A 57671-nucleotide genomic window follows, 5' to 3' on the forward strand; every position below is an offset into this window, starting at 1 on the left:
CTCAATTGCGTCTGATTATTGGTCTTCCAAACGACATTGCTTTTCATACCATTAAGATAAGAAAATCGATACTTTTTTTAAAATCATAAACAAAAAAAAGAGACTGCCTTTTTAGACAGCCTCCTTACTAAAGCACTCTAAAACAATCAACTAGTTGTAATTTCCTTAACGGCAGATGGTTTGGACACATCGGTACCTTTTACGGTATAAACCCTAACATAACACTTGGTTTTAGTGGTCAAGCTACTTACGGCAACAGAAATTCCACTAACTTCCTTCTTGTTATAACCAGAAACAGTAGTGCTAAAATCCGATTTGGTTGAAACCTCAACATCGGGTCGAGTAAGATCTACCCCCAAATACCTATCTTGGGTGTTGCTACTTTTTTTATTATCGAGCTTATAGTTATCATATTCATACTCATGGTTCAATAAATCCCAAATCCCATCAGAATTTATAATGAATGGACCGGCCCATGGAAGGATTTAGGTATTATGGGAAAAAGAGTTTTAAGCAAGAAGCTTTTTTTATAACTTTAGAGGTGGTACAAATAATAAAAAATATATTTTAACTGATTGATATCATCCCTATTGAAGGGAATAACCCAAAAGAGACCATGTCCAATATAAACCTCATTATTGAAGAGCGCGCTGCCGACATCGGCAATTTTATGGTAGGTCGTTTATTGCCATTCCGACAAAAGCGTATGGTAGGACCGTTTATTTTTATTGATCATATGGGGCCTGCACATCTAAAACCCAATGAGAATATGGATGTGGACATGCATCCTCATATTGGCCTATCAACGCTTACCTATTTGTTTGAGGGTTCGGTCTTCCACAGGGATAGTCTGGGCACTGCAGTTGAAATAAAACCAGGGGCGGTAAATTGGATGACCGCAGGGAAGGGAGTTGTCCATACAGAAAGAACCCCTGATTATTTGAGGCCTAAAGCAAAAAAAATACATGGGCTGCAAATATGGGTGGCACTTCCTAAGGAAAATGAACAATGCGAACCGTCTTTTGTACATCTGGATGCCCGCAGCTTGCCTACTTGGGAAAGTGATGGTATTAGCTTTAAATTAATTGCCGGGACCGCTTTTGGCAAAAGCTCTCCAGTGCCGGTTTACAGTCCACTTTATTTTATAGAAGTTAAATCCGAGGAGGCAAAACTTGTTACTATAGGTGAACATCTTTTTGGTGAAAGTGCCTTGTATATTTTGGAAGGGTCCATTACTTCTGAAGGTAACACCTATCAAAACAAACAGATTCTAATAGCCAAGGATAGCAACTTATGCTCTTTCGAAATGGAAGCGAATACAACAGTTTACATATTTGGTGGTGAGGCATTTCCTGAGGAACGATTTATTGAATGGAACTTTGTATCCTCGGATAAAGCTTTGATTGAAAAGGCTAAGTCAGATTGGAGAAACGATAGTTTCCCTAAGGTTCCAAATGAAACCATACGGGTACCATTACCACCTACCAGACCATTTAAGTCAAAATAATTGGGTCTTGGTTATTAAAAGTAATAGGCAAATGCTAATTAAATAGGAGGAAATGGTACTTTAAGTACTTATAATTATAACGACCAAACTAGTAAACTATATGAAAACGGGAAGATTGGAAGCTTTTAGTGACGGGGTTTTGGCCATCGTTATAACCATAATGGTTTTGGAAATGAAGGCGCCGGAAGAAGTAAATTTAAGCGAACTCATAAAAGTGGCCCCTGTCTTCATTAGTTATTTATTGAGTTTTATTTATGTAGGCATTTATTGGAACAACCATCACCATTTAATGCATGTAACGCAAAAAGTAAACGGCAAGATCCTTTGGGCCAATCTACATTTGTTATTTTGGTTGTCCTTGATACCCTTTACCACCAGTTGGGTAGGAGAGCATCACCATTACAAAGAGTCTTTACCCGTTGCCACCTATGGTTTTATCCTATTAATGTGTGCGGTCGCCTATTTTATTTTAGAAGGGGTATTGATCAAGTATCATGATGACCACTTCGCTTTAAACAGACTGCCCAAAGTGAAATGGAAGGTTTACCTGTCTACAACTTTGTATATCTTGGCATTACCATTGGCATACCTAAACACCTGGCTATCCATTACTTGTTTTGTTACAGTTGCAATTATCTGGCTAATGCCGGAGCGTCGTTTGGAAGAATTTATGGAACAAGGGGAGGCTTAAAGAATCCATTTTGGACCCCCTTTTTTGAAGTATAAAACCTTATTCATTGGTAACTCAGTGGTAATGCTTTGTGATTATTTTTCGTTGCTGTCGCCATCAAGATCTCGTGGCAATCTTATAGGGTTGCAACCAGAATTTTCCCTATTGGGCTTTCCGTTCTAAAAATATGAGTAATATTGTATATGTTCGATTTTCGTCTAAAAGTTTTTTACACTGTTGCTAGAAGGCTTAATTTTACTAAGGCCGCGGAAGAATTGTTGATATCCCAACCTGCAGTAACCAAACATATAAAGGAACTGGAAAGTCAATTTAATCTTGCGCTTTTTGATAGAAGGGGGAATAGGGTCGTGCTTTCACCCGCAGGAGAAGTACTTCTAAAACATACCGAGAACATTCAGGAGATCTACCGGCAAATAGAATTTGACCTAAACCAGTTCAATGAGGCCTTTAAAGGGGTTTTACATGTTGGCTCCAGCACTTCCATTACGCAATACATATTACCTCCGCTCCTAGCCAGGTTCCACAGCATTCACCAAGATGTGAAGGTGGAGCTGCTAAGTGGCAATTCGGAACAAATAGAGCAAGCCCTTCTTAAAAAGAATATAGAACTTGGAGTTGTGGAGGGCAAATCCAAAAGACGTGAAATCCACTATACCCCATTTTTAAAAGATGAGATCGTACTGGTATGCGGCAGTAAAAATCCATTATCCTCAAAAGAAGAGATAAGACCGGAAAACCTTAAAGAGATACCCTTACTCTTAAGAGAACCTGGATCAGGAACCTTGGAAGTGGTTGCCGATGCCTTAAGGCAAAAAGGAATCCGCTTGGCCGACCTTAAAGTGGAAATGCAATTAGGCAGTACCGAAGCCATTAAATCCTATCTACAACACTCGGATTGCATGGCATTCGTTTCCCTACATGCCGTCTTAAAGGAACTTAAAAGTGGTGCATTGAAGATTATAGAAATAAAAAAACTCCCTATCCATAGGCATTTCTACTTTATAACGCCCCAAGGTCCCGAAGGAGGTCTGTCGGCATTATTGATGCAATTTTTAAGTCGAAACCATAATATATAATTATTTGGTTTTGTAAATCAAGCAAATACCAAACCTTTGTATTCGCCTATATTGCCTATTTTTTTATTCAAATATCACGCTTTCCTATTAGAACCCTATAACCTGAGGTTATTGTAAATTAATATATTCAATTGGCAATTGGGAGTAAACCCCTGTAGATTTGTACCGGAAAGACAGCACTAACTCTGACATGCTGTTTGGAATTTTAATTTTAAATATATATAACTATGAGTTTGAGAATTGGAGACGATGCACCAAATTTTAATGCCCAGACCACAGAGGGGGAAATAGATTTTCACCAATGGCTGGGAAACAGTTGGGGAATACTATATTCACATCCGGCAGACTACACCCCTGTATGTACAACGGAACTAGGTAGGACCGCACAGTTAAAGGAAGAATTTGCAAAAAGAAAAACCAAGGTACTTGCGGTAAGTGTTGATGACCTGGATTCGCACAATGGCTGGGTAAAGGACATCAACGAAACCCAAAACTGTAACGTTGATTTCCCCATTATAGCGGATACCGATAAAAATGTATCGACCCTGTATAATATGATCCACCCAAATGCATCTACCTCTGCCACTGTAAGGTCTGTGTATTTTATTAGTCCAGGAAAGAAGGTACAGGCAATTATAACCTACCCTGCCTCTACGGGGAGAAATTTTACCGAAATTCTTCGGGTGGTCGATTCCCTACAACTTACTGCAGATCACAATGTTGCCACTCCAGTGGATTGGGAAGTTGGACAGGACGTAATTATTCCACCAGGAGTTAAACAAGAAGAGGTCGAAGCCAAATATCCAAAAGGTCATCGCGTTATAAAACCTTATTTGAGATATACTCCCCAACCTAACAAATAATTTAAATTATTCAATAGTATGGAACTTAAAAAAGGATTGGATAGGGGGCCGTTTAACGATGAGCAAGCAGGAAAACTTGATATAGCATTGTCCGGACTCGATTCCGGACAACTACAATGGCTTAGTGGGTATTTTGAGGGGATTATCCAAACCTCTTTGAATAAAGCCACCGCGAGTAGTCTATCCATAGGTTCGGAATCGAATGTTGATCATGAACCTAAAGCAGTAAAACTGCATATCCTTTACGGGAGCCATACAGGTAATAGTGAAGCCTTGGCCAAGAACCTCCTTGCACGGGCCAAGGACATGGGAATTGATACTGTGATTTCTGATATGGCTTCCTTCAAAACAAGGGAACTCAAGGGCGTAAAAAAGTTGGCAATAATCGTGAGTACCCATGGATTAGGGGAACCCCCGGTACAGGCCGAGGACTTTTACAATTACCTACACAGCAAGAAGGCGCCGAACCTCGCCCACGTACAATTTTCAGTTTTGGGCCTCGGTGACAGCAGTTATGTTGACTTTTGCCAGACCGGGAAGGATTTTGATACTGTACTGGAAAAATTGGGTGCCCAGAAAATTGTTCCTCGCCAAGATTGCGATGTAGACTATACTGAGGAGGCTGAGGCATGGCAAGAGAAGTTTCTAGGTACCATCGTGGAGAGCAATGGCCAAAATTCGACAGTCCAAATTCAAGAGCTTCCGAATAAGGCTATCAACGGATCCCCATATTCCAGAAAAAATCTTTTTGAAGCCACCATTCTGGAGAAGATCAATCTAAATGGAAAAGGGTCTTCCAAAGAAACGATTCACCTGGAACTGGATTTGGAGGGATCTGGAATTAAATATGAGCCTGGCGATGCATTGGGGGTATATGGAGCCAATCCCCCGCAACTTGTAAAGTCGGTTTTGGAGTCCACCAATTTATCAGGGGAGGTAGAGGTGGACACCTTTGACGGCAGCAAATCCTTATATAACGCACTTACATATAACTATGAACTTACCCCACTATCAAAAAACACTCTTTCCGACTATGCCGAATTAACCGGCAATGAGGGGTTAAAGAAAATACTTCTGGACAAAAATGCACTTCGGGAATACCTTTTAGGGCGTGATTTCTTGGATCTAATAAGCGAGGAGCCCTATAAATTAACTTCAGAAGAGTTGATTTCTGTTTTGCGAAAAAATAATGCACGAATGTATTCCATTGCTTCGGCACAGGAAGTGGTAGAGGATGAAGTTCATCTGTTGGTGTCCGTTGTACGCTATAATGCATTTGGGAGAAATAAAGACGGACAATGTTCATCGACCCTTGCAGATAGGCTTGAGATAGGGGACAAGGTAAAAATCTTTGTGGATAAAAATACCCGGTTTAAGCTTCCTAAAAATCCGGAAGCTCCCATAATCATGGTTGGTCCGGGAACTGGGGTGGCACCCTTTAGGGCGTTTATGCAACAAAGGGAAGTATTGGAAAAAAAAGGACCCTCCTGGCTTTTCTTCGGCGATCGCAATTTCACTACGGATTTTCTGTATCAAACAGAATGGCAACAATATTTGAAGGAAGGGGTGTTGACCAAAGCAGATGTTGCCTTTTCCAGAGACCAGGAACAAAAGCACTATGTACAGCATAGAATGTTGGAGAACGGCAAGGAATTGTTTGAGTGGCTGGAAAATGGAGCACATTTCTACGTCTGCGGTGATGCGAAAAAAATGGCTAAGGACGTAGATATTGCCTTAAAGCAAATTATTCAACAACAGGGGGGGATCACAATTGAAAAGGCAGAGGAATATGTTAAAAATCTTCAAATTGCCAATCGATATCAAGCAGATATTTATTAGGGTAACTCTAGGTGCAATGTAATGTGCCGTAAATTATTTTTATGGAAAAACAGTTGAATGACAAACAATTATCGGAAGATGAACATATCAAGGACAAGAGCGATTTTCTCAGGGGAACCATAAAGGACAGCCTTAAAGATCCTTTGACCGGGGCTTTACTTCCCGATGATGTTAAGCTAATAAAATACCACGGTTCGTATCAGCAATACGATAGGGACACGGAGAGTGAACGAAAGCAGAAGAAATTGGAACCCCTGTTCCAGTTTATGGTTAGGGTAAGAGCGGCAGGAGGGGTAACTACCCCTCAACAATGGTTGACCCTGGATGAACTTTCCGACACCTACGGCAATGGTACTATTAAATTAACTACCCGACAGTCATTTCAATTTCACGGGATATTAAAACGAGGTCTGAAACCCACTATACAGGCAGTCAATGATACCTTGCTGAGCACCCTAGCTACCTGTGGAGATGTAAACAGGAACGTTATGTGCAATCCGAACCCTTATCAGTCACCTATTCATGATGAAGTGTACAAACTTGCAGGGGAAATAAGCAATTATTTTCTTCCTAAAACAACTGCGTATCATGAAATTTGGCTAGATAAGGAGAAAGTGGCGGGAACGCCGGATTTCGAACCTTTGTACCATCACACTTACCTTCCGCGGAAATTCAAAATAGCCATAGCCATACCGCCCAATAATGATATTGATGTTTTTGCCAACGACCTTGGTCTCATTGCCATTGAGGAAAACAATAAAGTGATAGGATTCAATATTTGTGTAGGAGGAGGATTGGGAAGTACCTTCGGGGTTCAGGAAACTTATCCAAGACTGGCCGATGTTATTGGTTATGCCCCTAAAGAAAAGGTGTTTGAGGTAGCTAAAACCGTTATTGCCATACAGAGGGATCATGGAAACCGATCTAACCGTAAATTATCGAGATTAAAACATACCATAGACGACAGGGGTTTGGAATGGTTTGTTTCGGAACTTGAAAACAGATTGGGTTGGAACCTCCCAAAACCTAAACCCTATCTATTTAAATCAAATGGAGATGAATATGGATGGCTAAAAGGCATCAACAACAAATGGTTCTATACCTTGTTTGTAGAACATGGGAGGATTAGGGATGAAAGTGATTATCGATTGAAAAGGGCCATCAGGGAAATTGCCAAAATCCACACAGGGGATTTCCGCTTAACAGGAAACCAAAATCTCATTATTGGAAATGTAGAGGAAGATAAAAGGGCAGATATTGAAACTATATTGGAACTGAATGGCGTTAATAACCATCCCAAACTTACAGGACTACGCAAGAGCTCTATGGCCTGTGTAGCCTTGAACACATGTGGATTGGCTTTTGCCGAAGCAGAACGTTACCTCCCTTCCCTAATTGATAAACTGGAAGTTATGATGCTAAATAATGGTCTAGGTAAGGAAGAAATCAACATCAGGATGACAGGATGTCCAAATAACTGTGCGCGATCATCACTGGGAGAAATAGGTTTTGTGGGTAGGGCCATTGGGAGATACAACATGTATTTGGGAGCGAGCCATACCGGTGACCGATTGAATTCCCTATACAAGGAAATGTTATCTGAAGAAGACATTCTAAGGGAACTGGAACCAATTATTGTGGCCTATGCAAAGGACAGGTTAAGGGAGGAGCATTTTGGCGACTTTGTAATTAGAAAAAAAATAGTTGAACCCAACAAGCGACCAATACGGGTACTGAATTAATTACTTTATTTATATACCGGGTTGGGATTTTTTTAGACCTGTCATTACTGTATACGTAACAAATTTAGGTAAGCAAACCTAACTCGGTAGATAATTATTAGAGTCTATATGGTCTATTCCTTAAATTCCTAGTCCGACAGTGCTTTAATGTAAAAGCCTTTAACTTTCACCAAATCGATCACTTCTTCTTCCAATAGATTAGAAGTGGCCTCAATTCTTAGAACGTTGTCTATGTCCTCAAGGTCTATGGACCAATTAATAATATCACTATGATGATTTAATACCGGTTTGAGGGATTTTACCTTTTTTTTAGATTTTATATCTGTTTGAAATATGAGCAATTCCATTATAATAAGTTTTATTAGTGAAACTCAATTTTGAGAAGTCAGTAAGACGCACTTAAAATTGCAAGTTGAACTAATCCCGCCATTTTCAGCGGGATCTAGGTTTAATACCTCGACCCTAGGGTCGATTCCTATTATTGGGTTCAGGGCCTGCCTTTGTCGGCAGACAGGCCTGCCCTGAGGTTTAATACCATTTATTATTCCAAATCTGACTTTGGGTCGTTCTGCTGCGGAGGATTGGACTGTCTATTTAAATAGTCCTTGAAGTGTTTGTTACCTTCCTCTTTCCAAAATTTATCATAGTGTTTCCATTTTGAGAAATCGGTCCCTGATTCCTTTTTACATGCCCTTCCGGAATGTTTGGAGGATTTTTTCTTACCGCTACCACCGCACCCTCCAAGAAGTATCTTTAAAAGAATGAACAGCCCCACAGCCTGCCAATACGTTATTGTGGTCAATCCAAATAGTTCCGGCATTAACCAATTCCATAACCACATTAAAACAAAACCAAATAAAATGGCCAATCCTACGATGGCAATGGTGCCAAAAAAAATCATGCCTATAATTTTAATAGGGGATTTTTTCCTGAATTTATGAGTGAAAAAATTTGTCATGGTTCAATGATTTTAAGTTTATCTAATTATTTTTTGTTCAATTTTTGTATAAAGTATTCCAAGGGCCCTATGTCTTCTGGACATTAGCGTACCTGTAGAAATCCCGGTTTGATTGGATATTTCCTTATAGGAATACCCTTCAAAGTCAACAGCGATGATAATGTCCTTGTACACAGGTTTTAATTGATCTATACATTTTTTTAATAACAGCACCGTTTCCTCCGAGGAATAGCTATTGGCCACTTGGTGCATTACATCTACCAAGTCCACTAGATTGTTATCCATGTCCACGGAATTGGTATTTTTTGTAGTCCGCATTACATCGATAATTCTATTTCTTATTGATTTATAGACAAATCCCGCTACATTATTTATTGGTGCATATCTATCCGCCCCTGAAAATAGTTTTAAAGCAACATCCTGGATAATATCTTCTGCATCCCGATTGGCAGTGTCACTTATTTTTGTGGCCACATACCTCCTGAGAGAATCATATTCCTTTCCGAAAAAATCTTTCAGCTTTGTACTGTTTTCTGATTCCAAATTGTTAAAACCTATTTTAAGGGGTCTTTGTTAAAGAAGACGCAAGTTTTTTAATCTATTGCATTTTAAAGCGGTTTATTTTAAAAAAAAATCCAAGTGAAGGGAATCCTATAAAATAAACAACTATTAAAAAGACATAATTTATTTTCAATTATCGTGGATATAAAACCAAGTTTAACTTTGCGTTGTTATTGGTTTCAGTAATAGCTAAAAATTGATAAAATGAAAAAACCAATTCCTTTCTGTGTTTTAAGGGTATTATTCATGGATTACCATATCCATAACCGCAATGTAAATTATTTGGGCAACAAAATATCCCAAGTTAAATATCGGTTTACACAGGATGGTAATCAAAACCGCTTGAGATACCCGGTATTTTAGGTTCCAATCCATAACGGCCCCAACTAAATTTAGGTTTATAGGCTAGTCGGGAAAACTCAATATGAATCAAAGAATACGAAGTAATATTACTAACTTTGGTCGATGTAATAAATAATATGCAAAAATTATTTGAGCATATCAATAGGTATACCGCTATTGACCAAGTAGAGTTTCAGGAAATAGCTATGTTTTTCGAGAAGCAAAAGGTCAAAAAAAAAGAGCTACTTTACCAACCTGGAGGCCAATCCCTTGGTCACTACTTTGTTTTAAGTGGATGTCTTCAACTGTACATAGTAGAGGAGGGGGGAGCAGAACAAACTTTACAATTTGCCATCGAGAATTGGTGGATTACAGATTATTTGGCCTATCATAACAATAGCGATTCCGAGTGCTATATTCAAGCAGTCAAAGCCTCGTCCATACTTCACCTAAGGCGTAGCCAAGAAGAGGAGTTACTGCTGCGATTTCCAAAAATGGAAACCTATTTCAGAAAAATATATCAAACTGCATACGGTGCCTCCCTAAACCGTATAAAATATCTTTTTATTTATTCCAAGGAGGATATCTATTTTAGATTTAGGGAGTCCTTTCCTGATTTTGTAAACAATATCCCCCAATATTTAGTGGCAAGTTTTTTAGGATTGTCTACGGAATATATAAGTAAATTAAAAAGAAAAAATATTTCTTGAACCAGTTCAAGTATTATTAGGGAAGAATCCAAGACCTTTGTATCCTAAATTGGACACAATGAAAAAAACGGTCGTAATTGTAGGGGGAGGTTTTGCAGGCTTGGAATTGATCAAAGGCATTGGAAATTCATCCAAGTACAACACCATTTTGGTGGATGCAAATAATTATAATTTTTTTCCACCATTAATCTATCAGGTCTCCACAGGGTTTATGGAACCTTCCGCCATTAGTTACCCTTTCAGAAAAATATTGAGGAATTTTAAAAATGTGCGCTTTCGGCTCGGAAGCTTAATGGAGGTGGTTCCCGGTGAAAACAAAATATTGTTGAGCAATGGAGAATTGCACTATGACATTTTAGTCATGGCCACGGGTACGGAAAGTAGTTTTTTCGGCAACAAAAATATTGAAAAATATAGTTTGCCCATGAAAACCATAAGTGATGCCCTGACCCTACGAAACACTATACTTACCCGTTTGGACCGGGCTACAAGACATGAGGACCCGGAAGAGCGAAAAAAGTTATTGACATTTGTAATTGCGGGGGCCGGACCAACAGGGGTAGAGCTATCCGGTATTTTGGCCGAAATGAAACCCTCCATTTTAAAGAAAGATTATCCTGAATTGAACGAAAGTGATTTAGGGAAAATTTATCTGATAGATGGGCAAAATACCGTTTTGAGCACCATGTCAAAAAATTCACAAAAATATACACACACTAAGCTAATGGAATTGGGTGTGGAAATAAAACTCAATTGTTTGGTAAAAGATTTCCAGGATGATGTTGTTCTCCTATCGGACGGCAGCAGCATTGAATCCAAAAATTTAATATGGGCAGCGGGGGTAACGGCAAAGGCATTTACTGGATTTTCCTTGGACAGTTTTGGAAAGGGAAAAAGATTAAAAACAAATAGTTTTAATCTGGTCAATGGATACGATAACATTTATGCATTGGGGGATAGTGCGTTGGTTCTTGGGGATAAGGACTATCCTGAAGGCCATCCCCAATTGGCCCAACCAGCAATACAACAGGCCAAAAACCTAGCCCATAATTTGGAGGGAGAACCAGGCAAGTGGACGCCTTTCAAATACAAAAACAAAGGTTCATTGGCAATTATTGGCAGGAATAAGGCCGTTTTTGATTTGCCGGAGGAAAAGTATTTCATAAAAGGTTTTATAGCGTGGCTCATTTGGATTTTTGTACATATCATGGGATTGGTGAATTTTAAAAATAGGTTTCGCACCTTGGTAAACTGGATTGGCTACTACATCTATAAAGATCAATACTTTAGAATGATCATAAAACCAAACGAAAAAAAGTAAATTCGTTAAACCCATATGAAAAAGCATTTTAACTTATTATGTATCACTTTGGCCGTTTTTGCTGGTTGTAACATGGACAAATCAAAATCCGGTACCAAAGCAGCTAATTTGGAGCAACCAAAAATTAGCTCGGATACCTTGACGAAACACCTAAAACCGTACAAAACAGAATTGCCAACTGTTGGGCTCTTGATGTTTAACGGCGTGCTACAAAGTGAAGTCATTGCCACCTCCGATGTTTTTGCCAAACCCAGTTCGGACGGAGAGCAGCTGTTTAATGTTGTGACCATTGCTGAAACCAGCAATCCGATCACAACAGAAGAAGGTATGCAGTTTGTTCCCGATTATACTTTTGAAAACTGTCCCCAACTCACTGCCTTGTTTATACCAAGTGCCTATGACATGTACGCTCAGGTGCATAACGAAGAAATTGTAGATTTTATAAGGGAGAAAAATAAGGAAACACTATATACCGTAAGCAATTGTGCTGGAGCCCAATTAATAGGAAAATCGGGCATAGCCGACGGATTTAAAATTGTAACCTGGATAGGAGGGGGCAAGCAGTTACAAAAGGATTATCCAAATCTAAAAGTGCAGAACGACAGTTTGATAACATTTGTCGAAGACGGAAAATTTAGTTCCTCCAACGGCAATTTGGCGAGTTATATTACCGCTCTCAACCTATTGGAAAAAATGACCGGACCCCAACATAGGGAGTTTGTAGAAGGTTATCTATATCTTGATCGACTTCAAAATTGGCGCCATTAAATAATGGCGATTAAGTTTCAAGCCTTTAAGGATCATATTTCTTTTGTAAACAACACCAAATAACAGGAATTGTACCATCAGTTATCTTTACACTCCGTAAAAATTTTATCAACGGCATTTTTACTCAAGGGTTTATGGAAATAGTCTTTTACCAAAGGATGACATTTGGCGCGATTACGGTCCGTTGAATTGGAAAATGCCGAAACTATATATATGTCGATCGGGCCAACGTTCCCGCCAATCTTTTCCAACTCCCCCAGAAAATGCCATCCATCCAAGACCGGCAAACCAAGGTCCAATAATAATTTGTCGGGAAATCCTATTTGCCCTTCCTTGCACTTTCTTAACTTATCCAAGGCTTCTTCTACCGTATCAAAAGTGGTAATTTTGTAGCTGGGATGCGATTGTCCAATTTTGTAGGTCATGGCAAACTGTGATACCATATCATCGTCGATAATCCACAAGGTTTCTCCTTCCATTTTAATTTACAATACCAATTAAAATTAAATCGACAATTTCCAACCAGACATTATGTACGGTGTTGTAATATCAAATCCCCGATTTTTCAAATCCATCCCAAATAATATCTGCAATTAATTGCTATTTTCCTTTACTTGGGATTTAAATGTATGCCTAGTGAACCTTAACCCAATAGAAATTCGCCAAACGGCCGGAATATCCTGTTTAATAGGTACGCCCATGCTAAAACATTAATTCTCCAAGATTTAAAATTTAAACTATATTAGTGTATAAAATGGGGTTGGAAAAGGGCCAAGATTTAGGGTGGCGAATTTAAAGTAGCAGGTATCAATACACAATGGAATGAGATTTGACAAATATCTTCCCTCGGATCCACTAAAACCCTACATCAAATATTTTGTAGTGTCCGAGAATGCAATGGAAAACCAATATAAAGTTTTTCCGTCCACCGGACTTGTCATGGGATTTCAATACAAAGGGAAACTTACCAACTTAAAAGACTATTCGGAGATAGCACTATCTTCAGCGGGCATAACAGGAATTTCGGATGGCTATAAGATCTTTAAGAATTCGGCCGACACAGGAACTGTATTGGTTTATTTTACAGAAACCGGATATACCCATTTTGCATCACATCCGGCAAACGAACTTTTTAATTTAAGTATTTCCCTGGAGGATGTTTTCTGTAAAAACAGTGTAATTGAAGTAAAGGATAAATTGGGAATTGCCAACACCGACAAAGAACGAATAAAAATAATTGAGCAGTTTTTAGTTTCACAACAACAGGACATAGTAATAGACAAATTAATTATTGAAGCCATTAGGCTCATCTATGAAACCAACGGAACCATCCGAATAAAGGAGTTGCTCAAAAATCTATTTATAAGCCAAAGTGCTTTTGAAAAGCGATTTAGGAAGGTGGTTGGAACGACCGCTAAAAAATTTGCTTCCATTGTGCGTTTCAATGCGGTAATAGACAATCTAAAAGAAACAAAATTGCTTACTGAAGTTTGCTATCAGCGTAATTTCTTCGACCAGGCACACTTCATTAAGGACTTTAAAAAGTTTACGGGGGAAACCCCGGAAAATTTCAAACGCTTGCTGTAGAAAAACGATTTTTTACAATTACAGAGGTTTCTACCCATGTACCTTTGTCCTGTAACTTAATTTAAATCTAGTGAAAACTCAACAGCAACAACTCACATTGGAACAAATCACTAAAGCCCATAGCAAAGTAAAATCGGGGGCAGACTTTCCTAAATACATTCTAGACCTAAAAGAGTTAGGGGTTATTCGTTACGAAACTTTTGTAACGGATGGCCATACCGTCTATGTTGGTAAAAATGATTACAAAATCAAATCACTACCAAAATATAATGCCTTATCCATTGCCAAAACACCCAATAAAGAACAATTTCTCACTTACTTAAAAACCCATCAACAAGGTAACAGCGATTATTCAACTTTTTGCAAAGAAGCAGCACATTCAGGTGTTTTAAAATGGGTAGTGCGCATGTCCAATATGACCTGTACCTACTTTGACAGCTTGGGCAACAATATTCTCGTAGAGAAAATACCCGGTAAGGAAATGTTTTGATATTGCCCAACCCAATATTAAAATTCCCCTACCATAAAAATTACAAGCTATTTTTTCTGCTCGGTTCAATCGCTTCCGGACGTAACAAAAAGCCGAACTGAGGCCCCTTGGCGTAAACGCTTTTATACTACTTCCCTAATATGATCTGGAATAGGGGATAAGTCCACAATGACAGGTAATGCTCACGGTAAGATGCCGATCCCACACCTTTTTCCCCATTAATTTTTAGTGCATCAACCCAATAAAACACTTCTTCAGAAAAAAGGATTTCGCCAACATTTTAACACAATTTTTATTTAAAATAATTCTAAATAAACTTGCGTGGTTTATTTCCCCAAGATATATTTGCGCCACTATTTTTAATCAATCTAAATAAAAACAAATGAAAATTAATACATTCTTTATTGCTTTACTCCTTGTTGCAATGAGAACTTTTGGCCAAACTGCAACCATCAAAGGCCAAGTTGTCACCGAGGAAAAAACACCAATATCCAATGCAAATGTCATGATAGCAGATTCGGGAATAGGAACTATGACAAATGCTAAGGGGGAATATCAAATTAAAAATATTGAGGCCGGAAGTTATACCATTACGGCGACCTATATAGGTTTTACGAGCCAATCATTTAAGGTGGAAATAACGGCCAATACCACTAAAACACTACCCGATTTTGTGCTGCAGGAAAAACAGGAACAACTAGACGAAGTAATCGTAGAAGGACATATAAACAAATACATTACTAAGGAACCCTCAATATCGCTTAGATTAAAGACCGAAATAGTCAAACTGCCCCAAAATATACAGGTCATCAGTGCAGCCCTATTACAGGATCAACAGGCGACCAGTATTATGGACGGGGTGATCAGAAATGTAAGTGGGGTAACGATGTTGGAACATTGGGGTCATTTTGCCAGGGTCAATATGCGTGGTTTTAGACTACCTGCTTTTAGAAATGGTGTAAATGTTCAAGATTCGTGGGGCCCCTTATCCGAAGACATGGCCTTTGTAGACCGTGTAGAATTTGTAAAAGGGCCGTCAGGTTTTATGATGTCCGCCGGTGAACCAGGTGGGTTTTATAATGTTGTGACCAAAAAACCTTCTGAAGAATTTATAGGAAATGTTTCGGTGAGTGCTGGAAGTTTTGATTTTTATAGGGGAACCTTCGACTTGGGAGGAAAACTTTCGGAAAATGGCAAATTGCTGTACCGATTCAATGCCCTATACCAAAATGGCGACAGCCACAGAGGTAATGAAAAGGCTGAACGTTGGGGAGTTGCTCCTGCCTTAACATACAAATTTTCCAAGCGAACCAGGATTACCACCGAACTTAACCTACAAAACGCACAAAGTTATATTGGTTCCGCATATATATTTGCCCCTGTAGCCGATGGGTATGCAAGCTTGGACCGTAATTTTAAGTTTACCGATACCAATTACCCTGCATCCGAAATTCAGGAGATGTCTTTTTTCACCAACTTAAAACACGATTTTTCCAATAATTGGGGTTTTGAAACCCAATTTGCCTATCTACGTTATAACCAAGAAGGCCAATCGTTCTGGGCATGGTCTGTTACCGATGAAGGAGATGCCGATAGACGGGTTACCCAATGGGATGCACTTTCAGTGGGAAAATACTTCCAGACCTATCTCTATGGCAACTTTAAAACAGGAAGCATATCGCATAACATTTTAGGTGGTTTTGATTATACCCAAAAAAATTACTGGGCCGACTTTTCAAATACTGTGGCCATAGACCAAACACCTTTTAATATCTATGATCCCATATACGGCAACTCAATTCCGTTGAATTTCGACCGATCGGTTCCAATACAACACCGAAACGGGGGAGAACCCTATAATGGCAACACCTTAAGGGCTTATTATCTCCAAGACGAAATAGGTTTATGGAAGGATAGAATTAGAATTACCCTGGCAGGTAGGTACACCGAATTGGTAACCAGGGGCAAAGAGGAACAGGACAACAAATTTTCACCAAGGATAGGTGTAAGTGCCGATATTGCACCTTCCTTTACGGCATACGCATTGTACGACCAATCCTTTCTACCGGCCAATGGCGTGGACTTTAACGGGGATACCTTTAATCCCATTGAAGCCAATGATATTGAAGGGGGAATTAAAAAATCGTTTTTTAATGGTATGCTAAAAACCTCCTTAGGAGCCTTCCAGATTACAAAACAAAATGTGCTGGTAACAGATCCCGAACATCCAGATTTTTCCATCCAGTTGGGCGAGGTACAGTCCAAGGGAATTGAATTTGACCTGCAAGGCCAACTTACACCGGAACTAAATCTAGTATTGAACTATGCCAACACCAATGTTGAGATAACAGAGAATACAGATGAAAGCGTCATAGGACAAAGGGTGGCAGGTCATGCCAAACATGTTACCAACGGTTGGTTCAACTATAATTTTGCCAAGACTTCCAAGTTTAAAGGTTTTGGGGCCTCATTGGGCTATCAGTACCAAGTAGATCGTTCCACATGGGCATGGGGTGCGGATAGCCAATCTGACCTTCCAAACTATATTCGACTGGATGGAGCGCTATCATGGAAAAACAATAAACTGCGAGTACAGGTTAATTTGAACAATATATTGAACGAATACCTCTATGCCGGAGCCAATTATGGATCGTATTTATATTGGCAGGCAGAACCTGGAATCAACGGACGGGCTACCATAACCTATAGCTTTTAAAAAATTGATTAGTTAGTTTAAGTTAGTTGATCAACAGTCCTTGGGTTTATGCCCAAGGGCTGTTTACCATCAAAAAAAAGTTAGATATGAAAAAATCGATTCTTATTACAGCAGTTATATTCATGGCATGATACTAATTTACAGCAATATATATGGAGCGGCATATCACCTGGAAAATTCCCCTAATCCGAATTGTAAAATCCAATTGGTAATAGACAGTATCGGAATTTTTATGAGCAGGGAAGATTTGCAGAACTTATTGGGCATTGTTCAAAAATCACATGAACCTTGTTTTTGTGAGGATTGTGGAGGCAATGCCTGTAATAAGATATGGTGTTCAAATCCGTTGGTCGATATTTGTTTAAAAATGAACGAGCGTACCCTGGACTTGATGGAAGATCTTATTAGGGGCACCCAATTTATACTGAATTTGGACGACGGTATAGATCAATTTTGTCGATAAGCCCACGGTTTGATACCCTTATCATGGCAGTCACCGGATACAATTGCTAGCAACCATCAAAAAAATTAATTACAAATTAATGGCTCTGTGCACAATTTGTTCGTAGATTTCTCCTGCTTCCTCCAACCTTAATTCTTCGTAATACTTTTTCTTTAGACTAAAATTGGTAAGCACGATATGCTCATCGGGTTCTATGTTAACGTTCTTCAGACACTCCTTGGCGCATTGGAGGGGACAACCGTCAATAACGATTATTGGCCTGCTGGATCTAGCCTTTTTAACGAGCGATCTTACCTTTCCTCCGACCCCTACTATACAGGACATTTCGGCAATGCCCTCGGCGTTGATTTTTAGGGCGATATCGTTTGCCAATTGTGCAACATTGCTACACCCAGAACAGGAATAAATAAGTGGCAGATTATTTTTATTTTGATTTTCCATTATCAGTACTTTTAAATTGTGGTTTCCATTTATAATAGATTCTTTGGTAGATTGTCCGTATTGGTCCGCACATTGTCCATATTATAATAACCTCCTTTATTCTCCCTACGTTTCAGGGATTGATGAATAATTAAATACGCCACATTTATCATATTTCTTAATTCACATAGTCTCGTATTTACTTTTACCGTTTTGTACAGTTCCTCCACCTCCAGATAAATTGAATCAAGATGTTGTAGAGCTTTGGTCAATCTACTATTACTACGAACTATACCCACATAATCCCTCATAAGATTCTGCAGCCTCTCAAGATTGTGTTGCACCAGAATATATTCTTTGGGGACAGTCGTTCCTTGGTCGTTCCAATCAGGGATCGAAATCTTATTGGGCGCTACAGAATTCGAAGCCTGATATTCATAAATATTATTGGCATATACCAGTGCTTCCAGCAAAGAGTTGGAAGCCAATCTATTGGCTCCATGCAAACCAGTACAAGAACATTCGCCACATGCAAAAAGGTTGGCTACAGAAGTCTTTCCATGCCTGTCCACTACAATGCCGCCGCAGAGGTAATGGGAGGCGGGTACAACAGGGATCCAATCCTTTCCAATATCGATATGGTTGGCCAAACATTCTTGGTAAATATTTGGAAAATGATTTTTGAATTCGGTGATATCCAAATGGGTGCAATCCAAAAAGACCATTTTGTCTCCTGATTTCTTCATCTCTGCGTCTATACATTGGGATACGATATCCCTGGAAGCCAATTCCGCCCTTTTGTCATAATCCGGCATAAATCTATGGCCACTCTTGCTCCGTAACAAGGCACCGAAGCCCCTTACCGCTTCGGATATTAGAAATGAGCGCCCACCCTTGTTGTTGTACATAGCAGTGGGGTGGAACTGCACAAACTCCATATCCCTAATTTCAGCTTTTGCCCTATAAGCCATTGCTATACCATCTCCTGTTGCAATTAATGGATTTGTAGTATTGCCATATACGCGACCGATACCACCGGATGCCAATAAAATATTATCGGCCCTTATGGTAAATATATCCCCTGTTTTTTGATCCATGACATATGCGCCAAGGCACGTTATATTTTTGGGATCGGAAATAGTAAGGTGATGTTCCGTAATAAGATCCAATGCAAAGTGATAGGGTAAAATGGTAACATTCTGTAATTTATGAACTTGTTGAAGCAATACGCGCTCAACCTCGTATCCAGTAATGTCCTTATGGTGAACTACACGGTTTTCAGAATGTCCACCTTCCAATCCTAAATCCAGTTTACCCGATTTGTTGACATCAAAACTAGCACCCCAGCGCATTAATTCCTTGAGGCGAGGTGGACCTTCCTTTATAACCATTTCAACAACCGCCCCATCACATAATCCGTCTCCTGCAACCAAGGTGTCATGAATGTGTTTCCGAAAAGAATCTTCTTCCAAATCCGTTACTACAGCAACACCCCCCTGGGCATATTTTGTGTTGGATTCCTGTTCATCGGCTTTCGTAATAATAGTTACGGATCTATTGGGAAACCTTTGGGCTATTTTCACAGCATACGTCAATCCTGCAACTCCGGAACCTATAACAAGATAATTTGTTGATACCATTTCATTTCGATAATTCCAACATTCTTTGAATCGGTTGCAGCGCCCGTCTCCTTAAGTCTTCTTGAACCTCTATATGTGGTGTTTCATCTAAAAGACAATTATAAATTTTTTGCAGGGTATTCACTTTCATATAGGCACATTCACTACAGGCGCAGGTATTATCCTCCTCTGCCGGTGCTGGAATAAGAACGGTAGAAGGGACCTCCAGCTGCATTTTGTGCAATATTCCGGCTTCCGTGGCAACAATAAACTGTTCATTGGAATGGTTTTTAACATAATTGATCATACCGGCAGTGGAACCAATATAGGTGGCCAGATCCAAAATATGCTCCTCGGATTCTGGATGGGCTATTATTTTTGATTCTGGATATTCCTTGTAGAGTGACAATAATTTATCTACGGAAAAAGCTTCGTGTACCACACAGGAACCATCCCACAATAATAAATCCCTTCCCGTTTTTTTAATGATGTAACGTCCCAAATTCTTGTCTGGTGCAAAGATAATAGGCCTGTCTTTAGGAACCGACTCCACTATCTTTAGGGCATTGGAAGAAGTACAAACTATATCGCTCATGGCCTTGATTTCCGCCGAACAATTTATATAAGTAATCACCAAGTGCTCCGGGTGTGCTTTTATGAAAGTTGAAAATGACTCAGGCGGACAAGATTCGGCCAACGAACACCCCGCACCTAAGTCGGGCAACAATACCTTTTTCGTCGGATTTAGGATTTTCGCCGTTTCTGCCATAAAGTGTACCCCGGCAAATACGATTATTGAGGCATCTGTTTCAGCAGCCTTTTGTGAAAGCCCCAAACTATCACCAACATAATCTGCGACTTTTTGTATTTCATCCCGTTGGTAATAGTGTGCGAGAATTACCGCATTTTTCCCACTTCTCAATTGGTTTATGCCCTCTATTAATTCCATAAAATTTACAAGTAAATATGAGCGGAAAAAGGTAGGTTTATGGACCAAGATGGAAAATGATAATTATCATTAAATTTTACAATTATCGCATAAAACCAGAATGTATTCAATTATGGGCAACCTTAATTATCATACTAGGGTTGTAATGATAAAAGTCGATCCTGTTTGTAACAAAAGATTTAAAGAGTCTTTATTAGTGAAACTCAATTTTGGGAATTCGGTAAGACGCACTTAAAATTGCAAGTTGAAATAATCCCGTCTTTTTTGGCGGGATCTAGGGTCGATTCCTAATATTGGGTTCAGGGCCTGCCTATGTCGGCAGACAGGCCTGCCTAAATCGGCAGACAGGCTTCCCTGAGGTTTAATATCTTTTATTCCACTACGTGGGAATACTGGTAATTATACTATTTTTGCAAACGCCTCCCCGCAGAATATTTTCTGCCACCTAGTGGTGGATAATGGTTTGGTTCATGTTCTGTAAAATATAATAAATCAGAACTCCTTATTCTTACAAGGATGGGCAGCCGAAATGACGATGGACCATATAGAAAATGCGGCTTTAAAAATGTTGAAACAATGAATGTTCCAGAGAAAGGACTGTTGAAAAAAGGGAACAAAAAAATTTTATAACCAAGATCCCAAATTGCCAACATGTGCAATGTCCCATAATATAGACTCATAAAGTGAAATTAAAGAGAAGAAGAAAATTAGTCACCTATTTAAATATTCTTGACCAACCTGTCCGATTTAACCCCTTTGTTTTCAGTCGAACATTTTTATTATGGGTCTTACTTGGGTTAATTGGCGGAATTATTGCTGGAATTTATTGGATTGCACTGGAATTCTTAACCCTGAAACTGGCATTATTTGAAGGTTGGCAAGTAATTCCCCTAATGGCAATATGCGGACTTTTGGCAGGTTTGATTATCCACTTTATCGGAGACCCGGGAGAAATTCATTTAATTGTCAACAACATCCGTTTCAACAAAGGAAAACTCGACCCAAAAAACAATCCTTCCATGATACTTTCCTCCTTATTGTGCGTAGCATCGGGAGGAAGTCTCGGACCAGAGGCCCCTTTGGTACAAGTAACAGGTTCAACAGGTACATGGATGGGCAAGTTATTCCGACTCAAGGGAGAAGAGTTGAGGTCTTTAAGTATCGCAGGAATGGCTTCAGGATTTACTGCCCTATTTGGGGCACCGTTGGGCGGTAGCCTGTTTTCCTTGGAAATACTACATCATAAACATGCCGTGGAGTATTACAAAGCAATTATCCCCGCCTTTGTTGCAAGTTGTTTTAGTTATTTGGTATTTGCCTTTATTATTCATCTAGGACTTGGTCCATTGTGGGATTTGTCCGGTTATGAATATTCGGGTATTTTTGATTTTGCCTATGCTGTATTATTTGCTATAATTGGGGCCCTATTCGGTTGGGGGTTCATTTTTTGCACTAAATTTTTCAAATCAATTTTTGAAAAAAGGCCACTACCCATATTCATCAAAACACTTATCGGTGGTATTCTATTGGGAATAATTGCCTTTTATTTCCCAATTACCAGATACTTCGGACATCACGAAATTAATGAGTTATTGGAAGGTGATTTTTCACTGTCCCTGTTATTTGCCATATTGATTTTTAAAATCATTGCTATTTCCATAACCGTTACTGCTGGTTGGAGAGGCGGATTCATTATTCCTCTTTTTTTTGTAGGGGCTACCTTAGGTCTTATAATACATCAACTGTTTCCATCAGTCAACCTTACCTTGGCCATTGTTAGTTGTATGGGGGCAATTAATGCCTGTGTTACCAGAACACCCATGAGTACTACAATATTATTGGCCACCTTAACTGGATTTGGACATTTCATTCCCATCCTTTTTGCCTGTTTAACAGGTTATTTTTTAGCCCCAAGAATTCCTTTTATAGGTTCCCAAATGGAAAATGAATAAACAGTATGGAGTAGGCTTATCCTAAAAAGTTATATTTCCAGGTGTAGGATTGAAGAAATAAAAAATCCAAATCCACACAAAATTATTCATTATCACTGAGGAGTATTGGAAAAAGGTCTAGATATAATTGAGCCAATTGATTGAAAAATTCAAAAACTTAAGCTAGTATTGGTAACCATTCATTTTAAAGGATTAAAAAAGGAAGCGGTTGGGCCGAAACCTGGGCAAGAATGACTAATTGGGATAGTTGAACAATAATTATATTGAAAAGAGCACAGAGAAATTTAATACCCCAATAATTCCAGAAATTCGGAAAGCCTTATATTTCGGCCGTCACATATTTTTTTTAAAGTGACCAAGCTAATTATATAATCTGGGTCCGATTTTATCCTGCGTACGGTTTTTTCATCAATGGCATGGTCCAATGCAAATGACCTTTGCGATTTGGATTCTTCAATCCAATTCTGTGCAATATAAGAACAAATTGATTTGCTTAACTTATCCATTTAAGACAAATAAAAAAGTTCTCGAAGAAAAAAGTGCGGACAAAAATCCGCATATAAATATTTTTCATTATATTTACCTCATTAACATATGTTTGCGATTCTTCTATTTGAATTAGTCTAGAAGCAGTCGCTTGGATTCCCGGTCTAAAAACTGGTAACTTGATGCACGGGATGATAAGCAAGATGCCCATGACCCGGGGCATGGGTTTTCTTATCACAATATGCTTAACCAGTATTTAGTTCCTAAGTGGGGTTTTAAACTCTTATGACCCAACCCACTTTATGCCGAGCGTTGTTTTATTTAGAATTTTTGCAAGCAATCACTAAAAGGCTAAAGGAGCTATGAAACACATCTTATGTAACTTAATTGGTAAAAGGGCCGCTGGGCATCTTACCGTTCTTTTGCAGCATACCGTGTACGACATTCTCTTTACCAAAAAGCCCAAGAACCCAATATAGGTTTGCATTGAACTGGTATTATCAGTTCATTTATTATGGGATTTCTGTTGTACCAATTTTTCCGGAACCCGAAAATCTTTTTATCCCATAATCCACGATCCACACATTTTTGGCATCCGGCCAAATAACGACAAAGCAACCTAAAGACCCTTAGGTCTGCCCATTTGTCCTATTAGCTATAATTAAAACAGCTTTGGGGCAGGAGGGAAGGCCTACCTATGGCCAGGAAACAGTTACTTTTTTAGGTAAACTATGTCCCTTGCCATTATATAAGCATACCATAAACAGTAAATACTTTATGCCCATGACATAGAACTTCAATAAAAAATGCCTCCCAAACCCAGTTGACGCAAACGTTTGGAAGGCCTAGACTACATAAAACTAAGTTTCATCTAATCTTCAAAATTATGAAAAATAATCCTGAATACAGGGATATTCTAAGTCTTTGCTTACTATTTATCTGCTTTTTTATTCCCCCTCCTTACTTTGCCCATTTCCCCCATGGGCATGGTTTTAAATCTTTTTTCAACCTGGATACCCAGCAACAGTACCAGCTTAGTGGTACCGTCACCGATAGTTACGGACCCATGCCAGGGGTACATGTACTTATCAAGGGTACCAATACCGGTACCTTCACCGATCCAAATGGGGGCTATTCCCTTTTGGTAAACAATAAGGATATCCTAGTCTTTTCCTATCTGGGCTACCACAGCAGGGAACTTCCCGTACTGGGCAGGACCACCCTGGACGTAGAGATGCAGTCCGAGGTCACGGAGCTTCAAGAGGTTGAAGTCAATGCCGGTTACTATACAGTAAAGGAAAGGGAACGCACCGGGAGCATCAGCAGGGTCACGGCCAAGGAAATTGAACTACAGCCTGTTGTTAATCCATTGCAGGCATTACAAGGGCGAATGCCGGGTGTGGAGATCATACAACCCAGTGGTGTTAGCGGGCTTGCTGCAAGCATTAGGATACGCGGACGAAATAGCCTAAGGTTTGAAGGTGATTACCCACTGTTTATTGTGGACGGGGTTCCGGTGAATTCAAGCCCCATAAGCAGCATTAATCCCTTTGCCAGTAGTTCTGGAATAGACCCCTTGAACACCCTAAATCTCTCTAACATCCAAAGCATCGAGGTACTTAAGGATGCGGACGCCACGGCCATTTATGGTTCCCGAGGGGCCAATGGAGTAGTTCTGATCAGCACCAAAAAAGGTACCGGAAACAAAGGAAAGACCTCCTTGGATGTAAAATTCTATTCAGGCCTGCCCAGCGTTTCCAATCGAATGCAATTATTGAATACCGCGGAGTACATTAGGGTAAGAACAGAGGCCTTTGAGAATGATGGAATAACGCCAACAGAAACAAGAGCACCCGATCTGGTACTTTGGGATCAAAACAGAAATACAGATTGGCAGGATGTACTTTTAGGGGGAACCTCTACCATTAGCGATCTGAACATGTCCGTTTCCGGAGGAAATGACAATACCACTTATGTACTGGGAGGATCCTATCATAAGGAAGGCACTGTATTTCCTGGGGATTCTGGCTACAAGAAGATTAGCGCCAATTTTAATTTGAACCATAGTTCTACGGACAGAAAGTTCCATATTAATTTTTCCACGAATTACGGAGTGGATAACAACAAACTCTTTTTTGGAACCAATTATGTACATTCAGCATTGACACTGCCTCCCAATGCACCTGAACTTTATAATTCCGAGGGCGGTCTTAATTGGGAAAATGGTACCTGGACCAATCCCTTGGCTACATTATATGCGCCACAAACCATTCAAACCGATAATATCCTTTCCAACTTAAGTATTTCTTATGAGTTATTATTGGGGTTAAGGTTCAAGGCAAATTTGGGGTATTCCAATCTTAACAGCGAGGACAAGACCAGAAATCTGATGGACTCCTATGATCCCGATACATGGGACAGGGTAACCCTTACTTCCTATCATTCCTTTACCAAGAGAAAATCTTGGATCCTGGAACCCCAGCTTACCTACAACAGGGGATTCAAAAAATTGAACCTGGATGTTCTGGGAGGACTCACAATTCAAAACAACCAGAACAGCAAATTATCTATGGAAGGGAGCGGCTATAGTGATGACAGTGTGGTAGGCAACCTTGAAGCGGCAGATGAGGTACGGGTAAGTAACAATGAGAACATAAGCTATAAGTATGCCGCAATATTTGGTCGGTTGGGAATAAATTGGGATCGGAAATACTTTTTAAACTTAACGGGCAGAAGGGATGGTTCTTCCAAATTTGGGCCTGGAAAACGGTTTGCCAATTTTTGGGCCATTGGCGGTGCATGGATATTTGCAGGGCAACGGGCCCTTAAAAATAGTCCTTCCTTCCTCAGTTTTGGCAAAATAAGGTCAAGTTATGGTACAACTGGCAGCGATCAAATACCGGATTACGGATATATGGATACCTATGAACCAACACTGGGCCCAGGAGGCCTATATCCTACACAACTTTACAATCCGGACTATTCCTGGGAGATAAACAAAAAGCTGGAAGCATCAATCCAATTGGGCTTTTTTAAGGACCGGGTAAATGTGGACCTAAGTTGGTACAGGAATCGATCTTCCAATCAATTGGTTGGATACCCGCTTCCCAGTATAACCGGGTTTACTTCGGTGCAGGCTAATCTACCGGCCCTAATTGAAAATACCGGATGGGAATTGGCATTGTCAACCTTGAATTTTCAGGCCAAAAATTTTTCATGGCGAACTTCCTTGAACCTTACATTTCCAAGCAATAAGCTGTTGAAATTTGATAATCTGGACCTTAGTCCATATCGCTTTACCTATAAAATCGGGGAGCCATTGGATGTGGCCTTTCTCTATAAGTATAGCGGAATTGACCCTACCAACGGTCGCTATTCCATAACCGATGTCAACGAGGATGGCCGTTACGATTTCGAAGATCAAACGGTAATAAGGAATATGGGAAGAAAATACTATGGAGGCATCCAAAATACCATAAACATCAAGAAATTTAACCTATCATTCTTTATGGAATATGTGAAACAGGATTCCTATTTGTCCGACCTAACCATTACCCCAGGTCGCTTTGGCAATAATACAACACAAGTCCTTGATCCATGGCGACAAGAAGGGGATAATCCCAAGGTTCAAAAATTATCACAATCCATAACTTCCTTTTTGGCCTATAACAGGGTTTTGAACAGTGATCTGTTCGTGGGTGATGCATCCTTTCTAAGATTAAGGACCCTTTCACTATCCTATCAACTTCCCAATAGGATCTTAAGCCATATAAAAGTAAATACATGTACTCTTTTCGCTCATGCTCAGAACCTCTTTACCATCACCAACTTTAAAGGCTTGGACCCGCAAGGTGGAAAAGTGGTCCCGCCATTGAGAACGATTACATGTGGAATACAACTTAAACTTTAAATTCTATTATTATGCAATACAGATCATATATAATGCTCATCCTCTTATGTTTTTCATATACTTCTTGCGAAGATTTGGTAGAGGTGGATATCCCCGACCATAAAATTGTAAGTGAGACCGTGTTCAGTAATAACGAAACCGCAAATAGTGCTGTTTTGGGGATATACAATGAACTGTCCCGTTCCGCTTTCTCCAGTGGTTTTGTGAACTCCATAACGGTATTGGCGGGACTATCCTCGGACAATCTCCGGTCAACTGTATCAAGTGCCAATCGAGTAGATTTTGAGGAAAATGAAATCCTAATTCAGAATAGCAATAACCTAGGAATTTGGTCAAGTGCATATTACATTGTCTACATGTGCAATGCGGTACTGGATGGCTTAAACACCTATACCGGGGTTAGCGAAACCATGAAACAAAAGCTCATTGGCGAGGTAATTTTTGTTAGGGCGTTCACCTATTTCCAATTGGTCAATCTATATGGCGACCTGCCATTGATCCTTAGCTCGGATTACCGCAATAATGCCAATAGGTCCAGAAATCCAATTGACGAAATCTACGATCAAATAGAGGAAGACCTTCTCAGGGCCATTGAACTTTTGGATACCAATTATGAGAATGGGGAGCGCCTACGCCCCAATAAGTTTACGGCCATGGCTCTCTTGGCAAGGGTCTACCTATACCTAGAAGATTGGGAGAAAGCCGAGAATTGGAGTGGACAAGTAATAAATGGTACGGAGCACTTTGGCATCTTGAACGATCTAAATGCCGTTTTCCTCGCCAATAGTCGGGAAGCCATTTGGCAGATTTCACCTAAGGGCAGGGGAGAGATTGGATCCCACACACGGGAAGGTAATGTCTTTATCCTCCTAACCAATACGGGTAATGTGGCCCTTTCGGAAGACCTTTTCGCGGCATTTCCAGACAACGACCTCAGAATTCAAAACTGGATCGGGATCTATGATACCGAAAATGAAAGGTACTATTACCCTTTCAAGTACAAAATAAAAAATGCTATAGGAGACGCTACGGAATACAGTATGGTTCTAAGATTGGCGGAACAGTACCTGATACGGGCAGAGGCCCGCACAGAGCAGGGAAAACTACCAGGGGCCATAGCAGATCTGGACATAATAAGGCAACGGTCAGGCCTGGAGCCCATAGCCATATTGGATCCCAATATTGCACAAGATGAGCTTTTGGAAGCGATCATGAAGGAGAGAAGGAGGGAGTTGTTTACGGAATGGGGTCATAGATGGTTGGATCTAAAACGCACCGAAAAGGCTACTGAAACACTAGGCCCAATAAAGCCACTTTGGCAGTCTACCGATGTTAATTACCCTATTCCAGAAGAAGAGATCAGAAAAAATCCGAACATGACGCAAAATCAAGGGTATTGATCCTATTTAAGCTAAAAGCCATGAAAAAAACTACCATAATATTCCTATTGATAAACATAATATGTTTACATGCAGTAGCCGTGCACTCCGCACAGACAAAGGATTCCATTCCATTGGATCCGACCATTCGGTACGGAAAACTGAACAATGGCCTATCCTATTATATAAAATCCACCTCGGATAGGTCTTCACAAATAGACATGCGATTTGTTGTAAGGGTCGGGTCTGCTATGGAAGAAACCAGCGAATCGGAATTTGCCCATATTATGGAACATTTGGCCTTTACCGCAGGAAAGCACATTTCCAGGGGAAAGAGTTCCGAGCTTTTTGATAGGATAGGGATGGGGTTTAGTCAATTGAACGGTCATTGCTATGACTATTTCACTGATTATAAGATGGTCGTATCCGCCAAAAACAGGGAGGCCATAAACACTGCGCTCTTATTTTTTCATGATATAATATGGGGTTTGCAACTAAATGAGGAACTCATTGATATGGAGCGTATAGCTGTACTTAACGAAATTTATGACCAGAATTGGGACGCTCCTGTCTTGCTAAATTTTATGGAAAGGGAAATTCAGGGAGCAAGTGTTATACAACCAAAAAATTATAGGGATCATTTAAAAACATTCGACCCGGATTCCTTGATCAAGTTTTACAAAAAATGGTACCGACCTGATCTGATGTCCTTAGTTATTATTGGAGATATTGAAAATATGGGTGAGCTTGAGCATGGGTTAAAGGCGAAATTCTCCAATAATATCACGGACCGTTTAAAAATTCCGGCTAAGGACAAACATCGGGAATATATGCAACAAGCACAAAAATTTATAAAAAGGCCTTATGAAACGGCTTTGACGGACTCCAAAAGTGGGAATGCCATTTTCAGTTTATATAAGCGATTAAAAAAAAGAAGTAATAACAATTCTGTTGAGGGATTAAGGGAAAACCTGATCCAAACGCTTTTTATCGATATGTTGAACGGTCGATTCAACGAAAAGCAAAGTGCATACAATGTTTCTTTTAAGACCAGGAGCAAAATAATAGGACCAGCCATAGCCCTTAAATTGCACATTGCTGTAAAAGGGGGACCAGAGAAGGAAGCTCTAAAAAAGGTAATGGAAACCTTGAGAGTGATCGAGATCTATGGTTTTTCCCAAGAGGAATTTGAAAAAGCAAAGCAAGATCTGCTGGTATCAATAACCAATGAGGATACTACCACGATCCACTATTGGAAGAACGAAATAATTGATCATTTCGTTTATGGCACTCCATTGCCACAGAACAAGCAAATGTTACTTGGCAAAATCCTTAAAGATTTGACTTCAGCGGATTTTAACGATGCTATCAGAACATATGTAGAGGACCAACCTGATGACATTGTAGTTTTGGCTCCGTCCGGACATACTGCCCTATCAATTTCTGAAAAGGAAATAAGAGAATGGCTTTTAGAGGTAGATAGGACACCTCTACATCCATATACCCCTCCCCAAGTTCCGAAGGAGCTGATGGATACCTCGGCCTTAGATAAATTGACCGAAATATCATCAAAAAAAATAAACTCTAAAATTCCGGGAACAATTGGTTATGTCCTGAACAATGGCGTTAAGGTCATCCTAAAATCCTATCCGCAGCCTTCTAGCGTTACACCTAACAAGAAAAACACGATCAGCTTTCATGGTTATACGTATAAAGGGGCCTATCATTTTCCCGAGGAGGATTATTATTCAGCGATCAATAGTTCGGCCATAGTTAAAAATGTAGGGGTAGGAAGGTTGGATAAGTTCCAACTCTCCAACTATCTTGATCATATTAACTTTAAGGGACACGTTGATCCTTATGTGGGAAATACCGAAACGGGAATTCGGGGATATGTCAACCACAAAGATTTGGAAACGGCCATGCAGTTGGTCTATTTATATTTTAAAGCCCCCAATATCAGTAATAGTGATATTGCCTTTAAGGACTGGAAGAAAACCCAAGTGGAATATTTCAAGAATTATGTACCTGACATAAATTACGAGGATTTTGAAAATACGATAAGGGAGGTTTTGCCCGATAATGAATTTCTTCCAAGGGGATCCAAGGCCTTAAAAGGAATAGAGCGGACCAATTTGTACAGGGCTATTGAGATTTATAATCAATTGTTTTCCAATGCTGGAGAATATACTTTCATGCTTGCCGGTGATTTTGTAGAAGATGAAGTTTTAAAGCTATGTAGGAGATATTTGGGCAATCTAAAGGCTATCGAGGGCAAGAAATTAAAAACGGAAGTTGAACCATCGCTTCGATCTATGAAGTTAGGCTGCATTTCGAGAACAGTGTCTTTGACCCAACCTTTGGAAACGGAAATGATCCATCTGATCCATGTCACTAAAACGGATGAATTGTTGGACTGGAAGGAAACGATAAAGATAGATTTACTAAGGCGGATAATGTCGGAGCTCTTGATGAGGAAGTTGCGTTTTGAATCTGAAAAGGGAGGGGTATATGCCGCAGGGGCAGGCTCCAATTATGTAAAATCCCACTACTATAACGAAATATCTATACGTTTAAGCTGTCTGCCCCAAGATACGGTAAGAATGATAGAGGAATCCAAACAAGTGGTAGATACACTGTTGATGTCACCTGTTGATGAAACATTGCTTGAGAATATGATTAATGGGATGTTACATTATACAAAAGAAGTTGACAGTTATAGTAGCACCTTAAACAAAATGCATGATTACGATAGATATGGCCTGTCCTGGGTGGATGGTTCTCAAAAAAAGAAGTATATAAAATCCTTAACACCCAAGGATATTTGGAAAATAGCCAACAAATATTTAAAAAAGGATCCATTGGTATTCAAGATGACATCGGCCAATAATAAAGAATAATTTTCAGATAGAAAAAAAGCGTACGGTACTGTAATAGTGTACCGTACGCTATTTATAAAACCGGTTAGTTTGAAGGGGCAGGGCCTTCAATGGGTTTTATATCTGTGCTACCCAAAGCTTCATCCTCCAAGTCCTGAGAATTGTACACCTGATAAGGGGTTTCGCTTGTATCCTCGGTAAAAATCACTACGCACTGTGAGCTTCCAAGGCCACAATCAACCTCTATTGCGTGCCAATTACTACCTACACGTACATATTTGGTTGCATAGTCTACTTCTTCCGTTGCATTTTCAAATGCAAACGACAGTGCTATGGCAAAAATAAATGCCAACATCGGTAATATCAATTTCAACTTTTTCATGATAATATAATTTTAATTAATAATAAGCGCCTACTCTCTTGTACAGGTTTTCGGTCTTCCCCCTGCTCTTGTTGCGCAACAAAATATCTTCATCATTTTAATTTTTTTTCGGTTCCATGGTCCTTGATGGATCTTGTCCCATGGTATTTTTTTTGAGGGAGGATGATATGGCCATCATGGCCAAAAGAAGCAATACCAGATTAAATACCAAATGCTGTTCCCAGGTCAATAGCGAGATAACACCTCCACAGGAACAGGGCCTATAAGGGGCAAAAAACACAATGGCAACGGTATAACCTGTAAATAGCAGCATAAGGCCCAGTGCTCCATATAATCCAATCATCCGGGTTCTGCGCCAGACCAACAACACGGCAACGGTAAGTTCCGATAGGGGTATGACCCAAGCGGCCAAAGAGGCCATGGCCTTGCCCCCAAGTACTGGTGAATTCCTGATGTTGTCATAGAACAAATGCCCTTCCATTAACTTGGTAAGTCCGGCATAAGTGAATAGAATAATTAAAAGCAGAGTAATGGCTTCTAAAATTACGGTGCTATGTTTTTGCTGCCATTTCATATCATTTGTATCGTTTTGATATTGAATGGTATAAAAGTAAGGTGGTCGATTTATCTCTCTGGGATAATAACTGTTCTGAAAAGGATTTGTTTTTATAATGTTGTGGTCAGGAGTTGGCCCTTAGATCTCTAGGCGTATATCCATACCGGGCCTTGAATTCACGTGAAAAATGGGTGGCGTTTTTAAATCCATTTTGCCTTGCGATCCGCTTAAACGGTTCATTGGAACCCTTCACCCATATATGGGCATTCCTCAGTCGCTCATTTTTGAGAAACTGAAACACAGTCATCCCAAACAACTCCTTGAACCCCCTTTTAAGTTTATATTCATTGGTGCCAAATTCATGGGCCAACTCCTTCAGGGACGGGGCGTTTTTGTCAAGGTTGTTTTTGAGATAGGTTCCTATAGCCCTGAAAGTTTCCAAATCCGATACATTTAGAAAAGACTTTTCTTCAATAAGATGTTTGGGTCTGGGGCGTCGTATTTGTTTTAAGATTTTGGATTGCAATTTTCTTTCCTGTAGTTCGGTGTTTTTAACAATATCCGAAGATATTAGCATATAACTGGGCGTGGAATAACCCTTTTGGGGCAGGTTAACAATCTTACAGTACGCAGGAAGCTGTAAATCCGATTTGGTCCTAAATACCAGTCGCATATTTTTTTCAAAAGCTTGGTCGGGTTTAAGAGCCTTGGTAAAATTGACCCATTTTTTTATCGATTCTTTTTCAAGAAGATTTACTAAGGGAAGATCTAGGAGCTCTATTTTTTTCCAGTGCAATAATTTGGTGACATCTTGGTTGATATAGACCATTCTAAAGTTCTTATCCAAGAAAAAAATCATTTGCACCAAGTGCATATAGGAGTCGTGCATATTAACATACCCTTGGTGCAGAAAGGAATCCTTTATTTCTTCAGCAACAATATTCACGATGGCAGAGAGAGCCTCTAGTTCGTCCTGCTTATCGGTTCTTTCCAAGCGATAGGAAAAGTTGCCCCTTGATATTTCTATCAACAGTTGAAAAACTTTGTTAAGCCTATTGTTATAAGTTAGGTTCTCCATGGATTCACAGGCTATGTTACTACATTAAAACACTTCAATTATGGATCTTGGATTTTGTTATTATGCAGCTTGTCCATTCATTCAATAAATTCCAAAAGAAACTCCATTCCTTCCAACTCATTTCCAACTACCTTGGTGGGAATGGGAGGTATGTTGGCAATCAGGTATAAATCGGTCAACATCTGGGAAAGGGGGGTATCGGAAATAAAGGCCACAGCCTTGGTAAGCAAAGAGCCTTCGGTAGCCAGATATCTTCTGGCATCCTTATTAATATCCTTAATACCCCTTATATCACAAAGAATAGGGTAGGCCTTGCCCTTTTGCAGTTTTAAACGATCTGACACAATTTCCATAGCTCCGGCCAATTCGATAGCAATATTTTGTTTGTAGACAAAAAGGACAACTCCATTATCTATACAATACTCGGCATATTCATTTTCGAAACTATTTTTCATGGTAACTCTCCAAAAATGCAATTCAAAGTAATAATTTTTATACAAATTTTGTACGATTATCTATATAATAATATAGAACTTATCTCTAAGGGATTATTAATGTTCCAAAAGGGATTTATTTCGTGCCACAAGGGGTTTTAGTGGTGTTATAATGTTGATTATATGTACTTTACACCTTAAAACAAACTGTTTATTTAGAGGTCACCTTATAAAAGAGCCAAAAAATGGCGAAGATAAAACACAACAATTTTCTTGATACTGTAGACAGTGTATTCAACGATGCCAAAAGGCAGGGAGTACTACATCTATATGCCGAGGGAGACCGATTGACCGGTAGGCATATACGCATTGGACAAAGGAATCTTTTTCACTTCGGAACCACCGTATATTTGGGCCTGGAACAGGATCAAAGATTAAAAAAAGCCGCTATGGACGCTATCGATCGATATGGCACACAATTCCCACTTTCAAAAACCTATATTTCACATCCGTTGTACAGGACTCTGGAAGAAAAGCTTACCGAAATGTATTCCACCCCAATAATAATTACTAAAAATAGTACCCTGGGACATTTGGGGGTCATACCCAGTGCCGTTGCGGATCAGGATGCCATCGTTCTAGATCATCAGGTGCATTGGAGCGTACAAAGTGCTGTAAAACTTCTAAAATCCAGGAGCATTCCAATCGATATGATCAGGCATAACAATCTGGAAATGTTGGAGGATAGGATTAGAAAGCTTTCATCGAAACATAGAAGAATCTGGTATATGGCAGATGGAGTATATTCCATGTTCGGTGATGTTTCACCTATTGCGGAACTAATAGAACTTTCTAATAAATATCCACAACTACACCTTTATTTTGACGATGTTCACGGTATGAGTTGGATCGGAAAGAATGGAACCGGATATGTACTGGATAATTTAAAGGAGCTTCCTGAACAAATTTTACTCTTTGGAACTTTGAGCAAGACTTTTGGTGCAAGCGGTTCCGTACTTACGTGCTCCAATGCCAAAATGTACGCGAAAATTAAAAATTTTGGAGGACCCTTGACTTTTTCAGCCCAATTGGAACCGGCATCCGTGGCAGCTGCCATTGCTTCGGCCAACATACACTTGTCACCAGAAATCTATTCCCTCCAGGCCGATCTCGAAGAGCGTATAGCGTATTTTAATATGCTCCTTACACAATCGGACCTCCCACTGGTTGAAAAGAACAATTCACCTGTATTCTATATTGGTACCGGAATGCCAATAACAGGTTATAATTTTGTAAACAGGATGATGCAGGAAGGATATTTTGTCAATTTGGGATTATTCCCCGCCGTCCCTGTAAAAAATACCGGTGTACGTATCACTATTTCAAGACATAATCAACAGGAAGAAATCAAAGGCTTAGTAGAGGCCATGCAATATCATTACCCCCGTGCCCTGGAAGCAACTTATAGCTCGGACGAAAAGGTAAGGTCCGCTTTTAAACTGCCAACACTTGACATAAAAAAAATAGATAAAAAGTCGAAGAATAATCTGAAAGTTCAGTACACCAATAGTATTTCCAAAATACCTAAAAATAGCTGGGATGCCTTATTAGGGGAATACGGTATTTTCGATTGGGAAGGGCTACGATTTTTGGAAGCACTTTTTTCGAAAAACAAAAAGAAAGAAGAAAATTGGGGATTTCACTATTATATTTTTAGAGACCTAATGAACAAACCCGTCCTGGCTACTTTTTTTACCTACTCCCTTTGGAAGGACGATATGTTGGCCCCTGAATCGGTCTCCCGGAAAGTAGAGGAATCAAGACAACAGAACCCCTATCTCATGACATCAAATGTTCTCGGAATGGGGTCCTTGTTTACGGAAGGAAATCACATGTATTTGGATACTTCGCATGCCTTATGGCATGAAGCTTTACTACAGATGTTGAATGCATTGGAGGCATTGGACCATAAGTTAAATACCAAAATGTTGGTGTTTAGAGACTTTATCAAAGATGATAAACTTCATGATTTTTTTCATAATCATGGTTTTATACAAGTATCCATGCCAGATTCGAGTATCATAACCAAACTAAATTGGCAAGACAGTTCAACCTATATTTCAAACCTAACCAAACGCTCCAGAAGTCATTTTAGAAAAGATATCGCTGCTTATGAAGAGCGGTTTAGGGTAGAGGTCAAGGATAAAATCGACCCACATGGGCACGACCATCTATTTAATCTTTTGGAGAACGTTAGACACAACAATCTAGGGCTAAACACCTTTTCATTTCCTAAAAAAATATTCAAACTCATGAACGATCATCCAGGTTGGGAATTTATAACTCTTAGACTGAAGGCAGCTTTTTCCAAAGATGGAAGAGAACTAATGGTAGGGGTAATGTTCTGTTATAAAAATATTGGTAAAGGCTATGTTCCTGCCTTTATTGGAATGGACTACGAATATGCTAAAGTACACCAAATATATCGTCAGCTATTATTCCAGACCATTAAGCGGGCAGGGGAGATAGGATGTAAAAAGATTCCATTTGGAATGACCGCTGCCTTTGAAAAAAGAAAATTGGGAGCAGAGACCATTTCAAAGTTTGCCTATATCCAATCCAAGGACAACTATAGCTTGGAATTGGTCGGGATGCTTGAAAACAACGATTAACAGAAGTATTCTTTATTAATTGGAATTTTTATTGAAACCAACGAAATGAATTTATGGGACTTTAAGGTATTTAATAAAAGGTATTAAACCTCAGGGCAGACAGGCCCCGAACCCAATAATAGGAATCGACCCTAGGGTCGAGGTATAGAACCTAGATCCCGCCGAAAAAGGCGGGATTAGTTCAACTTGCAACGGAGTCAGGGTTCGGATTGCACCTTAGCATGCAAATTTAAGGAAGAAAAGTGTATAGGACAGAGCAATTTAATACCTGGAACTATAATCGTCAAAGAATTTTGTGTACCGGTAAATAAAAAAAGCCGTTCCAATTTAATTATTGGAACGGCCTCACTAAGATGGGAGACATGGACTATCTCAGATCTTCCAATGTTTTTATTCGTTGCAGATCTTGCCTAAGCTGATCCCTTTGTCTTCTTATTACATTGGCTACATCCAGTGGTAAGCGACCATCCTCTAGAATATCATTGTATTCTTCAATGGCAGCGTTATCACCTCTAATAGCCTCTTCCAACATTGATTCAGCTTCATCGCCCGAAAAGAATGCCTTCACATCCATCCAAGTTCGGTGCAATGCCCCTAAGGTGCTACCATCAATTTCACGCCTAGTATTTACAGCCGGGACAACGGATTTTAACTCGACCAAAAATATACCTCGCTCACGGGCCTTATCTAGAAAATAGGTTTGCAGTCCTACTTCCGTGGTATTCTCGGCCGCCTTTTTATACCCCTTGATGGAATCCTCGTTTTTCTGAATGATATCATTTAATTGATCTTTAATATCTCTTACATTATTATACATATTTACAAATTTTATACGGTAACCAATAACGCCTACCGTTTGGCATAGTTTAAAATTACGATGCATTGTAACACAACATTAATTCAATACAAATAATTATGACCTCTAATAATTGTGATACAGCAGTTTTATGGTTTTCGGTTTCTACACTTGACCAGGGAAAGAAACATGCTAATTATTCAATTGAAAATTCGCTCATATTATATTCAAAGTCAATGGTGGATTTAAACGGGTATTTGGGCTTTGAAAAAGTGTAAAATCACAGCAGATCTCATCCATATAGAAGTTTTCATTTATGTTTTAAGGGTTGTTAAACATCCCCATTGGTACCCCTAGTTTCAAATATCACAGTTAATCATCCAATTGATTCCATATTTATCAGTAAAGCGTGCGAAAAGGGCGTTCCACTCTCTTTCCCGTAACCCATGGTGAATGCGGCCACCGGCCGATAATTTTTCATAAATAGCTTCCGCTTTTTCCTTTTGGTCCAAATCAATGCTCAAATGTATCTTACTGCCATCGGTCAAAGGAGTATCAGGTGCGGCATCATAGGCCATTAAATATACACCCTTGCCCTTGAGTTCAGCATGTTGTAATTTATCTCTAAAAGAAGATGGGACATCGATTTCCTTATCTGCATAAGTTTGTCTATTCCTAATTTCCGCATTGAAACAATCCGCGTAAAAATTGAGGGCCCCTTGACAGTTTCCCCCAAAAGCCAAATAAGCTTGTACAGTCATATCTTAAATTTTTAGTTTATGATAAATTTACTTTGGAAAGATCGATAAGTTTAATCGTAAAAGAATTGTCCTTAGTTCAAAAACTAAAGAGGGGAACTCTATGTTGCATTAATCTACCAATTAAATTTGGGTCATGGATTTCATAAAATTGTAAGGGATAAATTGGAAGCGACATGCTCTTAAAATACCTGTAACTATTCCTGCACATTTAGGCTGTTTATCCTTTTATCAGCAGACATGAAATCTATAATAAGTATAGGCATAGAGGTTAGGTCCCATGAAGTATGTATAAAACGTCAAGGAACATTTCTATTGGAAAATTATTTTTATGATCACTTGGAAAATTTAAAATAAAATAAAATCATCATACCATTCAATATAGCCGATATGCCATTGGTTATAATTATTGGCCAATCCATTTTAATTGTTCCATAAACCGTCCAAAGGATAACTCCTGTTAGGATTGTAGTAAACATCCATAGCGATATGTCGCCTACACTTTTGGTTCGGTATGCCTTAATTATTTGGGGCAACGCACCAATGGTTGTAAAAAATCCCGCAAATATTCCGATAATATCGGCCATACATTATAATATTTAAGAGTTATTCCATATGTATTATAAATAATTGATAATCAGTTATTTGAAATCGAATCGTCTGCCAATATTTGAGGAGGTTCATTATCTTTTGCTTCTTGTACATATAGGTTTGTAGACAGCTCAAAAAGGTGTGCTTCGGTTTCATAAAAATGCATCATGTAGCCACCGGTATTAACAAATACAACAAAATCCCCGATGTCGGGTAATTTTGGAAAAGAGAGTTTTCGTTTCAATAGGATATCTTGTTCCAAACAATATGCACCGGTAAAGAAAAGCTCCACAGAGCCAATATCACTTTCAGAATTTTGGTAAATGATATAGGGATCCACCAAGAAATCGGCACTAGAACTTTTTAATTGACTCATATTCATTTCCAATCCTACAAGCCAAGTGCCATTGGCATCCTGTTTTCTATGGGCCACAGTCGCAATCGTCAGCCCCACACCGTTCAACAATGAACGACCTGGTTCAATGCGCAACTGGATATTCTTTTCATTTAGGAGCTCATATACCGGAGGGTTGGAATCTTTTGTGTAAATTAGAATCTGCTCCAGAAATTCCGGTCCATTTATTTCATTGAAGAACGGATAGGTCTTCAAGTTTCCTTCTATGGAATTTCCAGTTTCAGCTATTTTAAAACCCAAACCATTATTCTTAAAGGTCAATGGCGGTTTTTCTTCCAATACAGCCAATTGCAAGCCTGTTTGAAAATCTTCCCACTCCTTTTTCGATTCAAGGTAATTTACCAAGATACCACCACCGATGTCCAAAAAGGTAATATTACATCCACATGCCTTTAGTTCATCCACAAATTGCAAAGTTTGAAGGATTGCCTCCGCACGTTGAACTATGGAATACCCGTCCAAATGAAAATGTAGGCCTTTAAGTAAAATGTTGGGGAATTCAGATTTCTGGGAAAACCATAACTTCAGGCGACTCCTCTCTCCTTCTATGTCGAAACCAAATCTGCTATACAATTTTTTACCTGCAACTATAAAACCGCTAAGGCGAATTCCAATGAGTGCAATTATATTCAGTTCCTTGGCAATTTTTTGGGTCAGCTTAAGCTCATCATGGTTGTCAATAATTATTACCACATTGTTCTGTATTGCCAATTTCAACATTTCCGATGTTTTAATGGCCGCTGTTAATACCAAGTATTCCGAATTTGCTCCAAGTTTTATTGATTGTTCAAGTTCATTAAAGCTGGCGGTATCCACTCCAATTTCAAAATCCAAGGCAGCTTTAACAAGACTCTTTGATTTATTTGCTTTTCTGGCGAAATAGATTCTGGAATCGATATTGTACTTTTTAAAAACCTCTTGGAAGGAATCAATATTGTGTTCAAAGGAAGGTATGTGGTGCAAATTTACTGGAGACTTATAATTTTTGATCAACTTTTTCACAAGATCTGTTTCGGCCATAATATCAATCATCCATGGATTGGTAACTGGGGTCAGGGGATATTGGCCATTGGATTTTGAATAGGATAAACTTTTCATGGTGCTTCTATTTTACTGTTTAACTGGATTTCGGAATATTTTTCTACGGTTCGCAAGGCCCATGAAGATGCAAAATTATTACACTCTCGCGAAAGTGAATCATTATCATATACTATGCCTTCAGTTAATGTTCCATATAAAGTAATATCATTATTGATATTCCCCTCTGGATCAACCAGTCTTCCACTTCTATCAATTTCCGGACAAGATGTGTTGTAGCTTTTTTTTCCGGGAACAATAAACTCCCTTAATAGCTCATTTTTTTGCATACCCTTCAATAAAGGCGACCAATCCGCTTGGGAAACATTGGTAGGAATACGTGCATCAACAAGCATTTCGGCTTCAACAGGCTTCCTGTTCTTCACCCCTAAATGCCATCTGTTTTGCTTCCAAAGAAGATTTGGTTTTTTAGCATAGTCCAAATTCAAAATTCCCGATTCTACCAGGGCCACTATTTTTTTCATATTGGTTAGGGGAGGGCCATAGGAAATTCTATTTAGTTGCGAACGAAAATTTTGTTCGAACATTTGGTGGGATTCTGCAGTCATTCCCCCAAAATTGTAAACACTCCTAAATAGTCCACTAATTTTTCCCCATGTCATGGCCGCCGCCATGAATGGACTTTTTTCTGATCCCAATTCGGCTTCTTCCACCAAATATCTCAAATAAGCCAAAGGCCCAAGTTTTACAGAGGGGTTTTGTATATCTACGGACCTGAACATATTTTCGAAACGAAATGGATACTCCTCCGTATAATCCTTGTGGAAATTCAAGATTTGACGCCTTAACCCATTCGCATTGTCTTCTGGGTACAATGTTAGCCCTTTGTTTTTAAAAGCTACAGTATAGTAACGATATTCGGTCTCTAATTTATATAATGGTAAAATATGCTTTAAAAAACAAGGTTTCTGCCCATTACCCATACTTCTGCGAATGGAATCATGTGTGAAGTAGACAGGCCGATATGCCTTTTTTCCTTCATCAACAGAACGGGGAACCATGGGAAGTCCAGTACGGGAAAAAGCATGTATAATGCTGGGCTCCTTATACGAAGGTTCATAGACAACCAAGTCATCATTTTTTGTCAAAAAACGACCTCCACGACCTTCTGTGAGCGCTAGCACAGCATCAATAAAAGTTAAACCCATGCCTTTGATCGCAACCGGAGTATTGCCTTGTACCTTAGATAATTTTAAATTAACCGGATAGATAAATGGTACGGTCGATTTTTCAGGGATCTTGGTCCCATCTCCATGTTTTCTTTCTTCAAAACTACCTTTCCAACTACAATGACCTGTGGATATTAAAATATTGTTTACAATAAGGGTTTGATCCTCTCCATCCATCGCTACTTTTAATCTCATTTTATAAGCTTCCTCCATTTTGGAAATATCAACAACAGCGCAGCTGTGTTTAATGATACGGTATGATTGGATACCCCGCTTATATAAATTTTCGAAACTGTCCTTTAAATATTTACCAACCAGTGACCGAGATGCAAATTGGTCATCATAGCTTGCCACTTTCTCAGGAGTTCTATTTGTTAACCACTCCGAAAAAGAGGGAGAATGTTCAACAACAGGCTTTAAATTTTCTGTTGGCCATACATCGATATTACGATTTGGATAGTTCATGAGTAAATAATCGGGCTGATTGGGATCATATATCGCTCCAGCTCCATAATTTCCCGATTTTTCAAATAAATGAACCTCTATTTCCTGTTCCCCTTCAATTTTGCCCAGTTGTGCCAGAAGTCGTTCAAAAGCATAAAGACCCTTGGGCCCCAAACCTACTATTGCGATTCTATAAGCTTTCATGTATAGGTATTTGAGTGTTGCTGTTGATCAAATCGCTAGGGTTAAAATGCAATGGAATTTGATCGATATCGAAATTTTGTCTAACCCATTGAGGATTATAGATTGTATCCAAGTAGCGTTCTCCCTTATCAGGGAATAAAAGTACAGACACAGAACCTTCGGGCAGTTTGTATTGATACTTAAGATAGGCAGAAACAACACCGCCTGAAGAACCACCGGCAAGAATAGCTTCATGGTGCAATAGTTTTACACAACCCCTTATACAATCAATATCCGCTACATGAATAACATCATGCACCTTATCCGGAACAAGAAAGTGGGAAGGCATGCCGGCACCATGACCAGGGATTTTTCTCGATTTGATTGGTCCACCAAATAATACGCTACCTATTGCATCAATAGCAACCAATTTTGTGCTTAGATTATGCTTTTGAATATAGTCTGCGCATCCCATAAGACTACCACAAGTACTGGTAGCAATAAAAATATAGTCGACCCGATTGTTTAGTGAATGCATTATTTCCCTCATGGTGTTGCTGTATGCTTTTGGGTTATTTGGGTTGCGGTACTGGTTAGACCAAACGCTATTGGGATCAGAATAAAGCAACTCTTGCACCTTCTCCAATCTTGCACCTAAAAAACCACCATCTGCTATTGGACGATCTACCATTATTAATTCGGCTCCATAGACCTCCAATAACTTGCGCGTATGGGGATTGAGGTTGGGATCTACCACTACTTTTAGTTTCAATCCATGAAATAAACAGGCCTGCGCTAGGCCTATAGCCATATTACCAGAACTTGATTCTATGACCGTTCCCCCTTTTTTTATTTTCCCATCCCTCATTAATTCAGAGATGATGCGGCTGGCAGACCGATCTTTCATACTACCGCCAGGATTGAAACCTTCCATCTTTGCATATACGAATCTATTGTCTTCAAAAATTCTTTTTAAATGGACCATTGGTGTATTGCCAATGGAATCCAATATATGGGAAGCTATCTTTTTCATAGGAGTAACATTATAGTTTTAACCAATGTTTGGCAGTCATAAAACAACCGCTAATTTTTTGGTAAGATAAATCCTAATTGAAGCTAATATTAACCTGATATCCATAATTTTTGCTGCGAATGATAAACGCTGGCAAAGAACCAACCAACAGGCATGGGAAGCCGATGTTTTTGATATTGGGGATTGAAAAATTTTAATATCGACCGTTATTCCAAAGTTGTGGTATCGGCTACAATTGTGGCCTCACTATTAAACAGAGGGGAACAATACAACTTGACCATTGTTTAGGTACAATTTATAAATAGTAGTGGGTAGTTTAATTATAACAAGTGCTGTATTATAGCGATGATACCCTTGCTCTATAACGCCATATCCATAACTTGAGCTATCATTTTTATAAAATAACCATGGTTATGGAGTTGGCAAATTTTAGATAAATCTCTCTTTATCTGTCGTAGATGAAGTTGTTGGAGGTTCATGGGCCATCTTTTTCTTCAACCCGGCGGAATCAACACTAAAAAATTTTAAAATTTCCGACCGACTCGAGATCAATTTTGCGGTATCGCCATTTATAATAATAGGACGCTGTAAAAGACTAGGATTTTTATTAATAAGCTTCAGCCAATCATCTGTAGAATAATTTTGATCTACAGGCAGATCTGTAAAGTGATCCTCCAAGCTTGGGAAAATTTCGGTGAAAGGCAAACCAAGATTTTCAATCACTTCAAGCCAAATGGTATCACTTAGTTGTTCTTGGGCAATATCGATCGATTCAACTTTCATTTTAGTTCCCTTTAAATAACCCAACAATTTCTTACCCAAAGGTGACAGTGAACTATAAATAAATGTAATTTGATTTTCATTACGCGCAAGGACAGACATATACACAAATTTTATTTTTGCCAAAATAGGGTATGACTTACGGATAGATTAGCCTAAAAAGTTTAAAAATTAATGTAAATCAATAAAGGGATGTAATTCTGGGCTCATTTTTGTTGCCTTCATATTACAAGATTCACTGCGTGCATCCCAAATGGGAATCCGGGGCAAGCATGGAAACCATAACAAGCTCCCGCTTGTTGGTTTTTTGTTTCCTTCATATTAAAGGATTCACTGCGTGCATCCCAAATGGGAATCCGGGGCAAGCATGGAAACCATAACAAGCTCGCGCTTGTTGTTTTTTTGTTTCCTTCATATTAAAGGATTCACTGCGTGCATCCCAAATGGGAATCCGGGGCAAGCATGGAAACCATAACAAGCTCCCGCTTGTTGGTTTTTTGTTTCCTTCATATTACAGGATTCACTGCGTGCATCCCAAATGGCAATACAGGGCAAGCATGGAAACCATAACAAGCTCGCGCTTGTTGGTTTTTTGTTTCCTTCCATTTACAGGATTCACTGCGTGCATCCCAAAAGGGAATCCGGGGCAAGCATGGAAACCATAACAAGCTCGCGCTTGTTGTTTTTTTGTTTCCTTCCGCCTCTTCGAAGTAAACTTCGGAGACTCCAGAAAACAAAAAACCCATAACTTTCGTTATGGGTTTCCTTTTGCGGAGAAAGAGGAACTGAAACCCTCTACGTACCGTGTTTATTATCAGATATTTACAATTTTAAAAATCATTAATACTCACCTAATTACGCACCGCCAATTAGAACCCCGCTCATTAGCTAAGAACATATCAAGTAAATACCCTAAGAATTCATGTACTCCGTTGGGGTCATATTGAATTGTTTTTGAAAATTCCGGCCAAAACTCGTTTGGGAATTGTATCCTACCATTTCTGAAACTTCATAAATTCTATATTCTCCTTTCTTTAGCAATTCCGCTGCTTTTTTTAAGCGGGCAATATTGATCAATTCATTCGGGCTAAGGTTAGACATTTCCTTTATTTTCCTATAGAGTGTTGACCTACTCATAAACATTATATCACTCAAGGTTTCCACACTTAGATCTGGATCCGAAATATGTTTGGAGATTACCTCGTCCAACTTATTTATAAACGTTTCATCCGTAGCCGTCAGTGCAATACTCTTAAGATGGGCTAGGGGAGAACTGGAATAGTACGCCATTATATTCTTTCGGTTTTCAATCAAGTTTTTAATTTGCACCCTAAGGTGCGATATGGAAAATGGTTTTTCCAAATAGGCGTCCGCACCGGATTCCAATCCTTCAATTTTTGCATTTAACGCCTGTTTGGAGGTTAAGAAAATTACAGGAATATGACTAGATTCCAAATTGCGTTTAACATTTCTACACAAATCATAACCATCCATTATTGGCATCATAACATCGGTAACCACAAGCTGGATATTTTTTAACTCTATAATCCTCAATGCCTCCTGTCCGTTGGTAGCCCTATAAACATTGTAAAGTTCTTTTAAATCGTTGGCAATAAAATCCAAAAGGTCGATACTATCCTCTGCAATTAAGATATTTGGTTTGGTTGCATCCTCCTCCATATTAAGCATTGCAACCTCTGATTTGTCACTTTCCAAAGATCGATCTTGCGAATAAAGTCTAAATTCTCTTTCTTGGTGAATGGGCAATTTTAAAACAAAGGTGTTCAGGGAGTTATTTTTGTTTTCCATTTCCAAATTTCCATTGTGTAGCTTGGTAAGTGAATGGGCCAAGGCAAGACCTATCCCCGTTCCATTCTGATTTTCGACCCCAGATACCCTGAAAAAAGGTTCGAATATTTTTTTTGAAAGATGCTCCGGGATCATATCCCCGTCATTCTGAACTGTGAGTATTAAGGTTTCCGAAGTTGTTTCCAAATTAACATTAACCTTTTTATGCGCATATTTTATAGCATTACCAAAAAGATTGCTCAATATCTTCTTTACGGCCTCGGCATCCACATAGGCAAATACCTCTGTTTCTCCCAAATTCAAATTACAATCGATATTTTTATCGTTGATTGCCTCACTAAAACGATTACAGGTTTTATTTATCAATTCAGTAATATTGCTCTCAACAAAGGTGAGACTAATACTTTCCATCTCAGTCTTTCTAAAATCCAATAACTGATTTACCAGATCCAAGAGTCTGGTGGTATTCTTCTGCATTATTGATAGATGGCCCATTGCATCAGGGGAATGATTATTATTATTAATCAATTTATCCAAAGGACTTTTTATAAGGGTCAAAGGAGTTCTTATCTCATGGGAGATATTGGTGAAAAATTCAATTTTTGCCTGATAAACCTCTTTCTCTTTTTTATTGCTTAGTTCCTTGATTCGCTGATTATTTTTTGATACAGTTCGCAAGTGATAGAATCTAATTATTAAAAACACCGCAATTGCCAACAAAATTAGATAAAGGGTATAGGCCAGATTACTTTTCCAAAAAATAGGTAAAACCTCTATTGAAAGGGGTTTGGACTTAGCACTCCAAATACCATTATTGGTCAAGGATTTAATGTTCAACGTATATTTGCCCGCTGCCAATTCAGTGAAGTGCACCCTATGATCCTTTTTTATTGGAATCCAGTCATCACTTATGCCTTTCATTTGATACATATACTCTGTAGATTCGGGACTTATATAACTTAGAGCGGCAAAATCTAGACTAAAGGAAGATTGGTTTGCGTTAAGTAACAAATTATCTAGAAAAGTTATTGATTTCTGCAATGGGGAATCATCTACTCCTACAATGGCCTCCTGGTTGCTAATTTGCAGTCCTGTAATTAAAATTGGGGGCACATAGGTATTATTGAGGAAGTTTTCAGGATTAAAACTTATCATTCCGTTAACGCTCCCAAAATACATTGTTCCATCCGGACTTTTGTAACCAGAATTATAATTGAATTGATCACTAAGCAAACCACTTTCCTTGGAATAGATTTTTTTTTGACCTGTTACGGTTTCATATTCCACCAATCCATTGGAGGTAGTTACCCAAAGTTCGTTATCCTTACCCGCCAACATGGAATAGAAAGCATTACTTGGGAAACCATCTTTGGTCCCGTATTTCTTAAAGGTTTTTTTAATTGGGTCGTATAGGTTCAATCCATTTTCTGTAGTAACCCAAATTGTATCGTTGTTATCTTGAAATATACCATTTATGTGATTATTGCTAATACCCTCGGTATCAACACTATTGTATATATAATTACCGTTATCACCAGTTTTTGGATCGTAATAAAACAAACCTTCGGAATAACTTCCAGCCCATAAAACTCCACTTTTGTCCTCAAAAAAGCAAGTATAATGTATATGTTCAGGAAAAGTCCCTACCATATCAAAATTATCGGTTTGTGAATTATAGGATTGAATTGAGGATGTGGATATTACAATAATATCATTTGTCCTAGTTTTATAAAGTGAGAAAATAAAATTACTGCGGAGAGTACTCCTGCCTCCCATATTGTAATGTGCTACGATTTTGTCCTGCTTAACGTCCAGTACATCCAACCCATGGTCAAATGTACCTATCCAAACCTTGTCCTCCATGGGAAGTACGCCGTGAATATTATAATGGGACAATATGCCTCCTTTATCCTTGGAGGTGTAATTTGTAAATCTTCCCGTTTCTAAATTGAACTTATTTAATCCCGCATCTTCTGTTCCTATCCATAAATTGCCCTTATTATCGGGACGAATTTCACGTACAGCATTTCCACTAATTGAATTTTCCGATGGGGACGGGAAATACTTCTTAAAGTGATTGTACTGGTTGGGATAATAGTTTACCCCACCAAAATAGGTTCCCGCCCAAACACTGCCCTCATCGTCCACTGTTAATGTGTATACGGCATTATCGGCCAGAGCATAAGGATTACCATAATCTTTTACCAAATTGGTATATACTTTTTCTTTAATATTATATAAATGAATACCAGATTCCGAGGCAACCCAAAGCTCCTCTTTTCCTTTCAATGCAAAATCCCTGACATAAATTGGTCCCTTTAATTCTTGAAGCATGTCTAAAATTTTACCCTCTAAAATATCATATGCTATTACACCATGATTCTGTGTACCCAACAAGATTACATGGTCATTCAAATTAAATAATCGGTTAATGCGAAATGGCAATTTAGGATCTCCCTGAACATTTATGCCATAACTTATAAAATTATTCGATACCTTATTATATTTATAAAGTTCATTACTAGATGCCGCTATGATTTCGTTATCAATTGTTTTTATGATAGCTGTGGCATTAAAAAATAGGTCTGTTGGAAAGGAATCGGTTTTCCCAGATTTAGAGTTATACTTGTTCAAAGTGCTGTTGGCAATATACCATAGATTACCATCAACGTCAGCCATGAGACCTAAAATTTGTTTGGCACTAGTTCCTCCCAACAGATCAAAATTTTCCTGTTTTTCGTTATAGCTATACAAACCATTATCCGTACCTACCCATAAGACATCCTCAAACTCATAAAGACATTCAATATAAGTGCCATGTAAACTTTTTACATCCTCAGAATTGTTTTGAAACAGTTTAAAGGTATAGCCATCGAATCTATTCAGTCCATTTTTAGTACCAAACCACATAAATCCATTCTTGTCCTGTAAAGAACTTAGTACCGTATTATGCGATAGACCATCCTCAACCCTATAGTGTTTAAAGTAAAACTCCTGTGGCCATAGGGAACAGGAAACAAGGGCAGCAACAACCAATAATTTAACACTCTTTTTCAACGCTTAACAATTTTGGGAAAATATAAAACTTTTTGTTCTACATAATGTTTCACCGTTCAACAATTTGGCTCAATAAGCGCATTTCTCTAGACAAAAGCAAGATTATGAATCATTTCGGGGAACTATTGAAACGAAATTCAAATTAAATCCATGTTAAAATGCTTCTATTTGTCGCAACTGCTAAATCAACAGTCTACATATATAGAATTAATATTATTATCAACAGCAACAGTGCAATATTATGATATCTGCAAATAATTAACCAAATATCTAATTCGGCACAGTATGCCATTAAAGATAAAAATATACTCATAGCTTAAATCTAAAAATGTTGACAGTTGAATTTCGAATAAAGCAGTCTCAAAAAAACCTTTTAACAACTAACTAAAACTTAATTACATTAAAAATGAAAACAACATGAAGACAATCTTAAAAAAATTATTTCAACAGATCTGTTTGCTGGGTATCTTCTTAGTGGTTTCCCAATCCTATGCACAGGATAAACTGAAGATATCAGGAAATGTAAGTTCGGAAACGGACACAATGCCCTTACCTGGGGTATCTGTAATCGTAAAGGGAACAAATAATGGCGTTTCCACAGATTTTGATGGAAACTACACCATTGAAGCACCAACAAATGCTGTACTTGTGTTTAGCTACATTGGTTTCAAGACTATGGAGTTACCTGTAAACGGCAGGACTACAATAGATCTACAAATGTCGGATGATGTGGCTGCCTTGGATGAAGTAGTGGTGACTGGATATTCCAGCCAAGAGAAAAAATCCATTACGGCCGCTATATCCACGGTAACTAGTGAGGACTTAGAAAGTGTCCATGCCGGGGCTTCTGTAAGTTCTGGACTAGCTGGGAAAATTTCTGGGGTTACCTTTAAAATGCCAGATGGGCGACCAGGGGCAACTGCCGCCATTCAAATTAGGAATATGGGCGACCCACTATATGTTATTGATGGTATACAACAGGATGCCGGTCAATTCAACAACATTTCTCCTGGCGATATTGAAAGTATCTCTGTACTTAAGGATGCATCTGCTGCAATTTATGGTGTTAGGGCTGCAAATGGAGTTGTTGTTGTAACCACCAAACGTGGTAGAAAGAATACCAAAAATGTGGTCAATATCAATTCATATTACGGAGGTCAAAATTGGTCCAGATTTCCAAAGACCGTGAATGATTCCTATGTGTATATGTCCAAAAAGGCAGAGGCAGATCTGAACGAGTTTGGAGAAACACAAATCACGAATGAGGAATTGGAGAAGTATCGATTAGGCACTGAAGCCGGTTATAAATCATTCGATTGGAAAGACTTCATAATAAAGAAGGATGCACCACTTTACAGCTTAAACGTCAGTACTTCTGGAGGATCGGATAAAATTAACTATTATATTTCCGGAACACAATTAAAACAGGAAGCTGTACTAGGCCCTGAGTTTAATTTTGAGCGTAATAACATTCAGAGTAATTTGGATGCCAATATTACCGATCGATTAAAGGTTGGAGTTCAAATTAACGGTAGAATTGAAACCACCGATAACCCGGGGATACCTGGTGCCGATGATTATTGGCTGCCACGATTTGCCATTTTACGTAATCGTCCTTTTGAACGTCCCTACGCCAATGACAACCCAGAATATCTTAATGATATTGGTCATAATGAGACCAACTGGGCTTTGCACAACAAGAAGATCGGAGGGTACTCTACCAACATTTGGAGGGTGTTACAAACAAACTTCAGCGGGGAGTACAAGTTCGGTGGTTTTGCAGAGGGACTAACGATAAAGGGAATGTATTCCTATTATATCGCAGATCAAGTACTTAATGGCCACGAATACACTTATGATGCGTATACTTATGATGCGGCCAACGACGCATATAATGCTACAGGTGGTAGTTCCAACCCATGGAGGGAACGAAGAAATCGAAAGATTCTTAAAAACGTATACCAAGGTCAAGCTACCTACAAAAAATCTTTTGGGGATGATCATAATGTTGAAGGGCTGTTCTTAGTAGAACGCCAAGAGCAACGTGACCAAAACCAATGGTTACGTTCGGTACCGGAAACAAATATCTTGCCTCTGATGTATTTTGCGAATGTGGTAGAATTTCAAGATGCCGATAATGAAGAGGCACGGATCGGTTACATTGGTAAATTCAACTATAACTACAAGGAAAAATACTATTTGGAACTTTCTGGAAGACAGGACGCCTCTTGGAAATTTGCCCCCAGCAAAAGAAAGGGATTTTTTCCTTCCGGTTCCATCGGTTGGAGGATTACAGAGGAAGACTGGTATAAGAGTATAGCTGGAGAGGATGCATGGGTTTCGGAATTTAAAATAAGAGGTTCCTATGGTGTTTTGGGAGACGATAATATTGGTATAGGTGCCTATGACTATTTACCAGGCTACAATTACAATACAGGAACAGTTGTATTGGATGGTCAACCAATCGTAGGTGCAAGGGACAAAGGTCAAATTGTGGATAATATTTCCTGGTTTAAGAGTAAGATTACGGATATAGGGATGGATTTCACCCTTTTTGATGGTAAGATCAATGGATCCTATGACTACTTCTACAGACTACGTACAGGTTTAAGAGGTAGGAAATATGATATCTTAATTCCCAGTGAGTTGGGCTATGGCCTGCCAGATGAAAACGTAAATAGCGATGCCCAGTCCGGTTTTGAAGGGGCCTTAAGCTATAGTGATAGTTTTGGAGACTTTTATTTAACTGTCTCTGGTAATGCTTCCTACTCCCGAGGTAAGTTTATTGAATCCTACAAACCTAGATTTGAGAACTCATGGCAGGAATATAGAGCCTCCAATGAAGGAAGATTCAATGATATAAGATGGGGATTCAATACCATCGGTCAATTTCAGTCCCAAGAAGAGATCAACAATTACCCTGTAGACATTGATGGTCAGGGTAACAGAACCTTATTGCCTGGCGATTTGATCTATGAAGACTTAAATGGTGATGGAAGAATTAACGGATACGATGAAAAACCGATAGGTTATAATTTTGGAAAGCAACCATCGGTAAACTTTGGACTTAGCATACGTATGGCCTATAAGGGAGTAGATTTTACCGCAGATTTTTCAGGTGGCTCTGGATATTCCTGGGCACAGGAATGGGAAACTAGATGGGCTTTCCAAAACCAGGGAGCTTTGAATACCATATTTTTGGACAGCTGGAGTCGTCAGGATCCGGCGGACCCTAACAGCACTTGGGTTCCAGGGAAATATCCTGCCCTGCGTTATAATGCATCCTATCACAGTAATTATAGAGGGGGTCAAGCATCTAGCTTCTGGATGCATAACGTAACTTATTTAAGGGCAAGAACTATAGAACTAGGGTATTCCTTACCCAAGCCAATTCTTGAAAAAATAGGTCTACAAAAAGCTAGGTTCTATGTAAATGGGTATAACCTATTTTCCTTTGATAACCTATCAAAATTTGGTATTGACCCAGAAGTCAACGATACCAATGGATTGCAGTACCCACAGAACAAATTCGTAAACGTCGGGGTAAACCTATCTATATAAATAGTTAAAATTTATACGCAATGAAAAAATATATATTTACAATACTATTAGCCTTATTCTTGGCCTTAGGCTGTTCAAAGAACGATGAGGAGTTTTTGGATCGGCCGCCCTCTTCTATATTGACCCAAGATCAAATTTTTACAGATCCGAGTGCCGTACTCTCGGTTTTGGGAGATCTTTACAATAGATATGAAGATTTTGGTAGATTGGATGATTGGGCTTCTCTGGCAGATTTCAATATAGCCTATTGGTCAGAGGCAGGCCGCTATCCTGCATTTCAAAATGATGGATGGGGATTTGGAAGCTGGGGTATTTGGAATTACGGATATATCCGTGAAATAAATCTATTCTTGGAAAGATGTGAGGAAGCTACTGAGTTAGAGGCTTCCCTTAAAACACGTTTTTTGGCTGAAGCAAGATTTTTGCGTGCCTCTTATTATTTTGAAATGGTTAAACGCATGGGAGGAGTTCCTTTAATATTGGAATCGGAAACCTATGATTTTAGTGGCGATGCATCCTACTTACAGCACCCTAGGGAAACAGAAGCCGCCATTTATGATTTCGTAATAAGTGAAGCTGAAGCTATAAAGGATATATTGCCAACCGATGCAGATTCCAAGTCTAGGGCTACCAAGGGAGCAGCCTTGGCCATGGAAACAAGAGCCGCTCTTTATGCAGGATCAATAGCAAAATATGGGGCAACAACCCCTCAGGTTTCACTGCCTGGAAACGAGGTTGGAATCCCAGCTTCAATGGCAGAAGGCTATTATACCAAGGCACTTACAGCTGCCCAAGCCATTATAAGTGGAAGTGCAGGCGCTTATGCTCTATACAACTCCAAGCCCAATCTTTCTGAGAATTTTGAGGCTTTGTTTTATGATAAAGCCAACAATCCCGAAGCTATTTTTGTAGAAGACTATAAAGTTGGTGGTGGAAAGACTCATTATTTTACCGGTTGGAACCAACCTCGTTTTGGAGCAGAGGAAGAAGAAGGTGGTCGGATAAATCCAAGTCTACAATTCGTTCAATCCTTTGAATTATTGGATGGTACTTATGCCCCCTTGGCAAACGAAGTGGGAGGTAACCCAGTTTACTATGATAATATTGGCGATATATTCCAAGGTAGGGATGCCCGTTTGGCCGGAACGGTAATATTACCGGGCACCACTTTTAAATCTAAACCAGTCGATATATGGGCCGGTATTGTACTGGCTGATGGATCCATAGTAAGTGGAGATTCTAGAGGCCAGGAAAAAACGCTTCCAGGAGGCACGGAACAAGTTCAGGTAGTTGGATTTGACGGTCCTATAGATGGGCTGGAATTTACTGCACAATCAGGTTTTTATATTCGTAAATATCAAGACCCAAATACGGGATCTGGCAGACGAGGGACCCAAAGCGATGTGTGGTTTATTCGATATAGATTTGGAGAAGTTCTATTAAATGCTGCCGAAGCCGCTTTTGAACTTGGACAACCAGATGTTGCCGCAGGATATTTAAACCAGGTTCGAGCTAGAGCCGGTATTACTACACCATTAACAGGTGCCGATGTCGATTTTGACCGTATTGCGCATGAGCGATATGTAGAATTGGCATTTGAAGGGCTTCATTTCTTTGATTTAAAAAGATGGAGGTTGGCACATATAGTACTGGATGGAAATCCTATCAGCGAAGCTGAAGTTACCCAGAATATAGGTGAAGCAACGAAAAGAGAAACCCAGCCTTACAGTATCTGGCCGTATAAATATCATAACCCTGGTGACCCTAATGATGGTAAGTATCTCTATAAAATTTTGAGACTTTCCAGAATTACAGGTGCTGACAGATTTCAATTTGGGAACTATTACTCCGAAATAGGACAGGATTTAATCAATAACAACCCTAAATTGGTTAGAAACCCAAATCAATAATCAATTTTAAACAAATAAAAATGAAAGCTAAATTTTATATATTCATATTCAGCGCATTATTATTGGTGACTTCTTGTTCACTAGATAATTTTGATGAACCAAATGCAATGTTCTCCGGAAATATTGTCTATAACGGTGAGGCCATTCCTGTTGCAAGGAACCAAGTAAGGTTTCAATTGTGGCAACCTGGCTACGCACTTACGGCACCTATAGACGTTGCCATTGCCCAAGACGGTAGTTACAGCAGTAGGTTATTTACCGGAGAATACAAACTCTCGTTTGTACCCGGACAGGGTCCATTCAGAACTCCTTCAGATACTATATTTTTTGAATTGACTGGTGATAAGGCGATGGACATTGAGGTAACTCCATATCACATGATCAGGAATTCCCAGTTCTCCTATACAGCTGGATCCGTAAACGCTAGTTGCGAGGTGGAGCAAATCATTACTGGTGCAGATGCCAAAACCGTAGAAAGGGTAACATTGATTATCAACAGGACGCTATTTGTTGATGCCAACAGTGGAGGTGAAGGTAGTCTTGCACAGGTAGATGCGGCAGACCTTTCCGATCTAGGCAATATCAATATGTCCGTAGAAATACCCAGTGATCCAAAGAAACCGGATCAAAATTATATTTTTGCCCGTATTGGTGTTAAAATCGCTGGGATTGAAGACATGATTTACACTCAAGTTCAGAAAATAGAATTTTAAATTTAATAAATGAATCCCTCGGGAATCAAAAATTTCCGAGGGTTCAAATAGAACTATATTCCTTTAATGATAGGGATAAAAGAATACCTAGATGGGAACACCTAAAATAACATACATATTATTGTTTTTTCTTCTCTTCACTATTTCGGTGTTTTCACAAGACAAAACATTTACCAATCCAATATTGCCCTCTGGGGCAGATCCATATAGTACCTATTACAATGGATATTATTACTATACAAATACCTTACAGAACCGTTTGGTACTATGGAAAACCAAAAATTTAGCGGCCCTCGACAAGGCTGAAAGTGTTACGGTTTGGACACCACCGGAAGGAAGGGATTACTCCAAGGATATTTGGGCTCCGGAAGTTCATTTTATAAACAACAACTGGTATATATATTTTGCAGCGGATGACGGTGATAACAAAACACATCGAATGTATGCCTTGCAAAATACTTCAAAAGACCCATTCAAAGGAAAATGGGAGTTTAAAGGCAAAATTGCGGCCAAAACCGATAAGTGGGCAATTGATGGGAATGTATTCTTCCATAATGGGCAGTTATATATGGTCTGGTCTGGATGGGAAGGTGACACCAATGGCCAACAGGATATTTATATTGCCAAGATGAAAAACCCATTGGAGATAGATGGTGACAGGGTAAGAATTTCTTCCCCAACATTTGATTGGGAAAAACATGGGGATTTGGATGATCCTAATCTTTCCCATGTCAATGTAAATGAAGGACCACAATTTTTAGAACATAAGGGGCGCATTTTTATCGTTTTTTCGGCAAGCGGTTGCTGGACCGATAATTATAGTCTTGGATTATTATCATTTAATGGAAGTGATGATCTACTGGATGCTTCTGTTTGGACTAAATCGGAGGAACCAATTTTTACCCAGGCTCCACAAAATAGAGTTTATGCCCCGGGACATAATTCATTTTTCAAGTCCCCAGATGGTAAACAGGATTGGATCCTTTATCATGCCAATTCCAAACCGGGTCAAGGTTGCGGTAGGTTTCGTTCACCTAGAATGCAAAGATTGTATTGGGATACAAGTGGAATGCCGTATCTGGGGCCACCATTGCCCGAGAATGTAATTCTTGAAATACCAAGTTAGCGATCCATTAACCTAAAAGAAAGAATAGTTGTGTTGAGTTAGTTTCTTAAATTATCGGGTCTCTCTATAAGGCCCGGTAATTTTATCAAATTAATTGGACAACTCAATAGTTAATTTCTTTTTGGAATAACATATATGTAGAAGTGACAAGAGGCCTTGTACAACGCTATTCAAAAAAGTAATTTCTCCCGATAGTAACTGGGGGTACAATTAAATCAAAAAAAAGCAGATGAAAAAAACATTACTGATAATTTCCGCACTAATTATATCTTATACAGGTATTTCACAAGAAGATGTTTTAACTAAGAATAAATGGCCTATTGAAAAGGCCAAGGAATGGTATTCACAACAAAAGTGGATGACCGGTGCCAATTTTAATCCCAGTACTGCCATTAATCAATTGGAAATGTGGCAAGAGAGTACCTTTGACGCTAAAACCATAGATAAGGAATTGGGCTTTGCAGAAGGCATCGGGTTCAACACCATGAGAGTGTATCTTCATAGCTTGGCATACAAGGCGGACCCTACTGGGTTTAAGGAGCGTATGGAAACCTATTTGAAAATAGCAAGTAATCACGGTATCAAAACAATTTTTGTTTTTTTTGATGATGTATGGGGCAAGACTCCTAAAATCGGAAAACAGCCAGACCCTGTTCCGGGAACGCATAATTCTGGATGGGTGCAGGATCCCGGTGACCCGGCATCAAAGGAAAAGGAAAATTTCCCAGCTCTTGAGGTTTATGTCAAGGATATCCTCAAAACCTTTGGCAATGATGATCGGATTGTCATGTGGGATCTTTACAACGAGCCGGGAAATACGGGAAAACTAACCAGTTCAATGCCGCTGCTAAAGAGCGTATTCATATGGGCTAGGGAAATTAATCCCAATCAGCCCCTAACTGCGGGTTTATGGGCGTGGGACTTTCAAGAACTCAATGCTTTCCAGGCTTTGAATTCTGATATATTGACCTATCACAATTATGAGGATGAAAAACACCATCAGCATGTAATCAACCTTTTAAAATCCCATGGAAGGCCAATGGTCTGCACAGAATATATGGCACGGACCAATAATAGCCGCTTCTCTAATATTTTACCCATTTTACATAGAGAAAATATCGGCGCCATCAACTGGGGATTGGTAGCAGGAAGATCCAATACAAAATATGCCTGGAATACTCCGATCGAGGACGGAGGGGAACCAATCGAATGGTTTCATGAAGTTTTTAGAAAAGATGGAACTCCTTACCGACAGGATGAGGCGGATTTGATAAAGAAATTGAATGAGGTGGCAAATAAATAAATTGGTATAGAGTAGGAGTCGAATACGGCCATTGTATAAGTAAGTAATTTGTATTAAAACTAAACAAATGAAGAGAATAAAATGTAGTCAGATCTTAGTTGTGTTGGTTATAATGGCAATGTCGGCCTGCAAGAATGCCAATAAAAAAGAAATAATTTCAGAAACGGCCGGTACAAATATCCAAACACCGATGGAAAGTACTTTGCAACAAAACAATTTTGACACCATCATTGATGGAAGGGCCGTAAAGCTCTATTGGTTGGAAAGCAAGGATTTGAAAATGGCCATTACCAATTATGGGGGTAGAATTGTTACTCTTTTGGCTCCAGATCAAAATGGCAATTATGTTGATGTTTCCATAGGTTATTCCAACATTAAGGACTACTTGGATTCTGCCGAATCCTACTTTGGAGCTACAATAGGCCGAGTAGGAAATAGAATTGCAAAAGGTAAATTTTCTTTGGATGGCACCGAATATTCCGTGGTACCGAACAATAATGAAAATGCCCTTCATGGTGGGGAGAACGGATTTCAGGATAAGGTTTGGGAAGCCGAACAACCTGATACCAAAACCC

The 57671-nt window shown here is 39.1% G+C and carries 46 protein-coding genes (1 of these 46 running past the window's edge); 25 read left to right on the forward strand and 21 right to left on the reverse strand.

Features of this window, described 5'->3' with window-relative positions; translation table 11 throughout:
• Positions 1-146: 146 nt before the first annotated feature.
• On the reverse strand, positions 147-431 hold the full coding sequence (locus QSE00_RS15450; protein WP_286106620.1) for a hypothetical protein: 285 nt from the start codon (positions 429-431) through the stop codon (positions 147-149).
• Between the two features lie 185 nt (positions 432-616).
• Here QSE00_RS15450 and QSE00_RS15455 point away from each other — a divergent pair, with 185 nt between their 5' ends.
• The 6 genes from QSE00_RS15455 to cysI all read left to right on the forward strand — a co-directional run bounded on the left by QSE00_RS15455 (position 617) and on the right by cysI (position 7718).
• The gene (locus tag QSE00_RS15455; protein ID WP_286106621.1) at positions 617-1507 is read left to right on the forward strand and encodes a pirin family protein; all 891 of its coding nucleotides are present in this window, start codon (positions 617-619) and stop codon (positions 1505-1507) included.
• A 100-nt stretch (positions 1508-1607) separates the two neighbouring features.
• Positions 1608-2198: a TMEM175 family protein gene (locus QSE00_RS15460; RefSeq protein WP_286106622.1), complete on the forward strand. Its 591-nt coding sequence runs from the start codon at positions 1608-1610 to the stop codon at positions 2196-2198.
• Positions 2199-2380: 182 nt separating this feature from the next.
• The gene (locus QSE00_RS15465; RefSeq protein WP_286106623.1) at positions 2381-3274 is read left to right on the forward strand and encodes a LysR family transcriptional regulator; all 894 of its coding nucleotides are present in this window, start codon (positions 2381-2383) and stop codon (positions 3272-3274) included.
• A 227-nt stretch (positions 3275-3501) separates the two neighbouring features.
• A complete protein-coding gene (locus QSE00_RS15470; RefSeq protein ID WP_110355456.1) occupies positions 3502-4137 on the forward strand; it encodes a peroxiredoxin in 636 nt (211 codons plus the stop codon).
• A gap of 18 nt (positions 4138-4155) precedes the next feature.
• Entirely contained in the window at positions 4156-5976 is a 1821-nt protein-coding gene (locus QSE00_RS15475; RefSeq protein ID WP_286106624.1) for an assimilatory sulfite reductase (NADPH) flavoprotein subunit, read from the forward strand.
• Between the two features lie 41 nt (positions 5977-6017).
• Positions 6018-7718, forward strand: coding sequence for an assimilatory sulfite reductase (NADPH) hemoprotein subunit (gene cysI / locus QSE00_RS15480; RefSeq protein ID WP_286106625.1), 1701 nt, complete (start codon positions 6018-6020; stop codon positions 7716-7718).
• Between the two features lie 128 nt (positions 7719-7846).
• On the opposite strand, the gene QSE00_RS15485 is transcribed toward cysI, so the two are convergent.
• The 3 genes from QSE00_RS15485 to QSE00_RS15495 form a co-directional block, all read right to left on the reverse strand.
• A complete protein-coding gene (locus QSE00_RS15485; protein WP_110355453.1) occupies positions 7847-8065 on the reverse strand; it encodes a hypothetical protein in 219 nt (72 codons plus the stop codon).
• 194 nt (positions 8066-8259) lie between these two features.
• Positions 8260-8619: a hypothetical protein gene (locus tag QSE00_RS15490; RefSeq protein WP_258364786.1), complete on the reverse strand. Its 360-nt coding sequence runs from the start codon at positions 8617-8619 to the stop codon at positions 8260-8262.
• A gap of 75 nt (positions 8620-8694) precedes the next feature.
• Positions 8695-9219, reverse strand: a complete 525-nt coding sequence (locus QSE00_RS15495) for an RNA polymerase sigma factor (RefSeq protein ID WP_110355451.1) — start codon at positions 9217-9219, stop codon at positions 8695-8697.
• A gap of 222 nt (positions 9220-9441) precedes the next feature.
• On the opposite strand from QSE00_RS15495, the gene QSE00_RS15500 reads away from it, so the two are divergent.
• The 4 genes from QSE00_RS15500 to QSE00_RS15515 all read left to right on the forward strand — a co-directional run bounded on the left by QSE00_RS15500 (position 9442) and on the right by QSE00_RS15515 (position 12378).
• Positions 9442-9600, forward strand: coding sequence for a hypothetical protein (locus QSE00_RS15500; protein ID WP_286106626.1), 159 nt, complete (start codon positions 9442-9444; stop codon positions 9598-9600).
• 116 nt (positions 9601-9716) lie between these two features.
• Entirely contained in the window at positions 9717-10289 is a 573-nt protein-coding gene (locus QSE00_RS15505) for a Crp/Fnr family transcriptional regulator (RefSeq protein ID WP_110355450.1), read from the forward strand.
• 58 nt (positions 10290-10347) lie between these two features.
• Positions 10348-11610: an NAD(P)/FAD-dependent oxidoreductase gene (locus QSE00_RS15510; RefSeq protein ID WP_286106627.1), complete on the forward strand. Its 1263-nt coding sequence runs from the start codon at positions 10348-10350 to the stop codon at positions 11608-11610.
• Between the two features lie 15 nt (positions 11611-11625).
• Entirely contained in the window at positions 11626-12378 is a 753-nt protein-coding gene (locus QSE00_RS15515) for a DJ-1/PfpI family protein (RefSeq protein WP_286106628.1), read from the forward strand.
• 77 nt (positions 12379-12455) lie between these two features.
• Here the strand turns inward: QSE00_RS15515 and QSE00_RS15520 are convergent, their stop codons facing one another.
• Positions 12456-12857, reverse strand: a complete 402-nt coding sequence (locus tag QSE00_RS15520) for a response regulator (protein ID WP_286106629.1) — start codon at positions 12855-12857, stop codon at positions 12456-12458.
• Positions 12858-13200: 343 nt separating this feature from the next.
• On the opposite strand from QSE00_RS15520, the gene QSE00_RS15525 reads away from it, so the two are divergent.
• From QSE00_RS15525 to QSE00_RS15540, 4 genes are all read left to right on the forward strand, one after another.
• A complete protein-coding gene (locus tag QSE00_RS15525) occupies positions 13201-13965 on the forward strand; it encodes a helix-turn-helix domain-containing protein (protein WP_286106630.1) in 765 nt (254 codons plus the stop codon).
• A 70-nt stretch (positions 13966-14035) separates the two neighbouring features.
• On the forward strand, positions 14036-14455 hold the full coding sequence (locus QSE00_RS15530) for a DUF1398 domain-containing protein (RefSeq protein WP_286106631.1): 420 nt from the start codon (positions 14036-14038) through the stop codon (positions 14453-14455).
• A 382-nt stretch (positions 14456-14837) separates the two neighbouring features.
• Positions 14838-17171: a TonB-dependent receptor gene (locus tag QSE00_RS15535; RefSeq protein ID WP_286106632.1), complete on the forward strand. Its 2334-nt coding sequence runs from the start codon at positions 14838-14840 to the stop codon at positions 17169-17171.
• A gap of 127 nt (positions 17172-17298) precedes the next feature.
• Positions 17299-17634 carry a hypothetical protein gene (locus QSE00_RS15540; protein ID WP_286106633.1) on the forward strand — a complete coding sequence of 112 codons (336 nt, stop codon included), beginning with the start codon at positions 17299-17301 and terminating at the stop codon, positions 17632-17634.
• 69 nt (positions 17635-17703) lie between these two features.
• On the opposite strand, the gene QSE00_RS15545 is transcribed toward QSE00_RS15540, so the two are convergent.
• Genes QSE00_RS15545 through nadA form a run of 3 tightly spaced genes read right to left on the reverse strand, consistent with a single transcriptional unit; the run spans position 17704 to position 20622 of the window.
• The gene (locus QSE00_RS15545; RefSeq protein ID WP_286106634.1) at positions 17704-18075 is read right to left on the reverse strand and encodes a putative zinc-binding protein; all 372 of its coding nucleotides are present in this window, start codon (positions 18073-18075) and stop codon (positions 17704-17706) included.
• 29 nt (positions 18076-18104) lie between these two features.
• Positions 18105-19694 carry an L-aspartate oxidase gene (nadB, locus tag QSE00_RS15550; RefSeq protein WP_286106635.1) on the reverse strand — a complete coding sequence of 530 codons (1590 nt, stop codon included), beginning with the start codon at positions 19692-19694 and terminating at the stop codon, positions 18105-18107.
• A gap of 1 nt (position 19695) precedes the next feature.
• A complete protein-coding gene (gene nadA / locus QSE00_RS15555; protein WP_286106636.1) occupies positions 19696-20622 on the reverse strand; it encodes a quinolinate synthase NadA in 927 nt (308 codons plus the stop codon).
• A 683-nt stretch (positions 20623-21305) separates the two neighbouring features.
• On the opposite strand from nadA, the gene QSE00_RS15560 reads away from it, so the two are divergent.
• Complete coding sequence (locus tag QSE00_RS15560; protein ID WP_286106637.1) at positions 21306-22574, forward strand: chloride channel protein; 1269 nt, start codon at positions 21306-21308, stop codon at positions 22572-22574.
• 284 nt (positions 22575-22858) lie between these two features.
• Here QSE00_RS15560 and QSE00_RS15565 read toward each other — a convergent pair whose 3' ends face one another.
• A complete protein-coding gene (locus QSE00_RS15565; protein ID WP_286106638.1) occupies positions 22859-23080 on the reverse strand; it encodes a transcriptional regulator in 222 nt (73 codons plus the stop codon).
• A gap of 866 nt (positions 23081-23946) precedes the next feature.
• On the opposite strand from QSE00_RS15565, the gene QSE00_RS15570 reads away from it, so the two are divergent.
• The 3 genes from QSE00_RS15570 to QSE00_RS15580 are packed head-to-tail and all read left to right on the forward strand — an operon-like array spanning position 23947 to position 31249.
• Positions 23947-26970: a SusC/RagA family TonB-linked outer membrane protein gene (locus tag QSE00_RS15570; protein WP_286106639.1), complete on the forward strand. Its 3024-nt coding sequence runs from the start codon at positions 23947-23949 to the stop codon at positions 26968-26970.
• An 11-nt stretch (positions 26971-26981) separates the two neighbouring features.
• The gene (locus tag QSE00_RS15575; RefSeq protein WP_286106640.1) at positions 26982-28370 is read left to right on the forward strand and encodes a RagB/SusD family nutrient uptake outer membrane protein; all 1389 of its coding nucleotides are present in this window, start codon (positions 26982-26984) and stop codon (positions 28368-28370) included.
• A 20-nt stretch (positions 28371-28390) separates the two neighbouring features.
• The gene (locus QSE00_RS15580) at positions 28391-31249 is read left to right on the forward strand and encodes a M16 family metallopeptidase (RefSeq protein WP_286106641.1); all 2859 of its coding nucleotides are present in this window, start codon (positions 28391-28393) and stop codon (positions 31247-31249) included.
• 64 nt (positions 31250-31313) lie between these two features.
• Here the strand turns inward: QSE00_RS15580 and QSE00_RS15585 are convergent, their stop codons facing one another.
• From QSE00_RS15585 to QSE00_RS15600, 4 genes are all read right to left on the reverse strand, one after another.
• A complete protein-coding gene (locus QSE00_RS15585; protein ID WP_286106642.1) occupies positions 31314-31610 on the reverse strand; it encodes a DUF6520 family protein in 297 nt (98 codons plus the stop codon).
• Between the two features lie 97 nt (positions 31611-31707).
• Positions 31708-32184: a MauE/DoxX family redox-associated membrane protein gene (locus QSE00_RS15590; RefSeq protein ID WP_286106643.1), complete on the reverse strand. Its 477-nt coding sequence runs from the start codon at positions 32182-32184 to the stop codon at positions 31708-31710.
• Between the two features lie 106 nt (positions 32185-32290).
• Entirely contained in the window at positions 32291-33244 is a 954-nt protein-coding gene (locus tag QSE00_RS15595; protein ID WP_286106644.1) for a helix-turn-helix transcriptional regulator, read from the reverse strand.
• 77 nt (positions 33245-33321) lie between these two features.
• Positions 33322-33699 carry a DUF7793 family protein gene (locus QSE00_RS15600; RefSeq protein WP_286106645.1) on the reverse strand — a complete coding sequence of 126 codons (378 nt, stop codon included), beginning with the start codon at positions 33697-33699 and terminating at the stop codon, positions 33322-33324.
• 224 nt (positions 33700-33923) lie between these two features.
• Here QSE00_RS15600 and QSE00_RS15605 point away from each other — a divergent pair, with 224 nt between their 5' ends.
• Positions 33924-36350, forward strand: a complete 2427-nt coding sequence (locus tag QSE00_RS15605) for an aminotransferase class I/II-fold pyridoxal phosphate-dependent enzyme (protein ID WP_286106646.1) — start codon at positions 33924-33926, stop codon at positions 36348-36350.
• Positions 36351-36717: 367 nt separating this feature from the next.
• On the opposite strand, the gene QSE00_RS15610 is transcribed toward QSE00_RS15605, so the two are convergent.
• The 8 genes from QSE00_RS15610 to QSE00_RS15645 all read right to left on the reverse strand — a co-directional run bounded on the left by QSE00_RS15610 (position 36718) and on the right by QSE00_RS15645 (position 48483).
• Positions 36718-37167 (reverse strand): ferritin-like domain-containing protein, encoded by a 450-nt coding sequence (locus tag QSE00_RS15610; protein ID WP_286106647.1) that lies wholly within the window; start codon positions 37165-37167, stop codon positions 36718-36720.
• Positions 37168-37505: 338 nt separating this feature from the next.
• Complete coding sequence (locus tag QSE00_RS15615) at positions 37506-37907, reverse strand: VOC family protein (RefSeq protein WP_286106648.1); 402 nt, start codon at positions 37905-37907, stop codon at positions 37506-37508.
• Between the two features lie 332 nt (positions 37908-38239).
• Positions 38240-38491: a SemiSWEET family sugar transporter gene (locus QSE00_RS15620; RefSeq protein ID WP_286106649.1), complete on the reverse strand. Its 252-nt coding sequence runs from the start codon at positions 38489-38491 to the stop codon at positions 38240-38242.
• A gap of 50 nt (positions 38492-38541) precedes the next feature.
• Positions 38542-40008 carry a type III PLP-dependent enzyme domain-containing protein gene (locus tag QSE00_RS15625; RefSeq protein WP_286106650.1) on the reverse strand — a complete coding sequence of 489 codons (1467 nt, stop codon included), beginning with the start codon at positions 40006-40008 and terminating at the stop codon, positions 38542-38544.
• Positions 40005-41825: an FAD/NAD(P)-binding protein gene (locus tag QSE00_RS15630; protein WP_110355423.1), complete on the reverse strand. Its 1821-nt coding sequence runs from the start codon at positions 41823-41825 to the stop codon at positions 40005-40007. Before QSE00_RS15630 ends, QSE00_RS15625 begins: the two co-directional genes overlap by 4 nt.
• Positions 41812-42837, reverse strand: coding sequence for a 2,3-diaminopropionate biosynthesis protein SbnA (gene sbnA / locus QSE00_RS15635; protein ID WP_110355422.1), 1026 nt, complete (start codon positions 42835-42837; stop codon positions 41812-41814). Before sbnA ends, QSE00_RS15630 begins: the two co-directional genes overlap by 14 nt.
• Positions 42838-43266: 429 nt before the next feature.
• The gene (locus QSE00_RS15640) at positions 43267-43719 is read right to left on the reverse strand and encodes an arsenate reductase family protein (RefSeq protein WP_110355421.1); all 453 of its coding nucleotides are present in this window, start codon (positions 43717-43719) and stop codon (positions 43267-43269) included.
• Between the two features lie 810 nt (positions 43720-44529).
• Positions 44530-48483, reverse strand: a complete 3954-nt coding sequence (locus tag QSE00_RS15645) for a hybrid sensor histidine kinase/response regulator transcription factor (protein ID WP_286106651.1) — start codon at positions 48481-48483, stop codon at positions 44530-44532.
• A 417-nt stretch (positions 48484-48900) separates the two neighbouring features.
• Here QSE00_RS15645 and QSE00_RS15650 point away from each other — a divergent pair, with 417 nt between their 5' ends.
• From QSE00_RS15650 to QSE00_RS15675, 6 genes are all read left to right on the forward strand, one after another.
• Positions 48901-52044, forward strand: a complete 3144-nt coding sequence (locus QSE00_RS15650) for a SusC/RagA family TonB-linked outer membrane protein (protein WP_286106652.1) — start codon at positions 48901-48903, stop codon at positions 52042-52044.
• A gap of 20 nt (positions 52045-52064) precedes the next feature.
• Positions 52065-53954, forward strand: coding sequence for a RagB/SusD family nutrient uptake outer membrane protein (locus tag QSE00_RS15655; RefSeq protein ID WP_286106653.1), 1890 nt, complete (start codon positions 52065-52067; stop codon positions 53952-53954).
• 20 nt (positions 53955-53974) lie between these two features.
• A complete protein-coding gene (locus QSE00_RS15660; protein WP_286106654.1) occupies positions 53975-54667 on the forward strand; it encodes a DUF3823 domain-containing protein in 693 nt (230 codons plus the stop codon).
• Between the two features lie 91 nt (positions 54668-54758).
• Positions 54759-55793, forward strand: a complete 1035-nt coding sequence (locus QSE00_RS15665) for a glycoside hydrolase family 43 protein (protein ID WP_286106655.1) — start codon at positions 54759-54761, stop codon at positions 55791-55793.
• A gap of 229 nt (positions 55794-56022) precedes the next feature.
• The gene (locus QSE00_RS15670) at positions 56023-57096 is read left to right on the forward strand and encodes a cellulase family glycosylhydrolase (RefSeq protein ID WP_286106656.1); all 1074 of its coding nucleotides are present in this window, start codon (positions 56023-56025) and stop codon (positions 57094-57096) included.
• A gap of 67 nt (positions 57097-57163) precedes the next feature.
• Positions 57164-57671, forward strand: partial view of an aldose epimerase family protein gene (locus tag QSE00_RS15675; RefSeq protein WP_286106657.1) — the 5' end (the start) only. 674 nt of this gene lie beyond the right edge of the window; the window shows 508 of its 1182 coding nt (coding positions 1-508); the start codon lies at positions 57164-57166; its stop codon lies beyond the right edge, outside the window.

The organism is Arenibacter flavimaris (assembly GCF_030291335.1).
In the GTDB taxonomy this organism is placed as follows: Bacteria; Bacteroidota; Bacteroidia; order Flavobacteriales; family Flavobacteriaceae; genus Arenibacter.

Bases quoted from the DNA above. Each gene is read 5' to 3' on its own strand.
- sbnA (WP_110355422.1), bottom strand. From the start codon at position 42,837: ATGAAAAAGATAGCTTCCCATATATTGGATTCCATTGGCAATACACCA.
- QSE00_RS15565 (WP_286106638.1), bottom strand. From the start codon at position 23,080: ATGGATAAGTTAAGCAAATCAATTTGTTCTTATATTGCACAGAATTGG.
- QSE00_RS15490 (WP_258364786.1), bottom strand. From the start codon at position 8,619: ATGATTTTTTTTGGCACCATTGCCATCGTAGGATTGGCCATTTTATTT.
- QSE00_RS15655 (WP_286106653.1), top strand. From the start codon at position 52,065: ATGAAAAAATATATATTTACAATACTATTAGCCTTATTCTTGGCCTTA.
- QSE00_RS15575 (WP_286106640.1), top strand. From the start codon at position 26,982: ATGCAATACAGATCATATATAATGCTCATCCTCTTATGTTTTTCATAT.
- QSE00_RS15665 (WP_286106655.1), top strand. From the start codon at position 54,759: ATGGGAACACCTAAAATAACATACATATTATTGTTTTTTCTTCTCTTC.
- QSE00_RS15535 (WP_286106632.1), top strand. From the start codon at position 14,838: ATGAAAATTAATACATTCTTTATTGCTTTACTCCTTGTTGCAATGAGA.
- nadB (WP_286106635.1), bottom strand. From the start codon at position 19,694: ATGGTATCAACAAATTATCTTGTTATAGGTTCCGGAGTTGCAGGATTG.
- QSE00_RS15615 (WP_286106648.1), bottom strand. From the start codon at position 37,907: ATGACTGTACAAGCTTATTTGGCTTTTGGGGGAAACTGTCAAGGGGCC.
- QSE00_RS15515 (WP_286106628.1), top strand. From the start codon at position 11,626: ATGAAAAAGCATTTTAACTTATTATGTATCACTTTGGCCGTTTTTGCT.
- QSE00_RS15460 (WP_286106622.1), top strand. From the start codon at position 1,608: ATGAAAACGGGAAGATTGGAAGCTTTTAGTGACGGGGTTTTGGCCATC.
- QSE00_RS15540 (WP_286106633.1), top strand. From the start codon at position 17,299: ATGATACTAATTTACAGCAATATATATGGAGCGGCATATCACCTGGAA.
- QSE00_RS15525 (WP_286106630.1), top strand. From the start codon at position 13,201: ATGAGATTTGACAAATATCTTCCCTCGGATCCACTAAAACCCTACATC.
- QSE00_RS15570 (WP_286106639.1), top strand. From the start codon at position 23,947: ATGAAAAATAATCCTGAATACAGGGATATTCTAAGTCTTTGCTTACTA.
- QSE00_RS15580 (WP_286106641.1), top strand. From the start codon at position 28,391: ATGAAAAAAACTACCATAATATTCCTATTGATAAACATAATATGTTTA.
- QSE00_RS15485 (WP_110355453.1), bottom strand. From the start codon at position 8,065: ATGGAATTGCTCATATTTCAAACAGATATAAAATCTAAAAAAAAGGTA.
- QSE00_RS15590 (WP_286106643.1), bottom strand. From the start codon at position 32,184: ATGAAATGGCAGCAAAAACATAGCACCGTAATTTTAGAAGCCATTACT.
- QSE00_RS15455 (WP_286106621.1), top strand. From the start codon at position 617: ATGTCCAATATAAACCTCATTATTGAAGAGCGCGCTGCCGACATCGGC.
- nadA (WP_286106636.1), bottom strand. From the start codon at position 20,622: ATGGAATTAATAGAGGGCATAAACCAATTGAGAAGTGGGAAAAATGCG.
- QSE00_RS15470 (WP_110355456.1), top strand. From the start codon at position 3,502: ATGAGTTTGAGAATTGGAGACGATGCACCAAATTTTAATGCCCAGACC.
- cysI (WP_286106625.1), top strand. From the start codon at position 6,018: ATGGAAAAACAGTTGAATGACAAACAATTATCGGAAGATGAACATATC.
- QSE00_RS15670 (WP_286106656.1), top strand. From the start codon at position 56,023: ATGAAAAAAACATTACTGATAATTTCCGCACTAATTATATCTTATACA.
- QSE00_RS15585 (WP_286106642.1), bottom strand. From the start codon at position 31,610: ATGAAAAAGTTGAAATTGATATTACCGATGTTGGCATTTATTTTTGCC.
- QSE00_RS15475 (WP_286106624.1), top strand. From the start codon at position 4,156: ATGGAACTTAAAAAAGGATTGGATAGGGGGCCGTTTAACGATGAGCAA.
- QSE00_RS15660 (WP_286106654.1), top strand. From the start codon at position 53,975: ATGAAAGCTAAATTTTATATATTCATATTCAGCGCATTATTATTGGTG.
- QSE00_RS15505 (WP_110355450.1), top strand. From the start codon at position 9,717: ATGCAAAAATTATTTGAGCATATCAATAGGTATACCGCTATTGACCAA.
- QSE00_RS15625 (WP_286106650.1), bottom strand. From the start codon at position 40,008: ATGAAAAGTTTATCCTATTCAAAATCCAATGGCCAATATCCCCTGACC.
- QSE00_RS15520 (WP_286106629.1), bottom strand. From the start codon at position 12,857: ATGGAAGGAGAAACCTTGTGGATTATCGACGATGATATGGTATCACAG.
- QSE00_RS15650 (WP_286106652.1), top strand. From the start codon at position 48,901: ATGAAGACAATCTTAAAAAAATTATTTCAACAGATCTGTTTGCTGGGT.
- QSE00_RS15620 (WP_286106649.1), bottom strand. From the start codon at position 38,491: ATGGCCGATATTATCGGAATATTTGCGGGATTTTTTACAACCATTGGT.
- QSE00_RS15500 (WP_286106626.1), top strand. From the start codon at position 9,442: ATGAAAAAACCAATTCCTTTCTGTGTTTTAAGGGTATTATTCATGGAT.
- QSE00_RS15640 (WP_110355421.1), bottom strand. From the start codon at position 43,719: ATGTCTGTCCTTGCGCGTAATGAAAATCAAATTACATTTATTTATAGT.
- QSE00_RS15545 (WP_286106634.1), bottom strand. From the start codon at position 18,075: ATGGAAAATCAAAATAAAAATAATCTGCCACTTATTTATTCCTGTTCT.
- QSE00_RS15630 (WP_110355423.1), bottom strand. From the start codon at position 41,825: ATGAAAGCTTATAGAATCGCAATAGTAGGTTTGGGGCCCAAGGGTCTT.
- QSE00_RS15600 (WP_286106645.1), bottom strand. From the start codon at position 33,699: ATGAAAAATAGTTTCGAAAATGAATATGCCGAGTATTGTATAGATAAT.
- QSE00_RS15510 (WP_286106627.1), top strand. From the start codon at position 10,348: ATGAAAAAAACGGTCGTAATTGTAGGGGGAGGTTTTGCAGGCTTGGAA.
- QSE00_RS15605 (WP_286106646.1), top strand. From the start codon at position 33,924: ATGGCGAAGATAAAACACAACAATTTTCTTGATACTGTAGACAGTGTA.
- QSE00_RS15610 (WP_286106647.1), bottom strand. From the start codon at position 37,167: ATGTATAATAATGTAAGAGATATTAAAGATCAATTAAATGATATCATT.
- QSE00_RS15595 (WP_286106644.1), bottom strand. From the start codon at position 33,244: ATGGAGAACCTAACTTATAACAATAGGCTTAACAAAGTTTTTCAACTG.
- QSE00_RS15465 (WP_286106623.1), top strand. From the start codon at position 2,381: ATGTTCGATTTTCGTCTAAAAGTTTTTTACACTGTTGCTAGAAGGCTT.